Genomic DNA, 49541 nt, shown 5'->3' on the forward strand with positions numbered 1-49541 from the left:
ATCTCTGTAAGTCTTTGCTAATACAGACGCAGCAGCAATTGACTGGTATTTTTCATCACCCTTAACAACACACGTATAAGAAATATTTTTGTAAGGTTTAAATCTGTTACCATCAACTAAAATATGCTTTGGCACTTTAGAAAGTTTATCTAAAGCATTTTGCATTGCCAACACTGAAGCCCAAAGAATATTTATTTTATCGATTTGATTATTATCAACCATTGCGATGCCATAACATATTGCAGTGTTTTGAATAATTTCTCTTAATTGATACCTTAATTTTTCAGAAAGTTTTTTGGAATCATCCAATCCAACAATGTTCACATTTTTTGGTAAAATTACTGCAGCAGCAAAAACAGGACCTGCCAGACAACCTCGTCCTGCTTCGTCACAACCGGCTTCCAGAATCCCGGCTTTCATGCAAGACAATAAAGTTTTAGTCTCCGCTTTCATCATCTAAAAATTCTAAGGCTTTTTCGTTTTTAAGCTCCATTGTTGGTTTATCCTTGTACTTATCGATATTTCCTGTAATACAAATTTTCCTGTTCATTAATACTGTTGCAGGTTCGTAACTAAAATTTGCCACATTAGTTTTCCAGATTGTAAATGAAAATATCTGATTAGGAAACTTTTGGTCGAGATTAAAAACTATTCCTTTTGAATCTTTCAAAACTCTTGATGCTACTACAGTTCCACAAACCGTTGCTTTCTGGTCGTAGAATTTTTCTGCATCAACAGTATTTATTGCTCCCTTGGGTAATTCTTCAACTTCCAGTGGTTTAGCTCCACCTGCCTGCTCTTTGTTAAGCCACGAGTCAATATTATTCATTTTTTCAATTCTGTCCTGTAGTGTATCTGGTAAGGAAGCAAAGAAATTAATTCCTGTTACTTTCTCAACACTGTCAATTGAAACCGCATAACTTATAATTGGCTTAGTATTGGTGCCATTAAGCATTATAAAAGCAATACCTTTTTTATCGTTTCCATTTATATCAACAATAATTTTATAATAATATTTTGGAACAGAAATCATTTTTTCTTTACCGATTTTTTTAAGACTATCTGTTAACAGTCCTCCTGTAACAACGAATACAGGTTCGTTATATTCCAGTACATATTGTCGCACAAAATCTTCTAATTGCGACCATTTTCCTCTGTTAAATTCAGGTTTCTGCGGCGACATGTTAGAATAATAATACGATTCACTCAATGCCCTTTTCGACCAACGAAAATCTGCCGAAGCAGCTAAATGCCCTCTGTCATAACCAGTATTAAAATAATCTTCTTTGCCAGGTGTGCCAGAAATAACCATTGAATCTTTTCTAAAGTCATTTGTTCTCGATTGAATTCCGGTTTTTATATCAGGTAAAATCATATGTACCACCCATAGTGATTGCCCATGCCTTTCATCGTAAAACATCGACATTGCGGAATGATTAATAAGCATTCCTTCGCCAGATATTTTTGGCAAACCGTATTGTTTAATTTCTTCCCTTATCCATTGTAATTTAAGACTTTCCAGCTTTTGATTATATACTTTCTGACTATCTGAAAAAGAAATCAATTTATCTTCAAACTGCTTAATTTTCTTTTCGGTATTAGTTTGAGCAATAATAATATTACAACTAAATATTAAAAACAACAACACAAATAGCTTATTCATTTATCTAATTTTTCTAAAAACAATATTAAAGTTTAAAATCTTTACCAAATTTACCAAATCATTAGAGAAAACATGCATTTTTTTCTTAATTTCGACAAATAAAATATTCTTTATGCTTTCAAAAGCAATTATAAAACTAATCCGTTCGCTCGATCAAAAAAAGTACAGAGTTGAGAATAATCTGTTTGTAGTCGAAGGACATAAAATAGTTGGAGAAATTATTAAATCAGATCTTAAAATAAAATATTTAATTGCAGTTAAAGATTGGTTAGCAGAAAATAAAAAACTCCCAAAAACTGAAATATTTGAAGTAACTGAAAAAGAACTTCAGCAAATTTCTTTTCAAAAAACACCACAGCAGGTTTTAGCTGTTTGTAACATTCCCGATAACAGATTAAATTTTGAGGATTTAAAAAACACTTTAACTCTTGCTCTTGATGATGTTCAAGACCCTGGTAATTTAGGAACTATTATTCGTATCGCAGATTGGTTTGGAATTAAAAACATTATAGCAAGCCCTGCAACTGCTGATTTATACAATCCAAAAGTAATTCAGGCAACAATGGGTGCTTTTGCAAGAGTTAATGTACATTATCATTCACTTCCAGAGTTTTTTAACAAAATACAATCAGAAACAAATTTACCAATTTACGGAACAACTTTAACCGGTGAAAACATTTACAAGCAAAAACTCACTAATAATGGGATTATTGTTATGGGAAGTGAAGGTAACGGTATCTCCAAAGAAGTTCTAAAAGTCTTAACAAATCAACTATTTATACCACCATTTCAATCTGATTCACCAACCAGCGAATCGCTAAATGTGGCAACTGCAACTGCTATAATTTGCGCTGAATTCAGAAGACAACAAAGTTCAGAATAACTTACAACATTTAGTGCAAGCGTCCGCTTGTGCTAATAACAATATTTAATTATAACGGATGGAGCTTGACATAGCTGGGCGATTAGCCCTAGTGGATATCAAGCCGCTGGGGTGTATGTATTTTGTTACAGTTGTCAAGTTACCACCGCCCGCCCAGTTATGTTAAGGTAGTGTTAGCCATAGTATTTTATTGAATATAAATATTTTTTATTCGGGTTGGAACTAGTGAGTAATTCTCGTAAAACATTAAAGTTGCATTTCCAGTTCCTAGATTAATATGTCCATCAATTAAACCACATTGGTTTGATTCATATGTTCCAGGTACTGGTTGGAACCAACCATTTAGAGTTCCTGTCTCATAAGCAATAGCCCAACTATTATTTATAATTTTTAAATGTGTTCCATTTGGTAAATTTGCACATATACTATAATTCGAACCTGGAGAGTATATTGTATCTGCATTTAAAATATTTATTCCATATATTCCTGTGTCAGGGAAAACAATATTATTTGTAACAGTATAATTGCAAGAGTCTTTATACAGGTTTATATATTTTTCGAAATCTGGAATTGTCGTTGTTATACCTAGCGAAATATATTTATTCTCAATATTGCTTCTTATGTTTGTTAGTGAAAGTAATTTTGTGTCATTAATTAATGATGATCCAAGAGTTGGACTATTTAAAATACCATCTGTACGGATATCTGTACTAATATCGCCAAGCAATTGAGTCAATTCTGCTTCGGTTCTATAACCTTGAAGAATCAACGAAACAGCAAGTAATATTGCGTTATTGTCGCCTTCCTTAGAAATATCAAGCAATTCCGATTCAGGAATTCCAGATTTTTGAATAGAAAAGATATTTAATATTTCACTTTGTGCTTGCTGCTTTGCTGCATTAAAAGTCAAGCCTTGATTTAATAGATATTCTATTCTCGAAACCTCTAGAGTACTTAGCAAATTAACGTTTACAGTATTTTTATTCGTTATGTCTGACATGGCATAAAGTGAAATAGCAGCATTTGAATTGGAATTTGTTATTTCATTAAAATAAAATCCATCTGCTTTTAGTTTCGCAAAAGAAGTTTGAATTTCGATATTGTTTATTTCAAAAGAACCAAGATTATCTAATATTTGAGTATTAAAAGATTTTCCAGTTTGCAAGAAACTTTCATTTAATTCAAAAAGAGTCAACGAAGACCCATTTACAAAAGGTCCTTTTTGACTTAATCCATCAATTTTAGCTTTATAAAAAGTATCTGTTTCTTTTTTATCCTTTTTGCATCCAAAAAAAATAAATACAATAAGAATTGTCATTCCAATAATCTTTTTCATATTCTCAATATTTAAGTTCATTTTAAATATTATGGCTAACTTATTTATACAAACCATATCATCATACACATATAAAATATATTAGTCGTATATGTATTGTAATTTTTCATTCTTATCATATTAATTTACATCATCCTTATCTCATGCATCCCATAACATCCTACCCTACCATCATTATGTTTTAATTGTATATGCCCGTTTGGTTCTACTTTAATGATTGTTGCTTTAAATATTTCGCCATCTTTTACAAATGAAGATTCTTTACCACATTTATACAACAATGAATTATACTTTATGTCTATATTGTTAAACTCGGAGTCTTTTAACTGCTCATAACGCGTCATTATTAAGCCATGTAGGAGTTTTAAGCTTTCCTCTAATACAAAAGGAACTTCTGTCATCATTTTTAAAGAAACTGCATTTGACAAATTGTTAGGAAATTTTTCCTGATTAAGATTAAGTCCAATACCGATTACCGCTGCATTCAACTTTTGTCCAATCCATGTATTCTCTATCAAAATACCAGCAACTTTTTTATCTTTAATATAAATATCATTAAACCATTTAACATAGACCTCAGAACAAAATAATCCAACATAATCGGCTAAACCAAGTGACACAATTTTTGATAAATATGCCTGATTCTCGGGCTTTAAAAATGCAGGTCGTAAAACAATTGAAATGGTTAAATTTTGTCCTGGTTCGCTTTCCCAAACATTCGTATTTTGACCTCTGCCGTTTGTTTGATTTTCTACCCAAATTACTGTTCCTTCTTTTAAATCCTGATTTTCTAGCAACTCTAATGCAACAGAATTTGATGATTTTGCTTCTTTAATTTTAATTATTTCCATATAAATATAATTTTAAACACAAGGTAATTCAACAAAGAAAGTAGTTCCTTCTCCTGCTTTTGTAACATACTGTATTTGTCCGCCCATTCCTTCAACCATATTCTTAACCATTGCAAGACCTAATCCCATACCGCTTGTTTTTGTAGTAAAATTAGGGTTAAATAGCTTTTTCTGTACTTCATCAGTAATTCCGGTTCCATTATCAGAAATCTTAACAATTGCCAATGATGAGTAGTTTAATGTCTCTACTTTTACTAGTCCCTCTTTACCGGATGGGATAGCCTGAATAGCATTTTTAACTAGATTAGTCAGCACTCGTAATATTTGCTCTTTATCAGCATTAACATATATCTCTTCAATATTATGATTTTCAAAAACAATATTCACATTATCGCTCTGCTTATATAACTGAACAATACTCTGAGCTTTTTCCACAATATTAATTCTCTCAATAACCGGCGACGGAAGCCTTGCAAATAATGAAAACTCTGAAGCTATTGTTGAAAGTGCATCAATTTGTTCAATTAATGTTTTTCCCATTTTATCAACCAGATTCTCCCATCCCGGGGTTTTATCATTATACGAACGAAGCAGATGCTGAACAGAAAGTTTCATAGGAGTGAGCGGATTCTTTATCTCATGTGCAATTTGTTTTGCCATTTCTCTCCAGGCTATCTCCCTTTCCGATTTTGCTAATATTTCGGCAGAACTGGAAAGCTCTTCAAGCATTCTGTTATATTCACTTACAAGTGAGCCAATCTCATCCATTCGCTCATACACTATTGGTTCATTCTTTTTCCCAAGTTCAATTTCCCGGAATTTTCTTTGTAACATAATCAACGGTCTTGTCAAACCATTTGTTATAAATACTGTTATTGACATTGCCAGCAAAATCAATATCAAATAAATATTTACAAGAGTAATTGCAAATGAAGATACTTCGCGTGTAAGCGTATTTTGTCTTGTAAAATATGGCAGATTCAAATAAGCAATTACCTTGCCTTTTACATTATAAAAAGGAACATAAGCCGATAAATACTTTAACTCACCTATATGTTCTTCAAGAATAACTTCAGGCTTATATTGGTATAATATGTTATAATATGCTTCAGGATTAATCAGATTTCCAACAAATCCCTTATTAAATACCTCAGGTCGTGAAGTTGCATAAAGCTTACCATTGTTGTCATACAGATTTATATCAGAATAAAATACATTAGAAAACTTTATTAGTAACGATGTAATAAATTCTGTTTGTTCGGGGAGTAGTTTTTCTTCTTTGCCAATTTTATTATTTAGCTCAACCAATACAGACTGTATTTTTTCCGAAATATTATCATAATTCTTTTTCTCATAACGGGAAATAATATAATAAACAGTTCCACTTCCAATAAGAATAAATGAAAGCACTAAAACTGATATAAATGAAATTAAAATTCTTGAACGAATATTTAATGTAAATTTTATACTAAGCTTATTTATATTTCTTATTAAAACAAATGATAAAAACAAAATAAAAAACAAAACTATAGTATAAGAAAGACCTATTATAACGTCATAAAATGTGGGTGCAGGAGTACTTAAAACAATTGTAGTATTTTTATCATATTTATAAAATAAATGCTCATACCCCTCGCTCCTTTTAACAAAAAATTCTTGTTTAGGAACATTATATGCATTTAAAGAAAACCTATACTCAAACTCGCCATTACGTGTTAATAGTTTTCCGTTTCTGTATTTTGCATAACTATATTTCTTTGCAATATTCGCATCGCTAACCTTTTTGTCTAATAGCAATTCGGGATACCCTAATTCCTGACTTAATAACCTGGAATCAAGCTCAATGAATAATCGTGTACTTAATGAATCGAATCCTTTTGGTAAAAATGTTAGTATTCCTAAATAACTAATTCTACCCTTTTCATTGTCAACAAAATAAAAATTTGTACCGGGAATAATCACACCTTGATCTTTAACTATCTTTTCAAAGAAATCAAAACAACCATAAAATTCGCCTGTTTGCTCAATCTTTAAATTATCATAAGATGTACAAACAGTAGTCTGAATATCGTATTTAGTCCAGAATCCATAAAAATAATTCTCGCGCAGATATTGAAATATTTCAAACCGTTTATCAAGTGGTTTTCGTGCCAGTTCAGAAATGGTTTTATCTTCAACAATTTTCTTTTGCAAATCTTCGAGAAGCATTTCGGCAACAAGGTCGCGTTCATTGGAAAGTCCAATTGCAACAACTTTTCTTACATTTAACGATTTTACCTGACTGTAATATAATGTAAAAGCAGTAAAATAAATAGCAGTTAGAAAAATCAGAATAACATACTTATAAAATCCGAAATTTTTAATTGAATATCTGAATATAGCAAGCAATACAAAACTCGAGATAAAAAATAACAAAGAATACAATTCTTTATTTTCCTGAATAAAAAAAGTAACTGCAAAAACTAATAATTCAGGAATAATAAACCAGGAAATTACTTCCTTAATACTAAACCACCTTCTTAATATAATTATAGCCTTATCAAATATAAAGAATTGCGAAGAAAACAGTAATGTAAGTATTGCAAATGCTGTTATACTGTTTATATCAATATCAAGAATATTATAAATCTGAAAAGAAATATTTGAGTCAAGAATAAGACTTCTGGCTAATAAAACAATAAAATATGATGAAATTACACTTAACCCTAACCATAAAATCAAATATATTTTGGGTTTTGAAATATAACGTGAAAAAGTTAAGGTTGTATATTCTCTGTAAAATATTAAAACAATATAAAAAATAAGTATTGCATCTATTAAAACATCACCTAATGAGGGTAAAATTATTGATGAGGCATATGCACCGGGACCAAAGAATTCTTTTTCATACAAGACATGAGGAAATTTAAAATACATCATTAAGCCTCTAATAAATAGCAGACATAATGAGATTATTAGAATTGTTAAGTTTTTATTTCTCAAACTTGTTGTTCTAATAAATTTTGAAATAGCAAACAATAAACTAATAAACGCTAACAAATAGAATAAAGATGGCAACCAGCCATGTGACTCGGTTAAATGAGATTCCTCTTTAGGCATTAATGTAAACAAGAAATTTCCCTTGTTATCTTTAATTTGGAATCCATTCTTCTGTGGAGCAATTGTAACATTAAAATTACCCGTAACATTTAATACAGAATTAAAATTATCTTTTAGAAATTTATTCTCTACCGGGTATTCATTTTTTATTAAAACAAAACCTACTATTTTAATCTCATTAATTGTTTTCTGTTCTGTTACCACCCATGCATTATTAACAAAGGCAACAGGTTGAAGGGTATCTCCTAAAAACTGCCAATCTTCAATTATAAAAGAATTATCACTCCAGAAAACAAGTTTCTGGTTTTTATAAGCAAATAAATAAAGTCCCGAATTTGATAAAGTTTTTGAATATTCATTAAAAGCTTCTGGCAAAAATCTTTCTATCCCTTTTTTTTCTATTCTTTTAGAAAATTCTTCTATCTTAAATTTTAATTCACTTCTTTGTGATTGCAGTGTTTGGGAAAATGAATTTACATTAATCTTTTCAGAAAATGTATGAGAAATAAAGTATTCACTGGCAATTCCTGCAAGAAGTGAAATAATTACAAATATTAACCAAAGTTTAAAAGGTATTTTTCTCATCAAATCAAAGATATAAAGAAATGTTCTATTTATGATGATACGGCAAACCTTTTAAAATAGTTGCGGCACGATATAATTGTTCTATAAAAATTAACCTTACCATTTGGTGTGTAAACGTCATCTTAGAAAGAGATATTTTGTTGCTGTATTTTTTTTTCATTTCCTGAGAAAATCCATATGCTCCTCCCGCTACAAAAACCAGTCGTTTTTTTCCGGTATTCATCATCGATTCCAGTTTATTGGCAAACATTTCTGAGGCATAATGTGTTCCATTTTCATCTAAAAGAATAACCTCATCTGTTTCCTTAATTTTAGCTTCAAATAATTTAAATTCATCATCCATTTGTCTTTTGATATCGAGCTTGCCATGTAATTTTGGCTCTGAAATAATTTCCATTTCAAACTGATAAAAAGATTTCAATCGTTTTTCAAAATGCTTTATGCCCTCATTAACAAAATCTTCATCAGTCTTTCCAAAAACTAAGAGTACAATCTTCATAAAGAATAATATTTTGTAAAATTATTTTTAACTTGCAGAATAAATTTTAACTATTCTATCACTAAAATAAGTAGTTCTGGTTTAATTTTTGATTTGTATATTTCTCACAAAATAAATGAATAAAATGAAAAAGTTACATTTTATTTCGGTAATTATCGGTTTAGCACTATTTTTAGGTAATTTCGAAAATGTATTTGCAGGCGATCTTCCTGATGGAGTTGCAAATGCCTTAAAATCTGGGAATGCCAAAGAACTGGCAAAACATTTTAATGCTAATATCGACTTAACATTAATTGACAAACAGGATATTTATAGTAAAACACAAGCGGAAATTATTCTAAAAGAATTTTTCAGCAAAAATGTTCCTTCAAATTTCACGATTATGCATCAGGGTGGAAAAGAAGGTTCTAAATATGTAATTGGTAATTTAACCACTTCAACAGGAACTTATAGGGTTTCGTTATTTTTAAAGAATCAGGACAATACTCAGGTTATTCAACAACTTCGCATTGAAAGTGGTAATGAATGATTTATGGCTTAATGCATTTATTAAAAATGCTATTAATGAAGATTTAGGCGACGGCGATCATACTTCACAAGCTTGTATTCCGGCAGATCAAAAAGGAAAAGCAAAATTGCTTGTAAAAGAGTCAGGAATTATTGCAGGAATTGAAATAGCTCAAAAAATTTTTATGCAATTTGATAAAGATTTCACATTTGAAATCTTTAAAAAAGATGGTGACTATTGCCATGCTGGTGATATTGCTTTTTTTGTAGAAGGAAAATCATCATTATTACTTCAGGCAGAACGTCTGGTTTTAAATGTAATGCAAAGAATGAGTGGCATTGCTACACAAACAGGCAAATATGTAAATGAACTTAAAGGATTAAAAACAAAAATACTCGACACCCGCAAAACAACACCCGGGTTTAGATTCTTTGAAAAAGAAGCTGTAAGAATTGGCGGTGGTGTTAACCACAGAATAGGCTTGTACGATATGATTTTAATTAAAGATAATCATATTGATTTTGCAGGAGGAAACATAAAAGCAATTGAAAGAGTTCACGAATATCTTTTGCAAAAAAATAAAGATTTAAAAATTGAAATAGAAGCAAGAACCATAAACGATGTTAAAGAAATAATCAGCTATGGAAAAGTTGACCGGATTATGCTTGATAATTTCTCAATTGAGGATACAAAATTTGCAGTAGAATTAATAAACGGAAAATTTGAGACTGAATCGAGCGGTGGCATCACTTTAGAAAATTTAAGAGAATATGGTGAATGTGGTGTTGATTTTATAAGCGTGGGTGCGCTTACTCATCATGTAAGAAGTCTTGATTTAAGCTTAAAAGCAATAAAATAAATGCCGCTTAAACACATTCGCCAAAGAATCAAATCTTACCTTCCAGCTACTTTAGTAGATAAGGTAAAAAGTTTTACTCTTCCTGGTTTCGATAAACAGCCTTTATATTCTGTAGGAAAATTTTTTATTCAGAGTTTAAATAAAGGAGCACTAACAGTAAGAGCATCTTCTATTGCGTACAATTTGTTTTTAGCAATTTTCCCTGCACTTATATTCTTCTTTTCATTAATCGCATATATCCCTATTGATAATTTACCTCAGGAATTATTAAGAATTTTACAAGATGTTATGCCAACAAACGCATATTTATCAATCAGAAGCACTATTCTGGATACTGTAATGAATAAGCGTACCGGCTTGTTATCTTTTGGATTTATTACAGCATTGTATTTCTCAACAAATGGCATAAATGCATTAATCGCTGCTTTTAATGCTTCGCAATTTGTAACAGAAAGCCGTAACTGGTTACAATGTCGTGGAATTTCTTTATTACTTGTTATTCTTCTTTCTATACTTCTAACCTTGGCAATTGGACTACTTGTATTCAGTCAGAAAGTATTTGGTTATTTGATTTCTAATGAAATAATTAAGGAAAATATTATTTATTACCTTATAATAGCAGGTAAGTGGCTAATTGTTATACTTGCATTCTTTTTTGCTATTTCTTTGCTATATTATTTAGCTCCAGCCCGCAAATCAAAGTTTAGGTTTATTTCTGCAGGTTCAACAATGGCAACTATTTTTTGTATGCTTATTTCACTTGGGTTTACATATTATGTAAATCATTTTGGTCAGTATAACAAAATCTACGGGAGTATTGGGACATTAATTGTACTTTTAATTTGGTTATATTTTAATGCGCTTGTTTTACTAATTGGTTACGAACTTAATTGGAGTATTAGAAATTCAAAGCATTCAAACCATTTTCTTTTAGCAGACAATAGTACTGATAATGACAATCTTGCAAGGTAGTGCAACAAGTTTTATATAATTAGCGTATAAAAACCAGAAAAATAAATTTGAACTATGTATAAGTTTCTTTTTATAGCTTTTTTGTTTCTTCAATTTTCTGCCTTCAGCCAGCAAAAGATTAAATATGACGATCTGGAAGAAAAAGATGGTTTATTTTATGAACAAGGTTCAAAAACTCCATATACCGGTCAATGTGTAACAACGTTCCCTAGTGGTAAATTAGGTATGGGTGGAAGCATTAAAAATGGTTTACGTGATGGTGAATGGATTTGGTTTTATGAAAACGGCAACAAAAAAAGATATTGTGTTTACAAAGCAGGCTTAAAAGATGGTGCCAGCATTTTCTTTTATAAAAACGGAACAAAAAAATCTGAAATAATTTTCAGTAATGATAAAAACATAAGACAAACATCATGGGACGAGAATGGAGCAAAAATCAGCAATCCATCTTTCTCTTCTTTCAATTAATTTTTGCGATACGCAATAACGCAAGCGTCTTTACATGTGATATAGAAACACCCTGATTATTGTGGTTGCAAATACTTAGAATCTAACTGTGCTGCTTTATCTAAATAAATTTTGGCATTTGCATCATCGCCCATTCCTTTATAAGTTATACTTATAAAATATGTTGCCAAAGCGTTCTCAGGTTTAAATTCTACACATTTCTTAAAAGCATTTATCGCTTCATTTCTTTTGCCCAATGTAGCTAAAGTACTTCCAAGATTCATCCATGCATCAGAAAATGCAGGATCATATTTTACTGCTTTTTCATAAACTTCAAGTGCTTTTTCAAATTGTTTATTGTTAAAATATATAACACCCATATTGCTATATGTTATGGATTTTGTTGGATTTCGATCCAGCGCTAATTGGTAATATTTTAATGCAGAATCATTCATGTTTTTACGATAATACGCAAGTCCAATCTGATCGTATGCATCAGCAAAAGTCGGAACAATTTCTGCTGCTCTTGAAAAATGAAAAATAGCAAAATCTAAATATTCGGGATGCACAACTTTACCTTCTCTGTTAAGTGACAAATCTTTCATTACACTTAGCCCATAATAATATTGCATATGGGCACTATTGGGGGATTTCCAAACATCTGCAGCATATAGTGACAAATTAGATTTCCAATCTTTATTTCGCAAAATAATTTGACTTGGATAAGCGATTATGGTAGGTATTATAACAATTAACAATCTATTATTTAACTTAAAGATTAAATTTGATTTTGTTACGGGTGAATATTCAACAGCTATTTTAAACAACTTTAATACTAACCATGAGACTGCTATGCTAAAAGCAAGTGATGGAACAAACAAAAATCTTTCACCAAACGAAGAGCCTATTAGCATAAATATATTTGAGTATAGCGACATAGTAATAAAAAAGAAAAATACCGAAAAAACTAAAACATGTTTTGTTTTAAATTTCCAGACAGAGACTATTACCATTGATAATAATACAATAAAGGAAATTATAAACCATACATTACCAATACCAACTATAGGAATTTGGTTAAATGAATAATCGCAAACTAAAGGATATGGAACAACAAGTAACCATAAATATTTACCCATAATTTTAATAGCCGTTGCATACCTTGTTATCATATCAGGTGCCGCAACCAATAAATTATCTACACTTGACACAAAAGCCATTTCGGGCTGATTTGCTAATACTTTAGCTCTTATTGCTAGAAATATTAATGCAGGAATGAGCATTACACTTGTTATAAATATATTTTTGCGTATTGTTGTATCTGTAAAAAAATAAATAACAAGAGGAATTACAGCTAAAAACGTAATTGCACTTTCTTTGGATAGAAAAGCTAAAAAATATGAAATCATCCCTATTATTAACCATTTTTTTTTCGAACTATTTATATACTCTATAACAAATCTTAATGTTAACACAAGGAAAAAGAAACTCAGAATCTCGTCACGACTTTTTATATTTGCTACAACCTCTGTGTGTACAGGATGTAGTGCAAAAATAATTGTTGCAATAAATGGAAGAAAGACATTAAATTTATAAAATATTTTTCTTAATGTTAGAAACAACAACATACAAGCTAAAGAATATAACAGAACATTAATTACATGTCCAGGCTTTGGATTATCAGGCCATAATTGCCATTCCGCTGCAAACATTACAAGTGATAAGGGTCGGTATAAATCATCTGCAGAACTCCAGTAGCCATACCTATATGAAGTTTTAAATATTGTTGGAACCGACTCAACACCACGTTTAACAACCCAGTTTTCTTTTATTACCGAAAAATCGTCTAATACATACCCATTTTTAAAAGTATTAGCATAAACAATAAAAGAAAGCAACAGAATAGTAAAAGACATTAATCTAATTGTAAGAACATTATCTTTTACTACAACATTCTTTACAGAAGATTTTGGAATATTTTTAACTTTTGGTTTCATTGAACAAAAAATTTATGCTTCTAAATTAGTATAAATGGGAATTAAATAATTATCTATTTGCAATATTTATCAATATATGTTTTTACACTTTTCTCTCCCAATTCCTGAGCTTTTTTCCAGCTAATACAAGCTTCGTCCATTCTTTTTAACTTAAATAACACTATCCCTTTATTTGCATAGATACCAGCCTTTGAATTATTCAATTTAACAGCATAGTTAAAATCTTCCAATGCTTCAGAATACATATTCTTTTTTAAATAGCAGATTCCTCTACTAGAATAATAGTCAAATACAATAGGATAATCTTCTCCATTAGTTTTACTAAATTTTATTGCCTTATTAAATTCGAAAATTGCTGAATCAATTTTATCTTCTTTCAAATAAAGTTTTCCTGAATGGTAACAAAATTCATCATCCTCATAGAAAAATAATTTTGCTTTATTTAAATATTTTTTCTGAGTTTTAATATTTCCTGTTTGAAATAACGCGTGATTTATTAATGTATAAGCTTCCCTAATTGAAGAATCTAATTTTATTGCCTTCTCTAACTTAGTAATAGCATTTGTATATGATTCTTGTTTTATTTCAATGTTAGACAGATTAATTAATTCGATTGCTTCATTGTGAGAATCAACTGAAATCTGAGCATAGGAATTACCATTTACTACAATAAATATAACAAATAGAAAAACCTGAATCATTACCCTACTTGCAACAATAATCTCTTTTTGAACAATTACTTTTAGTGATGAATTTAGAATATTCTTCTTATTTAGTCTCATCAAACAAAAAATTTATGCTACTAAATTAGTATAAAAGTAAACGAAAACAAAAAATGTATTAGATTCTCTTAAAGTCTTAAATTGACTCTGTTTTAAAAATCACAATAAAAATTATTTATCTATAATCTGATTACTCAGATTATAGATAAAATTCGTTATTGGGCAATTTCTGTAATTTTCATTGTCATTATTCCGCTAAAACCATAAACATTGCTATCAAGGTTTGAAGAGTTAAAATAACAGGTTCCACTGCCTCCTGTTTCTCTTCTGTATTTAAAACCATATATGTAAGATGTGCCGGAAGTAAGGCCACTGTCTTTGGCTGTCATAATAACAGTCATTCTATCGTTACCATCTGTACCGTTACCAGGTCTTCCAACAAAAGATACTTGCTGACGGCTTCCGTTTACAGGACCAACCCCCACAAGAACTTCAGTTCCACCAATATCTCTGATGAGCTGCATGTCAAAAACGGTATTACTTGCCATAGCAGTGTTGATTGGAAAACTGTATTCGACAAGAATTATACTGTTGTTAAATTTCGGGGTAAAACTAATCCGATAATCAGTATTTGCCTCAGTATACGTTGTTACATTTAATGAACTTGGCAAATCAGATGTTTTAACAATGGTCTGAACAACCATACCTGGCGAATAAATACTACCACTAACTTTTAAATTTCCATTTACTTCTAATTGTTCAGAAGGATTTGAAGTTCCTATTCCAATATTTCCTGAATTTTTAATTGTTAATCGTTCATTATTTCCCCCAGTATAAAAATGCATATCACCGGTAACTTCAGATAATGTTAATCCATTAGCATTATTGCTTTCTATCATTGAAACTCCCTGAGTATACCTACCATTTGCCGGATAACCTGAACTCAGTTTATAAAAGTAAAAAGTATTTCCTGCATTGTTGATTAGTTCAAGCGATGACAATCCAGTTGGATCAGCGTCTTCAATTTTTATTTTTCCAGGTTGACCGGCAACAATTCCTCCTTTTACATGAAGACGAGCAGTTGGAGTTGTTGTTGCGACACCAACATTACCACCTTTTCTGACAAATAAACCAGTAGAACCAGGTGTATCACCCCAAACCGTCATATATGCTCCTGTATTATTTATATTAGTATTATATATATATCCAAAAACTGCTGATTGACCTGCTCCTAAAGACTTACCAATAAAAATATTATTATCCTCATAATCACCATCAAGTGCTGAAAAGAATTTTGCTAAAGTTAAATCATCAGCGGTACTTGTAGTATTAACATGTAAAAGTGAAGTTGGACTTGTTATTCCAATTCCTAGATTTCCACTTTCACCTAATATAGTCATTAATGGCTCTAATGTTGTTCCGGCAGTATTTTTTCTTGCTATAATATAACTACCAGGAAATGCAGGGGCAGTAGGAAAAACAAAAGTCACATTATTCTGTAATGAAAATCTGTCAAGATAAAAACCAGTTTTTGTGCCAGCTAAAGGTCCGGATGTATTATCATTATAAATAATAAGTTTTTCACCACTAGCACCATAACCAAGCCCTAAATCCAATCTTGCATTTGGAGTACTTGTTCCAATTCCAACGTTTCCGGTACTTGAAATTCTCATTTTCTCAGTAAGTACACCGCCTGAACTTTGACCTTTTGAAATAAAGGCTAAATGATTAGAATAGTTTCCATCGTCAATTGCCTGTATTCTGAATTGTATGGGCTGGCTTGCAGAAGCCCATCCTTTAAAATCGATCGCAGAAGTTGGACTATCTATTCCTGAAGCTTGGGCAGTAGGGTTAGAAAGTGTTAAAACAGGACCCGTACTTGAACCAGTTTTTTCAAGCTGTAGGATACTTCCTGGGTTTGTTGTTCCGATTCCCATGTTTCCTGAACCTGTTACTCTTACCATTTCATTGCCGCCTATCGTTTCAATTCCCCAGCTACCGGTTGGGGTTATGGTTCCTAATAATCTTTTACCTGCCACAGGATTTCTCATATTGAAGTCACCATTACCGGGATTATAATCTAATCCGATTTTTTCGATAGCATCCCATTCCCATATATTTATCATACCTGTTGCGCCGAATTTCGCATTTCCTCTTACATCAAGTTTAACTGCCGGAGAAGTTGTTCCTAAGCCAACATTACCAGTTGAAAAATCTCCATAAATCAAGGGAGGGTTTGAACTACTATTAGCTATGTACAATTTGTTAGAACCGGTTTCGTTAAATCCTGCCTGGTATCCAAGAAAGACGTTACCAGAACCTAAATTATTTTCACCACTTTTAGTGCCAACTGCCACATTATATGCTCCAGAAACATTATATAATAATGCATCGTATCCCAAGGCAACATTTCTATAACCTGATGTTGAGAAATACATAGCCTGTAATCCAACAGCTGTATTTTCATGTCCTGAAATATTGGTTAACATGGCTGCTTTTCCTACAGCAGTATTGTGATTTCCAGTTTCATTACTTGTTAATGCCCAGTTTCCAATAGCAGTATTGTAATTACCTGAAGTATTAGAAAAAAGAGTTTGAATCCCAAAACCCGTATTTGCAGAACCGGCATCAACATTGCCAGCTTGATAGCCATAAAATGTTGTACCCAATGGATCAATTCTTCCTGACTTTTGATTATTAACTTTAAAGTTTAAAGCCACATTATCTTTTGTTCCAATAAAATTAGTTCCATCAATTGTGCCTGCATTTCCATTTAAAGACCATGCATTAGTATTAGGCAATTTAACAAATCCCCCATTACTCAAATATATTGTATCGTTACTTATACTCAATACTTGTATCTCATTTGTTACAGATCCATCAACTTCAGTAAACGATGTTAAATATCCTGCATCATTTGTAAAAGCACTTACATTTGTAGGAGCACCTGTTAAACTACTGTATTGTCCATTAAATCCTGCCGGCAATTTAACAAAACCACCATTACTCAAACGAATTGTATCATTACTAATACTTAATAATTGAAGCTCATTTGTTACAGAACCATCAACCTCTGTGAACGATGTTAAATATCCTGCATCATTTGTAAAAGCACTTACATTTGCAGGAGCACCTGTTAAACTACTGTATTGTCCATTAAATCCTGCCGGTAATTTAACAAAACCACCATTACTCAAACGAATGGTATCATTACTAATACTTAATAATTGCAGCTCATTTGTTATAGAACCATCTACTTCAGTGAACGATGTTAAATATCCCGCATCATTTATAAAATGACTTACATTTGTTGGAGTGCCTGTTAAACTATTATATTGTCCGTTAAATCCCGCGGGTAGTTTTGCAAATCCACCATTACTTAAATAAATAGTATCATTACTTATGCTTAATGTTTGTATTTCATTTGTTACAGAACCATCAACCTCTGAAACCAGATAACCGGCAGTTGAATGATTCCCCCAACCATAAACTGTATTCCAATTTGTTATATCATTATTTGCAATTCCATTTGCAGGAGAAGTTACAAAAACTGGATCAGTCTCAGTAATGGCACCAGTTATTGATTCTGCAGTTTTTGAATGTAAAGCATAAGGAACAGATAATAATTGAGTAGTTCCCATTGAAATGTAACCAGAACCAAGATCCATCTCAATTTCTAAAAATTTATCCCCTGTTTGCCAAGAAATTGTTGAAAAAACTCCTTGTTGAACTACACCATCACCAACATCAAGAGTAATTAATCCAAATTGATTTGTTACAATAGAAAATGTTTCCTGATATGCAATTGTTCCTGTAGCTATTAAATCATGAATTGACAATCTAACATTGACTGACTGATTCTGTACAACAACTCCCAAATTATCTCTACAAATTCCCTGATATTTAAACTTCTGAGGTGTTTGAGAAATGGCTTGAATACAAATCACAAAAATTAAAACGGTTATTAAAAATAAATTTTTAATCTTCATATTAAAATTGTCAGTGATTAAAGTGCTGACTCCGCACATTTTAGATTTAGGGTAAATTTATTCCAATTCAATAAACCAAAATACAATAATATTGCAGATAAACAAATTTATTAAAAGTGTTTAAAAGCAAAGTAAAGAATATTAAAAAATTAGCAATTTAATTTAACTGTAAAACTACTATTGTAACATAAAATTATATGTAATAGTACCCCTCTGAAGCTCAGTAGCGTCAGGATTTGGATCAAACTTGGCTTTAAATGCAGCATTGTAAGCAGCGTCCAAATAATTCTTTGACAATAAAGTTGAACCTTTTACTCCGGCAGTTGCTTTAGTAACAACACCACTACGGTCAACAAAAATTTCAACTACAACTTTTCCCTGTTCGTTTCCCGGATAATTTGGTTTTGGGAGAGTACCAACCATTTTTCTATTTCCAAGATTATAGAAATTTCCTCCATTACCAGGTCTATTGCCATTACCAGGATCTCCTATATGATTTTTTGCATTAAGATCGCCATTAGGGTTACCCTGATCACCGGGTTTACCTGTTTCACCTTCACTTCCACCTGATGTTGCTTTAAATAATGCTAAAGGATTTACGCTTGGCTCGTTTATCTGCGGTTGAGTAGTAGTATTGCTATTATTTGTCTTATTTTTATCCTTTGGATTTGCTTTAATTGCAATAGCCTCTTCTGAGTTTTGTGTTAAAACATTATCATCACTTGCCTGAACATTGTTTGCAGCTTGCTCCTGATTATTGTTAGGATTTGGGTTGGGATTATAAGTTTCAGGCTGAATGTCACCCATACCATTATCAGAAAAACCTAAATTAACTTCCATTCCCGGACCACCACCATCAGGGTACGGAGGATTGGGAGTTCTAATAATATAAAATATCATTAACAAAACCAATAAAGCATGTGCTACAATAGTCAATATTGCAGGTAACCAAACTCTGGTATGTTCTTTTTCGTTTACCATAAACTAGCTATTACCATGCTTTGTTGCCAACACCATTTTAATTTGAATCTTAGTACCTATCTGAAGTATATCGACTAAATCCTGAACAGAAAGACTGCTGTCAAAACGTAAAACGATTGTAGGACTTTCAACATTTGCTGCAAGTTTTTTAATTTCTGCTTCAAGGTTTTCTAAAGGAACTTCTGAATTATTTAAATAATATCTTTTGTCCTTATCAACTGAAAGAGTAATTGGAACTTTATTTACTGTTGTGCTTGCTGTTGCTTTAGGTAATAATAATTTAATAATAGATGGATTAGCTAAAGTTGAAACTATCAAAAAGAACAATAAAAGAAAGAACATAATATCGTTCAGTGAACCGGTATAAACCTCGGCTGTAGAACCCGTTCGTCTGTTTCTTAAATTCATAATTATACTTCTTTTTGTAAAATATCAATAAACTCTATTGCATGATCTTCCATATTAAAGATAACCTTATCTAATAAAAGATTTAGATAATGATATCCTACATATGCAATTACTCCAACTATAAGACCTGATGCACTGGTAATCATTTTTTCATAAAGACCACCTGAAATAACACCAATTTCTAAACTACCTTGAAGTGATATGTTATAGAAAATCTTGATTACACCCATTATTGTTCCGATAAATCCTAACATTGGCGCTACCCCTGCAACAATTCCCAAAATTTTAAGATTCTTTTCCAGTTTTGAAATTTCAAATCGCCCAACTGATTCCATACTTCTTTCAATTTCTGGAATTGGTTTACCAATTCTTGCAATTCCTTTTTCTATCATTCTTGAAACAGGAGTATTTGTTGATTGGCATAATGTTTTTGCATTATCTATTTTCATATCAAGGATATACTCTTTAATTTTACTCATAAAATTATTATCCTCTTTACGTGCTTTAATTATTGCAACAAGCCTTTCAATAAAAATAAAAACAGCTAAAAAAGAAAGAATAAAAATTGGATACATAATATATCCACCTTTCATAACAAGATCTAGAAGCGATAACGAATCAACAGCCGTTGTAGCCGCAGCCGTAGTTGGAATTTGCGATACTGTATTGGCAACTGTATCCTGAGCTGCACCACTTCCTGTAATAATTTGCAATAATGTCATACTATTAATATTTATTTATGCTAAGGTAGGTACCAAGCTTAAACGTTATAATTACGTGAAATATTATTTATCAACAATAGTTTGTTGATGGCACCATAGCTTATGCGCCTGATTATATGCTATTTATCTTTTGGCTGATTACTTATTTCTTCTTCTTTCTTTCTTGTAAAAACCGATTTCCAGTATCGTCTTAGTAATTCGCCAAATGAATCAAAATCTTCTTTATAAAACAATCCTAAACCCTGAGTATAAGGACTGGTATCATTTATTATATCAGTATTTGAGCGGTTAAAACCTTTTACCATTAACTTTCCCGACTTATTAATTTTGACATCAACTTCAAAATCACCAACAAAATTGCTTGATTGAGTTGCCTGGTTACCCCCCACTCCAACGTTACCGTTTAAGGTTACTCTATCATTAAAAATCTGTGTACTTAAAGCAAGCTCTACCTCATCATGCGTAAGCTCATCACCGGGACGGTAATTCACACCAATATCAAAATCTTTTGAAATTTGAGAAAGCCACTGACTAAGCTGATTGGACAATAGTTCTGAAGAATTCATTCCTACTGCATTTCCGCTTCTTGTTTCGGCAGTTTGTTGACCACCCCTGAAACTTTCAGGAGTAACAAAGCGACTTAGAACAAGCAATGAAATAATTTGTTTATTAATATCTTCATTTGATAAACTGCTAATCACACTATTTGGCTTACTATCTCCTTCTGGCAATTTAATACTGAACAAAAAATCAGGCTTCATCAGGCTATTTCGCATATTTAACACGCATTCAACAGGCACCCTTTGCTTATATGTTGAATCTAACATTAAATCATATAAACTTGCTTTTAAGCGATAAATAGCGGTAATGTCAAGAATTGCCATATATGGATTTCCATTCCAGCTAATAGTTCCTCCTTTTTCGACGTTGAATTTTTTATTTATAACATTTTGCAGTGTAAACAAATAATCCCCACTCTCAATAGTATAATCACCGAACATATTAAAATCACCGGTAGGAGTAATTTCCAGTCTTAAATTTCCATTACCTCTACCTTTGATAACATCACCCATTTTTGAATCAAAAATTATTTGCACCTCAGCATCCGGAGTTGCCTGAATATCAAAATTCATTTTTATTCCTGAAACGTCGACTTTTTGCTCGGTGTTAATTTTTACAGAATCTTTTTCAGAGCTTACATATCTTATAAAGTTATTTTCAGATACCTCAGAACCACTTGAAAGAGGAATAAAGATTTTTGTATCCTTTTCTGTTTTTGCAGTAACATCTATTGACAAATTCTCGGGACTTCCAGATATATCAACAACACCTGAAGCATATGCTTTACCATAAAACAACTCATTATCTTTTTCAGTAGTGTTTAACATCATAAATTTATCTGTAACAAATCCCAGATTAAATTTCAAATCAGAAAAATTATTATGTTTTATGCCTCCGTTTAAAACAGCTTTATTTCCATCTGCATCAAAAATATCAACATTTTTAAAATCAAACGAAGTTGGAGTAACTGTTACATCTGTTGTTAAGTTATAACGTGTTTGCAAGTATGTTACCATAAATGAAGCTTTCTGCAACTTCATTAATCCATTAATTACCGGCTTTGAGATATTGCCTGTAACAGTTAAATCACCACTGGCAATTCCTTTTAAATCGCTCAATATATCATGAATATATGGCTCGGCGATTCCTATTCTTAACTTATCTAGAACAACGTGAAAATCAATTTTTCCATCTGTATAATACTTTCCATCAAAATCAATTGTTTTAATATTTCCACGCTTTGTGTTACCTGATATTTTAATATTATCAGATAAATCATCCCATTCGCTGTTTATAAATGCATTTCCTAAATCCTCATTATTAACTTTTAAATCTTCGACATTTATACTTGCAAATATTTTTGATTTTCCGAGCAATCCTGAAAAATGAGATTCCCCGCTGATAATACCATTCAAATCAACCCCTGATTTAGCTAAAAACAAGTTAGAATTAGCCAGATCGATCTGATTTAACAAAACTGTTAATGTATCAGTTAGTTTTTTACTAATGTTACCATTTGCGAAAATATACTGTGATTCATGATTTATTGTAAGTTGTTTTATACTTATTAAAGAATCTGAAATTTCTACTTTTGCATCATTAATATACCAATCCATATTTGAAAAAACAATCATTGAAGGATTTGATTCTACCATTAAAGATGGCCATTTTTTCCCTTCAGAATTTTGCAATCTGAAAGAAAGACTAACATCACCTTTATAAATAACTGTATCAGGATTGTTCCATGTAAAAGCAATTTCACCTAAATTATTTTTTGTAAACCCCTGTAAATCGAGATTTCTCATATTCAGATTTTCAGCCAGTCCGAGATTTTTTGTTTTACAATCAAATAACAACGTTCCATTCTCGGTATAAAATTTAACTTCAGGTTTTTCTGCTGTAATTCCGGAATACGAAATATTTCCGTTTTGTACACTAATGTTTAAATTTTTGTTAACTGAACTGAACTTTGTTACAATTCTTGTTTTCTTTTCAATTAATAATCCTGGAGCAAACTCTTTAAGCAAACTATCGGTATTGTTAAATTCAACATTTAAATCAAAAATATTTTCATAAGGTGGTTCTTTTGCCTTTTTGTCGACAGGATCTGGAGTATATATTCTAACTGAAGGAATATAACTATTAATAACCTTATCCAATGAATACATGATACTTGAAAAATGAACATTACCAGTTAATGTAGCATCAATAATTTCAGAATTTAATGTAATGTTGTTACCACTTGCATTTTTTTCTGATATCAAAGTAACATTTCCAAAAGATTCATTAATAACAGAAGATTTATATTTTAAATTAAACAGCTCTATTTTTCCTAAAAGATTATCAGGATTATCTCCACTAAATCTAGCGCTTAATAAAAATGATAATGTTGCCAGTGAATCATAATTTATTAACTTCAACTTGCCTAATCGAATTCTGCCGACATCAGCAGTAAAATTAAACATCGGAATTTTTTCAGAATAATCAATTTTCCCTAAAAAGTCTAAAGCTAAATTTGGATCATTAACTAATAAAGAGCCTTCAAAAGCACTTTCAGAAAGCTCCCCTTCAATTTTAACATTCTGGTATGTATAATCTTTAAATTCGATATCTTTAACCAATCCCTCAATTTTTGCATTTACTTTCTTACCTTTACTTCTTCCATCTACCTTAGCATCAAGACTGATTTTACCTACGGTATTTTTTAAATTAACAACACTCCCAAGATCAAATTTTTCAGAAATTAAATGACCATTAAAATTTGTATAACCTGTTAGTGTATCTTGCTTAATTGAAATATCAGTATTTAAATTTCCCATTCCGGTTTTTAAATCACCATAGGCAACAAAATCATTTGTATATCCTGTAAGCTGTCCTTTATAATAAATTCGTCCAAGACGCTCAACCTCTACAGGCAATTTAACTGTAAAATTTTTTGTGAAAGGAGGAATAGGAATTTTTTGAATATCATTTGCATCTGTTGATAATTCAGAGAGTTCTAAAATCATAAATGTTTCGTTAACAACAGGAAGACCAGTAACAGTAAAATTTCCAGAGATATATGTATTATCGGCATATTGTATTCTTACATTTTTTGCTTTAAAATCAGAAACAGTTCCTTTTATTTTACCCGTAAAAATTACTTTTTCATGTAGTCCCCATAAGGCTGAAGAAAAATATGCAATATCGCTTACTCCAACTAGTGAATGATTTATATCTGCATTTATTTTAACATTTGTAACGAATTCGGATAAGTCATCAACAGATTTCATTAAAAAAGCCAACTTTTTTGCAGAAATTCTGCTCGAGCTGGTATTAATAAGTGCATTTGTAAATACAATTCCATTAGTATCAATCAATACTTCGGCACTCATATTCTTTAAATTTATTCCGCACTTTTCTCTTCCATCAAGATTTACTAAATTTAATTTTAAAGAATCGCCCATCATTCTTACATTTCTAATACCAACATTTAACCTTGAAACATCAATATCACTATAATTCATACCTGTTGGTTGCGGAACTGCATCATATTTTTTATAAGAGAAATTAGCGTCTTTAATATCAACACCTCTTACAGTTAATGCCCATGGTAATGAAGCTGTAGTATCTTTCTCACCACTAAAAGCTTTAATAATAAAACTATAATTCATATTTCTTAACGAATCAAGAAAAAGATTAACTGTTGGTTTATCTAACACTATTCTGTTAAGATCAATTGTTCTCTCTGAAAAATTAATGTCTCTAATTGTTACTTTTATATTGTTTACATATAATAAGGTGTCCTTTAATTGGTCACGTACCAATACTTCTTCTAAAATAACACTATTAAACAATGAAATGTCAACACCACCAATAGAAACTTCAGTTTTTAATTTATCTGACAAATAAGATGCGACACGCTTTGTAATTATTGTTTGTATATATGGACTTTCAAAAATAATGTACGTAATTAGTACCAACCTTAAAAAAGCTAGCAATAATAAAAGCGGTATGTTCCTTTTTTTGATAATTTTGCAAATAATTTATTGCCTCAAAGTTATAAAAATTGACAGAGTTAACCACTATACTTGGAATAGAGTCTTCATGTGATGATACATCGGCAGCTGTAATCCGCGACGGATACTTATTATCAAATGTAATTGCAAACCAGGATGTACATAAGGATTACGGCGGTGTTGTACCCGAATTAGCATCAAGATCTCATCAGATTAACATTATTCCTGTAGTTGAAAAAGCTATAAAACTCGCTGGAATAAAAAAAGAAGAAATTTCTGCAATTAGCTTTACTAGAGGTCCGGGTTTATTGGGATCATTACTTGTTGGAACTTCATTTGCAAAAGGACTTTCACTCTCGTTAGGAAAACCATTAATAGATATTAATCATTTGCAGGGTCATGTTTTATCTCATTTTATTAACGACCCGAAAAACACTAAAGAACTTCCTGGTTTTCCTCACCTTTGTTTGCTAATATCTGGTGGACATACACAAATAATTCGAGTTAATGCTCCATTAAAAATGGAAGTTATTGGAAATACAATAGATGATGCTGCCGGTGAAGCATTTGACAAAACTGCTAAAGTACTTGGATTACCTTATCCAGGAGGTCCATTAATTGATAAGCATGCATCTACCGGAGATTCTAAAAAATTCAAATTTGCAAAACCAAGAATCCCTGATTTAAATTTCAGCTTTAGCGGATTAAAAACTTCTTTCCTATATTTTTTAAGAGACGAAATGGAAAAGAATCCGGAGTTTATTAATCAGGAAAAAAATAATTTGTGTGCTTCATTACAACAAACTATTGTTGATATATTAATTGAAAAAGTAATAAAAGCTGTTAAAGAAACCGGCATAAATGAAATCACATTATCCGGTGGAGTTTCTGCAAATTCTGCAGTTCGTAAACAATTTTCAGAATTAGCAGCAAAAAATAACTGGAAAATACATATTCCTCCTTTTGCATTTACAACTGATAATGCCGCTATGATTGCAATTACTGGATATTATAAATTTCAACAAAAACTTTTTGCTTCACATGATTTTGCACCCATAGCCAGATTTAACATTTAACAAATGAATATAAACAAAATAATATTATCAGTTTTTATTCTTTGTTTTTCGCATTTAGCACTTGCACAGTTTTATCCTGATTCGACTTATGCTAAAAGATTAGAAGCAAAAAGAAATATTCTAAAAACAAATCCATTTACAATTATTCAGGGTCCTATTCCATTTGCATCTGAATATAGATTAGCTTATGAACATGTTACATCAGAAAGGGGTGCAATACAAATTTCATGTTCATATTTAGCCAAAGGTTTTATGGAAGTACTTGCCGAAGCTTCCGTTTCACCTCCGGTAAACTTAAAAATCAGAGGTTATAGATTTCAGGCTGAATATAAGTATTATCTTGTAAAGCGAAGAGACGGGATAAATGCACCCAGAGGAATTTATTTAGCTCCTGTATTTTCATATGCTCACGTTAAAATCACTAATAAAAGCAATGTACTTCAAGACGAGTATTACGCAATAACTTATACTAATTATAGTTTAAAATTCGGGATACAGATTATTAAAAAGAATCTTGCCTTCGATCCTTTTATTGGTTTGGGATATAGAAATAATATATGGCAGGAGCATTTTAATAATACAACCAGCCTTATGAAAAAAGACGACATTCCATTTTATTCAGATTATCCTGTTAAAATATTGCTTGGATTTAATGCAGGATGGGCTTTTTAGATATAGTTTTTAAAACTTATTTTAATCTTATTAAATGTATTTCAATAGTTTTTTTTGTAATATTTCAGCCAATCATTAGCTTTGCACTTTAATTTTTGGAGACAATCTCCATTTCTTAATTTTAAAACCACAATTAAATAAATAATTATGAGCTATTTATTCACATCAGAATCAGTTTCAGAAGGACATCCAGATAAAGTATCAGATCAGATTTCAGACGCATTACTTGACGCATTTTTAAGTGCAGACTCAGAATCAAAAGTTGCTTGCGAAACACTAGTAACAACAGGTCTTGCAGTTTTAGCCGGCGAAGTTAGAACCGAAGGATATATTGATGTTCAGGAAGTTGCCCGCAGAGTAATTAATCGCATAGGTTATACAAAAGCAGATTATATGTTTGACGGAAATTCCTGTGGTGTTATTAACAGTATTCACGAGCAATCTGGCGATATTCGTCAGGGTGTTGTTCGCGAAAAACCTGAAGAACAAGGTGCCGGCGATCAGGGAATGATGTTTGGTTTCGCTTGTCGCGAAATGGATAATTATATGCCAATGACAATTGAAATAGCACATATTCTATTACAGGATTTAGCGGATATTCGTCGTGAAGGAAAAAAAATGAAATACTTACGTCCTGATGCAAAATCACAGGTAACTGTTGAGTATGATAACAATGGTAAACCATTAAGAATAGATACAATTGTTATTTCAACACAACATGATGAATTTATTCTTCCAAAAAACAATACTCCTAAAGCATTAAAAGATGCTGAAGTAGCCATGCAAAAAGCTATTCATGATGATGTTAAAAATATTCTTTTACCCCGTACTATTAAAAATCTTCCTGAAAGAGTAAAAAAACTTTTTAAAGATTATAAATTATTTGTTAATCCAACAGGTAAATTTATTATTGGCGGACCTCATGGTGATACCGGTTTAACTGGTCGTAAAATTATTGTTGACACATATGGTGGTCGCGGTGCTCACGGTGGTGGAGCTTTTTCAGGAAAAGATTCATCAAAAGTTGACCGTTCTGCAGCTTACGCTGCCCGTCATATAGCAAAAAACATGGTAGCAGCAGGTGTAGCTGACGAAATTCTTGTACAGGTTGCTTATGCAATCGGAGTTGCTCAACCGGTTGGTTTTTATGTAAACACATATGGTACTGCAAAAATAAAAGATAATAAAGGTAAGGTAATGACAGATGGTGAAATTGCATCACGCATTGCTAAAATTTATGATATGCGTCCTTATGCTATTGTAAAAAGATTCGGATTAAAGAATCCTATTTTTGAACCAACTGCATCTTATGGTCATTTCGGTCGCGATCCTTATAAGAAAAAAGTTGAATTAGGCGGTAGAAACAGTACCAAGAAAACTATTAAGGAAATTGAATTCTTTGGTTGGGAAAAACTTGACTTTGTTGCGCCATTAAAAAAAGAATTCGGAATAAAATAATTTATTATAACAATATACTTTAAAGGTCGTTTTTTAAGCGACCTTTTTTATTTTATTCCAACATATATTATTAGCCACACTAAATAACGTTTTAGTGTTTTTTTGTCATAGCGGACTTGATCCACCATCTGCATTTACAGTGGCATGTGAGACGCAGACCATAGATTTAGAATAATGAAGGCAATCAAAACACAAGTGAGTACGCATCTACCAATAAAGAAATTTTGAACGGCTTTTTGGTTTTTTATAAATATTTTTTTATTAAATCTATTAAAACTGCTTTATTTAATGGCTTGGATATATAATCATCACAACCCTCTTTTAGTGCCATTTCTTTTTCAGAAGCCATAGCATATGCAGTTTGAGCCACAACTTTTGTAGAACTATTTAATGATTTAATAAGCTTTGTAGCATCTATACCATTCATAATTGGCATTTTTAAATCCATTAGAACAAGTGAAATATTTCTGTTATTTTTAAACTGTTCAACTGCCTCCAGTCCGTTTGTTGCTTCATATACCTTAATATTAAGTATCGACACCAATTCTTTTAAATACTGCATATTTATATCATCATCATCTACTATAAGAATTGACTTTCCTTCGATATCTTTTTCAATAGTATTCTGTAAAGAGTCTGGAATAAATTCAGGTTCGTTATTTAATTGTAAATATGGTATAGTAAAAAATACTTTAGTTCCTTTTCCAAGTTCTGATTCTATCCATATCTTTCCTCCCATCATCTCTATAAGTTCCTTTGATATAGATAATCCTAAACCTGTTCCTCCATAATTCTTTGTTAGTTCAAGTTCAACTTGCCTAAACCTTTCAAATATATGATCTCTGTTCTCAGCAGAAATTCCTATTCCTGTATCTTCAACATAAAACTCAAGCATATTATCTTTTATTTCATAGCCCAAAATAATATGACCTTGCTTTGTAAATTTTAAAGCATTATTTAATAAATTATTTAGTACTTGAGTAATCTTTGTTCTATCTACCGAAATACATGCTTGTAAATCATCTATTCCAAACTTTTTATCAAAATGAATTTCTTTTAATTTAATTTGATTTTTATAAAACACCCACAATTCCGAAATCAATGAATTAATTGCTACACATTCATTTTTAACAGTAACCAAACCAGCTTCAATTTTGGAAATATCAAGAATGTCGTTAACAATACTCAAAAGTTGATTAGAACGTTCAATTATTATAGATGTAAATTCTTTTCTTTTCTGGACAGTTAAATTAGGGTTATTTAGAAGTTCGGCAAAACCAACAATTCCATTCATTGGCGTACGAATTTCGTGGCTCATATTTGCTAGAAAAGCAGATTTAAGCTTCTCACCTTCTTCTGCTCTTTGTTTTGCTAAATATAATTCTTCATTTATTTGTTTATATTCTTCATTTATCTGTTTGTATTCTTCATTTTGTGTTTCAATTTCTTCTGACTTTTCTTTTAATTTAATTTCACTTATTTTCCGATCAGTTATATCAATAAAGCTAATAACAGCTTCTGTTAATTGATTTAATTCATTAAAAACTGGAAAACCATTAACAGTTAACCAAACAACATCATTACTTTCAGGTCGGTAAACACCAAGAATAATTTCTTTAAATGGTTTTTGTGTAGAAATAACCCTATTAACAGGGTATTCTTCTAATGTTAAAGGCAATTTATTTTCATTGATAAATTTCCATCGGGGATCTATGGCTAATTTCCCCTTCATTTGTTCTTCGCTTAGGCCTAATAAAAACGAGGCTCTTTGGTTATTATTTATTATTGAAGTATCAGCAGAATGAACAACAACTCCGGCTTCAAGATGAGCGATTAAACTTCTGTATCTTTCATCACTACGAAATAATTCTTCATTTAATTGTCGATATTCTTCATTTTGTTGGCATATCTCTTCGTTCTGAGTTTGTATTTCTTCATTCTGGGTTTTAAGTTTTATCTCGTATTTCAATCTTTCGTCAATATTTCTAACAATAGCTAAAATATTTCCGTCTGGTAACATATTACCACTAATTTCTACATTACAAAAAGATCCATCCTTACAAATAAATTCCCTTTCAATTACTATGCTTTTTCCAATTTTTATATCATTTATTTTTATTGCTTGTTTTTTAATACTTGACTGTGAAATAATCTGATTAATATTCATTGTTATTAATTCTGCTTTTGAATATCCAACCATATTACAAGCAGTTTCATTAACATCTATATAATTACCATTTATATCTGAAAGAAATATTCCGTCATTTGCATTATTAAAAATCTTTCTGTATTTCTCTTCACTTGCAATTAATTCTTTATCTATTCTGATTGTAATTTTACTTATTATAAAAGAAGATAATAAAACCATTATCAATCCTATAATAATTGTAATAATAATAATTTCTAAATAAGATTGATTAATTTCACTTTGTTCAATTTTTGCCACCACTCCTAACTTTAATTCGGGAATATAATGATAAGCAGCAAAAACCTTATCGCCCATATAATCCTCACTTTTTACTAAACCATTTTTTCCAGAAAGAGCAAGTTGCATAGGAATAGCCTTTTCAGAACCTATTGGTAATGTAAATTTCTTTTGATTCTTTACTTTTTTTAGTCCCTTTAAAAAATGAATGCTGTCATTTTCAATATAACCATAAGTATATTCAACTGGTCTGTTTACTGGTGTTTCCTTATATAAAATTGACTCTTCAATAATATGTATCGTTTTTTCGACATCCTTATTATTATGAAAAATTGACTCAATTATTGAAACTCTGTTATCAAGCGAAATTTGAATTCGGGCTTTTGCATCATTTACACTATCGTTATATTTTAAATACAGTGAAAATCCCGAAATAATAAAAACAACGGAAATAGTTGTGAGATATAAAAACAAAAATCGCTTTTTCATTTTTAAGTAATTATATTTAAGTAATAAATGTAATAAAATATTACTGTTTTAATCAAATTATTTACGAACATTAAAAACATGCTATATAACATGTTTTAACATCTGAATATTTTTACAAAATTTTAATAATTAAAAAAAGTGAACATTATAAAACCCACAATTGAAATATAACAAAGTACTCTACATTTAAAAATAAGCAATAATAATTCAGCTAATTTAATATTGAGTTTTTGTGAAGTTTCTAATTCTATTTTTTATTCTCAGCTAAGAAATCAATTGTCATTTCGCGAATAGTTTCATTAATTGTCTTAAAATTATAAGATAACAAATCGCAGATTTTCTTGTTTGAATAAGAAAGTTTTGATGATGCTATTCTCGCCATATCGCGAGAAATTAATGACTTTTTATTATTAAAAAACGATGCAATAGTTGATAATTTATAAACAAGATTTAGAGTTTTTTCTCCAACTTCTTTTCTGGGTAATTCTTTGTTAAGTGATTTTGCTATCAAGTTAAGTATTTCCCTATAAGAAAGATTCTCTGCATTTATAACAAAACGCTCACCATTAATATTAGAATGCAATGCAAGTTTAATAACAATATCTGCAACATCATTAACATCAACAAAGCCTGTACTTCCGGATGTATAATATTTTAACCCGTTATTTACTTTTGTAAAGAGCGCAGAGATATCTGTTTTCCAGTTTCCACTTCCAATAATTACTGATGGATTTACCACTACCAATTCCATCCCTTCTGAATGTCCGCGCCATGCCTGTAATTCCGAATAATACTTTGCAATAGAGTATGCAGAATTTTCTTTGTCGTTACGCCATTCTGTATTTTCATCAATTAAATTTCCGTTTTCGTTTCCACCAAGTGCCGCTATTGAAGAAATATGACAAAAACGCTTCACATTATTTGAGAGAGCCGCATCAACCAAATTAGATGTTCCGTTAATGTTACCATTAGTAACAAGTTTAAAATCCTTTTTATTAAATGAAACAATAGCAGCAGCATGGATTACATGCGAGACATCTTTTAAATTTTCTAACAGTAATTCATAATCAAGCATATCTCCTTCAATCCATTCAATTTTATCATAAAAATCAGGATAGCCTTTTTTTGCTAAAATCTTTTTTAAATAAACGGTAGAACTATTTCTGCGTTTAAGTGCACGTATTGGCACCCCTTCACCAGCTAGTTTAGCAAGCAAATGTGCGCCTAAAAATCCAGTTCCACCTGTTACAAAAATCATAATGCAAAGTAATAAAACTTTTTTAGTGTAATGAAGACATAATGTCTTTTCCTATATTTGCATTAATGAAACTCACAAGACTATATTCAATTTTCATTTTTTGTTGGCTGTCAACATTTTACTCTTTTGCTCAAACATTTAATTTACCAATTGATGATAATCTGCCAAAGTGCATTGAAGAAAATTATTTATCAAATCCACAAAATCATAGCCTGATAAAACCATTACAATTGGATATTATTAATTTCCGTAATCTTATTGATTCTTGCTTTTCTGTTAAAGATAAGAAAAAATGGTTGTTTGATAAAGATTTTATTTTTTTTAATAAGCTGTCATTTGATAAAGATTTAAATCCTGAGGGTAGTCCCAAATATGGTTTTTACATTAATCCTGTTTTAACAGATGTTTCAAAACTAAAAGATGGTTTTTTTACAGAAAACGGATTAACTGCTTTAACCTGGTTTGGTAAAAACCTCTCTGCAAATTTTACAGGAACATTTATTTATACACAGCCTAAATACAAAGGAAAATACATTTCATACGATGATGTTTTTTTACCTCATTTTGGTAAAGCTAATTTAGATTCTTCTACCAGTTCATATTCATATTTAAATCTTACAGGATATTTATCATGGCAGGTTGCCGATTTCATGAATTTACAAGTTGGTCGTGATAAAGTTTTTTTTGGCGACGGCTATCGTTCGCTTTTTGTTTCAGATAATTCAAATGCATATCCGTTTTTTAAAGGTACTGTTGATATCTGGAAAGTTAAATACACTATTCTTTATTCTTCCCTGAATGAAAAAGACTCACTTTCTGCAACAGACTTTAAAGCTAAAAAATATTCAGCATCACATATTTTAAGTTGGAATATTGGGAAACGTCTTAATTTCAATATGTTTGAAACAGTAATATGGCGAGGAAAAGATTCACTGGGAAATAGAGGATTTGATGTAAATTATCTTAATCCAATTATTTTTTACCGTCCTGTTGAATTTTCTTTGGGTTCTCCAGATAATGTAATAATGGGTTTTGGTGGCAGGTTAAGAATATTTAAAACTACTCATCTGTATGGTCAGTTTCTTTTAGACGAGTTTAAACTATCCGAGTTAAAAGCTAAAAGAGGCTGGTGGGGAAATAAATATGGAATTCAAGCAGGTATAAAAACATACCGACTATTTGGTGTCGAAAATTTATATGCCATGGGAGAAGTAAACGTTGTTAGACCATTTACCTATTCACATGGAAGTTATATGGAGAACAATGGAAATTACTCACAACCACTTGCACATCCACTAGGGGCTAACTTCGTTGAGGGGATTGCTAATATTCGTTATCGATTAGACAGGTGGCAAATTAATTCCATTTTAAAAAAATATGTTTATGGTGCCGATTACAACTCTTTAAATATGGGATTTGATATTTACAGATCCTATAATGATAACAAACATGAATTTAATAACACATTATTACAAGGACAAAAATATAAAATTACTTCATTAGAACTTTCTTTAGGTTATATACTTAATCCCAAATGGATGTTAGCATTTAATTTTGGTTTTAGATTTGATTTTATAAGTTTTCAGAAAATAAATTTAAGCCCATATAACGAGGGACCTTTTGATGGGTATGCTCATGACTGGAATCAATTTATATTTTTCGGATTATCAACAAATATCGGAAATAGAGAATGGCTTTATTAATCATCCATTTTCTTTCAGTTAATTTTTTTCAATTTTCAACAGCAAAATTCTTAATCAAGTTTTACTACTTTTGCACCTAAATATTTAGTAAATTTTATGGATTACAATTTCAGGGAAATAGAGAAAAAATGGCAGGATAGCTGGAAAAAGAATAAAACATTTAAGGTTGAAAACATTTCTGACAAACCTAAATTTTATGTGCTCGACATGTTCCCATATCCTTCGGGTGCAGGATTGCATGTTGGTCACCCTCTTGGTTACATAGCAAGCGACATTTATACCCGTTATAAAAACCTTACAGGATTCAACGTTCTACATCCAATGGGTTTTGATGCTTTCGGATTACCAGCAGAACAATATGCAATACAAACCGGTCAACACCCCGCAGTAACTACCGAAAATAATATTGTAAGATATAAAGAACAATTAGAGAAAATCGGTTTTGCATACGATTGGGATCGCGAAGTACGTACAAGTGAGCCATCATATTATAAATGGACTCAATGGGTTTTTGTAAAATTATTTAACCACTGGTATAACAAAAATTCACAAAAAGCTGAGCCAATTGAAAATCTAATTGAAGTATTTAAAACTTCAGGAAATTCAACTGTAAACTCAGAAAATAATTGCGAAGTAATTTTTACTGCTGACGACTGGAATAAAAAAACTGAAAAAGAGCAACAGGAAATTTTACTTTGTTACAGACTTGCTTACCTTGCAAAAACCATGGTAAACTGGTGTCCTGCATTAGGAACTGTTTTAGCAAATGACGAAGTAAAAGAAGGACTTTCTGTTCGTGGTGGTCATCCCGTTGAACAAAAAAAGATGATGCAATGGTGTTTAAGAATTACTGCATATGCTGAAAGACTTCTGACAGGCTTAGATATTATCGACTGGACAGATTCGCTTAAAGAAATGCAGCGCAACTGGATTGGAAAAAGTGTTGGAGCAGAGATAAATTTTACAATAAACAATGAACTAATAACAAATAACAGTTTAACAGTATTCACAACACGCCCAGACACAATTTTTGGTTGTACATTTATGGTTCTTGCTCCCGAACACGAGCTTGTTTCGCAAATAACAACAGATGAACAAAAATCAGCAATTGATAATTATATTGCATTAACAAAGAAACGTACCGAGCGCGAAAGAATGACAGAGGTTAACAAAGTGTCGGGATGTTTTACCGGTGCTTATGCAAAACATCCTTTCACCGGCTTGCCAATTCCAATATGGATTAGCGATTACGTTCTTGCCGGATATGGCACAGGTGCAATAATGGCAGTGCCTGCACATGATAGCAGAGACTTTGCTTTTGCACGACACTTTAACTTACCAATTATTCAGGTAATTAAGAAAAATGGCGAAGAACCAACCGACATCTCAACCTGGACAGAATCATTTGATGCAAAAGAAGGAACGTGTATCAATTCTAACTTTATTAATGGGCTTGATGTTACAGAAGGAATGAAAACAGTAATTGACAGAATTGAAACTGAAGGAATCGGAAAAAAAATGATTAATTATCGTTTACGTGATGCTATTTTCAGTCGCCAACGATATTGGGGAGAGCCTTTTCCTATTTATTACAAAAACGAAATGCCTTATACATTACCCGAAGATAAATTACCCCTTGCACTTCCCGAAATAGACTCATTCTTACCAACAGCCGATGGTCAGCCACCTCTTGGTCGTGCCGCAAACTGGAAAACCGAAGATGGCTATCCACTTGAATTAAGTACTATGCCTGGTTTTGCAGGTTCATCGGGGTATTATTTTCGTTATATGGACCCCAAAAATAACAACGAGTACTTTTCAAAAGATACAGTAAATTATTGGAAAGACGTTGATTTATATATTGGCGGTACCGAACATGCAACAGGTCATTTAATGTATGCACGTTTTTGGTGTAAGTTTTTATTCGATATGGGTATTTCGCCTGTTGAAGAGCCATTCAGGAAATTAATTAATCAGGGAATGATACAGGGAAGGTCAAATTTTGTTTATAGAATTAATGGCACAAATAAATATGTCTCAAAAGGATTAAAAGACAATTATGAAACTCGAGAAATTCATGTTGATGTAAACATTGTTACGAATGACATATTAGATCTCGAAGCATTCAAGAAATGGAGCCCTGACAATGAAAATGCTGAATTTATTCTTGAAGACGGCAAATATATTTGTGGTTATGGTGTAGAAAAAATGTCAAAATCCATGTATAATGTTGTTAACCCTGATAGCATTGTAGAGAAATATGGAGCTGACACTTTACGCATGTACGAAATGTTCTTAGGTCCGTTAGAACAGGCAAAACCATGGGATACCGCCGGAATTGAAGGTGTTCATCGTTTCTTCAGAAAATTATGGAAGCTTTATCACGATGAAAATAACAAATTTCAGATATCAGACGAAAAAGCAAATCCACAGGAATTAAAGGCACTTCATAAACTAATTAAAAAAGTTAAAGAAGATATTGAAGCTTTTTCTTTTAATACTTCTGTTAGTGCATTTATGATTTGTGTTAATGAATTAACAGAATTAAAATGTAACAAAAAAGAAATTCTTGAGCCATTAAATATTATTTTATCACCATTTGCTCCTCATATTGCCGAAGAATTATGGCAACTTATGGGTAATAACCAAAGCATTTTAAAAGCAACATATCCAAAATTTGAAGAATATTACCTTGTTGAAAGCAATAAACTTTATCCAGTTTCTTTTAACGGCAAGGTAAGGTATCAGTTGGAGTTACCTTTAAATATGACTAAAGAAGAAATTGAAAAAGCAGCATTAGAAAACGAGCAAACAAAAAAATGGCTTGAGGGTAAAGAGCCAAAAAAATTAATTGTAGTTCCGGGAAAAATAATTAATATTGTTTATTAAAAACTTAAAACTCTTATTTATGAAAAAACTATTTTTATTAATTTCTGTTTTTGCAGGTTTATTTTTTGCATCTTGTTCCAACAGCGACAATGGAAAAGATGGCTCAACAGATTCTACTCAGGTTGCTGTAACAACTGACGATGCCGCTCCACAAGGTGCACGTTATGGTATTAAATCAGGTATTATATCATATGAACAATATGAAATGATGGGAGTTAAAATAACCCAAACCACATATTTTGATGATTATGGGAAAAAAGAATGCCAGGAAATTATTTCTGAAATGGAGATGATGGGAATGAAAACCAAACAACACAGTATGAGCATAATGGCTGATGGTTATTCAATTAATTACCAACTTGAGAATTTAGTTAACGGAAAAGATGAAACTAAAAAAACTGCAACAAAAGTTAAAGTTAGTGGTAATCCATTTGGAAGCATGGACTTCTCAACATTTACTGATGAGTTAAAAAAACAATACGACTTTAAGGAAGAAGGAACAGAAACTGTTGCAGGTGTTGAAGGCACAAAATTTTCAATGACAATGGACAAAACTAAACCAAACGATAAAATTACTGGTGTTATTTATAAAAATGTGATGCTTAAAACTTCTATGAAAATGAGTGGATTTGCAATCAACCTCGTTGCAAATAAATTCGAACAAAATGCAAGTATACCTGCAGAAAAATTTACAATTCCTGCTGGTTACACAGTAGAAGAAACAAAGTAAAAAATATTTTTTCTTTTAAAGAGCCTCACAAATATGTGAGGTTTTTTATTTTGTTAACAATTCCATTAATTCTCCCAGTTCACTCATTTTATCTGTATAACCCAACTTTTCATATGATAAAATAAGATTTGAAATTAGCCTTTCTAATGTTTGAATATTAGTACAAGGTGAAAAATAATCTTTTTTAGGCTCCAACTGCTGTTGAGTTAAAAAATAATCAATTTCTTTTCTCCCAAAAGCTGCACCTCTATTAAAAGGATTTATATAAAACAGAACAGTATTATCAGCACTATCACCAAATGCATGAAAAGCGGAGATATCATCAATATAACAAAGTATAAAATTCTTAGGAAGATTAACACCAAAAACAGGAAGTTCCAGACGTTGAGCAATAGTCATATACAAAATACCAAGGCTTACTGGATTTCCCTTTTTTGACTCAAATAACAAATTTAAATAAGCATTTTGCGGAGAGTAAAAGTTTGCATTATTTGGCGAAAACTTATGAACTTCGAATAAAATATGATTCAGCACTCTTATCTTTTCAAGAGCAGTTAAATTTTCGTTTAACTCTAGCCACACTTCGCTTCTAATACTCTCAATTTGTTTTGCAATTCCATCCCATGATAAATCGGGATACTGATATTTTGCTAACAAAAAAGCACCAAAAGCAATGTCCTTTGCCCCACCTTGTACCCATTCTTCCAATTGATTTTTTAAAGAAGTAAATTGTATGCTTTTAATAATGTTTTCTATTCTTTCCTGAATTAACTCATCAAATGAACTTTCCCATGCACTTTCTAATTCTGGAACTATTTCCAGTCCATAACCGATAAGATTATCACGCACTGCCCTGTAAATATTCTCATCAGGATCATCGAGCAATTTTATTTGAGATAAAATAGATTTTGATTCCATTCTTATTCTGTTAGTTTTTCTAATGTATGTTCAACAAGCTTTCTAACAATTGGCTTATAATCTTTACTATAAGTCTTAGATACTCTATTTGCTATTATTGCGCAAATTGTTAGAGCATGATGTCCCAGCAATTTTGATAACCCATAAAGTGCGGAACTTTCCATCTCATAATTTGTTATCTGACGACCATTAAAATTAAATTTTTCTATTTTATTGTTAATTTCAGGATCGGCAATAGGTAGCCTAAGAACTCTACCTTGTGGACCATAAAAACCCGAGGCAGAAATTGTTACTCCCTTTTTAAAATCTTTACCAAGTTTTTCCATCAGATTTTTACAACAATCAACAACATATGGCTTTGGCAATAATGGATTCCAATCCATAAACTCGGTAAATGCTTTCTCGAAATCAAGATTAGAAATTTTATTTCTGTTTTGATAATAGTTTAATAAACCATCAAAGCCTATTGAACTCTGTGAAACCAAAAATGAATCAACAAAAACATCTTCCTGAAGTCCACCGGAAGTTCCTAATCTTATAAGGGTTAAAGATTTTTTATCTTCTTTTATTTCGCGCTTTTTAAGATCAATATTCACTAACGCATCAAGCTCGTTTACAACTATATCAATATTGTCAGTTCCAATACCTGTTGATAAAACCGAAACTCTTTTACCATTAAATATACCTGTATGGGTAAAAAACTCGCGATTCGAAACTTTATGCTCAATTTTTGAAAAATAACTGCTTACCATTTCAACCCTTCCCGGATCCCCTACCAATATTATTGATTCAGCAATTTGCTCGGGTAAAAGATGTAAATGAAATACACTACCATCAGGATTAATAATTAGTTCTGACGGTTCGATTTGTTTTGAATGCATGACTTTTATTTTAAATAAATATTATCAAAGTTAATACAGACAGTACAAGCAGCCTAAAGAATCAACATTTTTTTATTAACATAAAAATGGTCATAAAAAGCATTTTTAAATTGATTGACAAAAATCTTTTATTTAATTGAACTTCTGCTTATTTTTGCATTTTAAAAGCAAACAATTATTTAATTTTAAGTTATGGAAAATAGTGAAAATAAAATTTTAGTCCCTTTTGATTTTGGCGAACAATCATTAATTGCCCTTGAACAATCATACAGCCTTGCTAAAATGGTTAATGCAGAAATCAACATTTTACATGTAATTACTGAAAACAATGCTCTTTGGGGACTTTTCTCTAAAAATGAACAAGACGACTTAGAAGAAAAATTAAAGGTTAAATTAACCGATTTTGCCGGTCATATTGAACAAAAATCGGGCGTAAAAATTACTCCTTTAGTAGAAAAAGGAAAATTAGTTGATACAATATTAAACACTGCTGACAGATTAAATGTTAAACTTCTAATAATCGGATCAGCAAGCTCCTACGACCTCAAACAAAAAGTGGTTGGGAGTAATTCATTAAAAATTATTCGTGAATGTAAATGTCCTGTTATTACAATAAAAGGTAAATTTCACAGAGAAGGTTGTAAAAATATTGTGTTACCACTTGATTTAACTAAAGAAACCAGAGAAAAAGTATCAAATGCAATTTATCTTGCCAGATACTTTGGTAGTGTGGTACATGCCGTTACAATGAACACAACTTCAGATTCATATGTAATGAACAGATTAAAACTTCAGCTTACCCAAGTAAGTGAATTCATTAAATCACAAGGCGTAGAATGCACACAAAACTTCTTAAATACTCAATCCGGAAATACTAATATGTGTAACGCATTATTAGAATTTTCTCATAAAGTTGAAGCAGATGTAATTATAATAATGACCCAACAAGAAACCGAAGTAATTAAATATTTTGTAGGTTCATTAGCTAAAGAAATTATTCATGGTTCTGATTTTCCAGTTATGAGTATAGTTCCAAAAGGCAATAAAAAATAAAAAAATAACATTATGAAATTTTATCTTCTTGTATTATTTGTTACAGTAGTACTTTTTACATCATGTAATAATGAAAATAAATCTGATGACACATCATCAAAAGGAAGAGTTAATATGCTTTTGCCAACTTCAGTAAATGTTGGTGACTTGTTTTTATTTGATACAACTAAAGTATTAAACTGGCAAAAAGAATTTAATTCATCAGAATTTATAAGGAAGGTATTTTCAAAAGCTATGAGTTCTGAGGTTTCAGTTTATGCCGTATTTGCCGAAGATTCAACAAAGTATACAAAAGATGAAATTATAACAGCAATGGCGGCAAAATCAGAACAATTAAATTTATCTGAAATAAAGTCAATTTATTTTGAAGAAGAATGGTCGATGGATACTACCGAGCCTTTCATGTTTGAAAAAAATATATTGAGTTGGTATCCTGTCAGATATTTTAAAAGAGCCGGTAGCGATTTAGAAGAAAAAAAGTTAATATTCAGGGTGAAACAAGGCAATCCAACCGAACTTTTAGCAAAGAATGTTATCTCTGAACATAATTTATACGATTCTGTTCCACTACCTTTTACAAAAAACTTTGATGCTCTTGCTCTTGCTGAACTTTTAATAAAAAAAGCTACAACTGGAAAAACAAAAGTATGGAATCCTATGAATGTTGATAAGGCATTAACTATTTCAGAAATTGAAAAGAACCTAGGCGTAGCTGCAGACACAGCATTTGTTGATGATCCTAATACTGGTGAATCGGTTATGAAAATTATAAAACGAGAAATAATGCCGGAAGAAATTGCAAGTATAGTTTTTGTTGAAGACTGGTATTATGATCCAACTACTTTTGCAATTAAAAAAGTTATTACAGGTATTGGTCCGGTAAGACATTACTTAAAAAATGATGGAGAAATGGCAAAAACAGTTGTTTTTATGATATATTTAGGAACAGAAAAAACTAAATTATTTTAATGTTTAGAGCATTATTCATATTATTTCTCTCTTTATTTATGTCATTAAATAACATAGCTCAAACATTTGTTTCCGATCAAAAAAAGAATTCAAGAGTAAAAACTGCATATTCAGAAAAAGAAGCAATAGTTAAGAAATTACTTGCAGATAACAAAATAGACAATTTTAACATCGACATATATATAAGAATTTTTAAGCAGGAAAAAATTGTTGAACTATGGGCAAAAGCTAAAACAAATAAGACTTATTCTCATATAACAGATTACAAAATTTGTTCTAGTTCCGGTGAGTTAGGACCCAAACGCAGGCAGGGCGATGGACAAACACCCGAGGGTTTTTATTTTATAAATAGATTTAACCCGTACAGTAATTTCTATCTTTCATTAGGACTTAATTTCCCGAATCAGGCTGATAAAATTGTAACTGCAGGAACTGAACCCGGAGGTGATATTTTTATTCATGGAAGTTGCGTAACAATTGGTTGTGTTCCTCTTACAGATGAAAAAATTAAAGAACTTTATATTTTTGCAATAGAAGCCAAATCACATGGGCAGAACAAAGTGCCTGTTCATATTTTTCCTTGTAAAATGACAACTGAAAATATTGAAGAACTAAGGAACTTTAACAAATCGCATATAATTTTTTGGGAAAGCTTAAAACCAGCATACGACAATTTCGAAAAAAATAAAATTGTTCCTGCTTTTTCAGTTGATAAAAAGGGAAATTACACTATTAATTAAAAGGTAAATATTTTTTAATTTTAATATGTAGTTCTTCTACATCTAAGGGTTTTGAAATATAATCTATACATCCTGCTTTAAAACTAAGTTCCTTTTCACTGGCAAGAGCAAATGCAGTTTGTGCTATAATTGGCAGGTCGGGTCTGATTGATAATATTAATTTAGTGCTTTGAGAACCATCCATAAATGGCATCTGAATATCCATCAGAACTAAAGATATCTCGTGATTAGTTTTTACCAAATCAATAGCCTCAAGACCATTTTTTGCCCTAATTAATTTAACTTCTGTATCCAATAGCATTTCTTCAATAAACATAAAATTAAGATCATCATCTTCGGCAACCAAAATGGTAAATTGTTTCCAATTAAATTGGTTCGGGTTAAAAATAAGGTTTTCAACTATCTCGTTTGATACTTGAATTATATCTGCAGGAATATTAAAATAAAACGTACTACCTTTTTCCCATTCAGATTCAACCCATATCTTACCTCCTAAAAATTCTATAATATTTTTGGATATTGTTAAACCCAAACCTGTACCACCAAATTTTCTTGATAATGATAATTCCAACTGTGCAAAACGTTCAAATATTAGGGTTAAATGTTCTGGTTTAATACCAATACCGGTATCCCTAACATAAAACAGAATTTCTTCATTCTCTAGTGTAAACCCATATTCAATTTCGCCACGATTTGTAAACTTAACAGCATTAGAAAGTAAATTAAGTAACACCTGTCTTAATCTGAAAGGATCTGTAACTATTGTTAAATTAGTATCGCTATACTGGTTATAAACAAGTTTTATATTCTCTTTACTTCTTGCTTTTAATTCCTGCTTATAGTGTAAATATAATTCATTTAATATATCTGAAAGCTTGCAAGGTAATTTCTCAATTGTAATACTTCCCGATTCAATTTTAGCAATATCAATAATATCTTCAATTAATCGTAGTAGCATTGCAGTACTTGCATTAATCTGTGATACATATTTTTCTTTCTTTTCTTCAGTGTTATCAGGTTTTAAAAGCAGATTAGAAAAGCCAATTATTCCATTAATTGGAGTTCTTAATTCGTGACTCATATTTGCTAAAAATGCAGATTTTAATTTATCCGATTCTTCTGCTTTTTTAAGAGCTTCTTTAATTTGTTCTTCAGCAAATTTGCGCTCTGTTATGTCTTCAAACATCACAAAGATTTTATCTTCAACTACAACTCCAAAAATGATCATTGTTTTTACCGTACCGTCTTTGCAGGTGGGATAATACTCTCGGCGTTCAATTTCGCATTTTTCAGTTACAGCCTTGTTCACCAAACCCATAAATTGTTCAATCGTTTGCTTACGGTAATTCTCTTCAGGATATGCCAAATTCCACCAACATTCCATGTTTGGAATATCCTCATGTAAATATCCAAATGTCTTAACAGCTTGTTTATTTATGAATTCTATGATTCCATTAAAATTAATAATTGCCATCGAGATATTTGAAAGTTCTAAAATATTACGCAACAAATTCTCACTTTTAATAAGCGCATCTTCAGCATTTTTCCTTTGTGTAATGTCTTTAACAGATCCAACAATGGCAATTACTTTAGAATTTTCTTCGTTAAGTTTAGCTTTAGCAAGAATACTTACCCATCGTAAGTGCCCATCTTTAAGAAAAGTACGACACTCTGCTTCTTGAGTATTACCGGTTGAAACTACTAATTTAAGAAGTTTTAAAGCCTTATCAACATCATCAGGATGAAAATAATTTATCCAGTTTTCGGGATTTGCTTCTTCAAATGAACGTCCGGTAACTGTATAAAAATTTTCAGATAAATAACTTATTCTCACCTCACCTTTTTCATTCACATCCAGTTGAAATATATAATCTGAGGTTAGTCCAGAAATAAGCTGTAACCTGTTTTCACTTTCTTCAATTTTTTCTTTTGTTTTTATTAACTCCAATTCTGCTTTCTTTCCCTCTGTAACATCTCTCACAGAAGTTATAATTCTTGTTATTTCATTGTTCTCAATAACAGGCGTTATGATTGTTTCTGTATGAAACATTCTGCCATTAATTAAAGTTGTTTCCTCTGAAATAACAGGCATTTTATCATTAATAACCTTATTATACTTTTCTAATGCAACATCTGTTAAAAAAGGAGACGCCTCTTTAATACCCAATCCTTCAATATTTGAATTGAGTCCCAGATTAATATATATATTCTTAAGTGCTGCATTTGCAAATATTATATTTAAATTGTTATCTGTTACATGAATAAATTCACTTATTGAATTTAAGGTGTTATTATATAACTGTTCAGCATCACTAAGGTTTTTAAGTGCTATTCGTCGTTGCAAAACAAGAGATGTTTGATTAATAAAAGTTTCAATTACTTCTTTATTTTCTATAATCTCGTTGTTATATGTTATTATTATTAAATTAGCTAGCAATTTGTTATCAGGACAAATTCCCATAAAATAAACCTTGCTAACCTTTTGTATTTCTACTATTTTACTAGATTCTTTTTCTGGAAAATAACAGGCATTCACAAAAAATTCTATAGGGTCAATTTCGACTAATTTTTTAATAAAATTGTAATTATGAACTTTTGGTGGTGTTTTATCAAACTTTAATTTTTCTACTTCCTTATTTAATAAAGCTTTAAAATTTTCTTTTCTTTCCTCTTTACAAAAAACATATTCTGTAGCAGAGGTTTTAGTTTTTAAGGAATATTTATTTATTATTACAGTATTATCACCTATAATTGATTTTAATCTTTCTCCTATAAACTTAAGGGGGTCAGTACTTAATGGAAGGTCAAGCATTTCCATTGAAGACTTTGTAATTAGTTCAAGATCTCTGATATATTTTTTCTCCTTTTCTTCGGCTTCTTTTTGAGCAGTAACATTAATTATATTCAATATTACTCCCGATATAATTCCATCATTTTCTGGAATGGGAGATAATGTATATTGAACATAAATTCCCTTTTTCCACTTTGTAACATAATACGCTAATTTGCTTACATTTTTCTTTGTTGCAATACATTTTTTAAACTCTTCAGAAAAGCCAACACTAACAAGGGGCTCAAAACTAAGCACATTAATTCCTTTTGTAGCTTCTGCAGAAGGAGAGCCAAGCAAAGTAAGAATAACATTATTGACTTCTTTAATATTTCCCTCAATATCAATTAAAGCAATACCTGTAGGAGAATTTTCAAAGAGTGATTTAAACTTATTTTCACTTTCAAAATGTTTTTGCAAAAATTTAGTTCGTTCGGTAATATCTTGAAAAATCATAATAGCACCAAAGTTCTTACCATCAGCTTTCCCTATTGGCGAAACATTTAATGAAATCTGAAAAGTTTTATTTTTCTTTGTATGAAGTTCTGCATGCTCTTGTATTGAAATTGTTTTCCCAGCTAGTGCTTTTTCAATTATAGCAGGAATTGCCTTTTTCGTTTTGTTATTAACAATAGATAAAACTTCATGTAATGGTTTGCCTATTACATCTTTTGCCTTACACTCTAACATTTGTTCAGCTACCCGATTAAGATTTACTATATTTGATTCTAAATCAGTAACAACAACACATTCACCTATACTCTGTAAGGTGAGCCTCAAATTTTCCTTATTCTCTTCTAATTTCTCCTGAGCCATTTTCCAATCAGTAAGATCCTGTGAAAGTCCAGCTCCACCAATAATTTCATTAGAATCCTCTCTGCTGTATAGTGGATGAGTTGTTAATTTAATATAAACTTCTTTTCCGCTTAAAGTTGATTTATAAAAACCTGTATAATTGCCAATTTCTCCTTTTAATGCAGCTCTAATACAGGGTAATACTCTTTTATCATTTATAGTATTCATATCAAGCCCCTTTAGGGCATGATATGGCGCAGAAAGTGTTTCAGAAAAAGCAGCATTTAGCTCACTAATTACAAGATTATTATCATAATAAAAAATCCCCGCAGGAGATGATGAAAACATTTGGCGAAATTTAACCTCATTCCAACGTAATTCATTAAGTATTTTAATAATTGTAGCATTTTTTTCAATTAAGGCTTCATTTGCAATTGAGTATTTTTCATTTATCGCTTTGTATTCTTCATTCTGAGCTGCAACTTCTGCACAATAAGCTTTAAATTTATTTTCGCTTTCAATTAATTTCAAACTCAAATTTTCAAGTTCTTCGCTAATGCCTGATTTTTGTTGTTTGTGTGGCATAATTCAAATATTTATGTAAAGATAATATTTTCACTTAACTTGACTGTTCTTATATAATATTATTAAGCATTTTCTTTGTATATAATTCGTTCCTAACAGCATTTTAAACATTATCTTTGTATTTTAATTCTTCTTAAAATTGAACTCAAAAAATAATATATCTGTAGAATACCCTGTCTCAGGTATGGCATGTGCCGCATGTGCTATTTCTGTTGAATCAACTTTAAATAATGTTGACGGCGTAAATAAAGTAAATGTAAATTTTGCAACCCGTACAGTTCAAATTGATTATAATTCAGACATTGTAAATCCAAACGATTTTAAAAAAGCTGTAGAAGCATTTGGTTATAACTTAATACTTGAATCCGATTCTGAAAATTCAGTTGAAATTGAACAAACAAAAGATATTAAAAAATTAACAAGGGATGTTATCGGTTCTTTTGCTTTATCGATTCCTGTATTTATTATGTCTATGTTTTTTCATCATTATCATAATTTAAATTGGATAATGATGTTTCTGACACTCTTTGTTATCGTAATTTTTGGAAAATCATTTTATCAGATTGCATTTAAACAGGCAAAACATGGAAAAGCTAACATGGATACACTTGTTGCTTTAAGTACCGGATTTTCTTTTATTTTTAGTTTTATAAATACTATATATCCACAATGGCTGATTAAAAATGGAGTCGAGCCACATGTATATTATGAGTCGGCCGCTATTATTGTAAGTTTTATTTTAACCGGCAGACTTTTAGAATCACGATCAAGACTTAAAACTTCATCGGCATTAAAGAATCTTATCGGACTTCAGCCAAAAACAATAACGTTAGTAGATGGTAACGAAGAAAGAGATATTGATTTGCGTGTTGCCGAACCTGGAATGTTAATAAAGGTAAGACCAGGTGAAAGAGTCCCTGTGGATGGAATAATAGTTTCAGGACAGTCATTCGTAGATGAAAGCACAATTACAGGCGAACCCATTCCTAATGAAAAAATACAGGGAGAAAAAGTTTTTGCAGGAACAGTTAATCAATCCGGAGTTTTTATTTTTGAAGCAACAGGCGTTGGAAACAATACTGTATTGGGACAAATAATAAAAGCCGTTAAGCATGCACAAGGCTCAAAAGCACCAGTTCAGAATTTAGCCGACAAAATTGCCGGAATTTTTGTACCTATTGTTATAGGAATTGCATTGTTAAGTTTTTGTTTATGGTTTTTTATTGGAGGCTTTCCTTATATTACGCATGCTGTTTTAACAATGGTTACTGTATTAGTAATTGCCTGTCCTTGTGCACTAGGATTAGCAACACCAACAGCAATAATTGTGGGCGTTGGAAAAGGAGCAGAAAATGGAATTTTAATTCGAGATGCTTCAAGCCTCGAAAATGCATGTAAAATTTCAGTAGTTGCATTTGACAAAACAGGTACTTTAACAGAAGGTAAACCAGAAGTTGAAGAGATTGTATGGGAGCATGGTTATAATTCTGACTTTAATATTGCCGCTATTTTATCGGCAGAATCAGCATCAGAGCACCCTTTGGCAAAAGCTATTTCAAATTATTTTTTACTAAAAGAATACAAAATTGAAACGATAACAAATTTTAAAAGTCACGCAGGTTTAGGAATAACAGCCGATATTGCTAATACTTTTATTGGTATAGGAAATATAAAGTTTCTGGATAGTATAGGGATGAAACCCAGTTTACATATAATACATGAATCTGAAAGACTACTACAACAAGGATATACTATTGTATATGCAGGTTTAGAAAATAAGATTATTTCTATAATTGCTTTAACTGATAAAATTAAACCGACAGCATTAAAAGCAATAACAATGTTAAAGGAAATGAAAATAAAAACTATTCTTTTAACCGGAGATAATACACAAACGGCAAGTATTGTTTCAGAAAAACTGGGATTAGATGAATTTAAAGCTGCACTTTTGCCAGCTCAGAAAGCCGAACATATTGCAAACATTAAACAAAAAGGAAATATTGTTGCAATGATTGGGGATGGAATTAATGATGCTCAGGCATTAACAGAAGCTAACGTAAGCATGGCAATGGGTAAAGGTTCAGATATTGCAATTGATGTTGCAGATTTAACCATTGTAAGCTCAGACCCTGTTAAAGTGGCACAAGCAATTAAATTATCTAAGTATACCATTAAAGCAGTTAAACAAAATTTATTCTGGGCTTTTATTTATAATATTATTGGGATTCCTGTAGCAGCAGGAATATTGTTCCCTTTCTTTGGTTATTTGTTAAATCCTATGATTGCAGGAGCTGCGATGGCATTAAGCTCTGTATCTGTTATTACAAATAGCTTAAGATTACGATATGTTAAATTTTAAATAAAATATATGGAAACAAAACAATTTAAAACCAATTTTAAATGCAGTGGCTGCAGTTCAAGAGTTGGAGATTTTTTTAAAAATGAACCTCGCATAAAATCATGGGATACTGATTTAACTCATGCTGACAAGATTTTAACAGTAAGTTTTGATGAAATTACTGCAGAAGAAATAATTTTAATAATTAAAAAAGCCGGATACTCGGCTAATGTAATTTAATATTATTTGATGAAAACTGCTCTTCTGCTACTAGGAACCAATATTGGAAACAGATTGAATAACATTAATTCTGCAATTGAATTAATAAATATTTCCGTTGGAAAAGTGTTAAAAAAGTCGAGTATATATGAAACAGAGCCATGGGGATTTTCATCCGATCAGTTTTTTTTCAATATGGCATTAACAATAGAAACCATATTATCCCCTTATGAACTAATTATAAAACTTGGTGAAATTGAAAAAGAAATTGGAAGAACACGTTCAAATAACATTAGTTACGAAAACAGGATTATTGACATAGACATTTTATCATTTGATGATGAAATAATAAGTACTTCTGAATTAGAAATACCTCATCCACGTTTGCATTTAAGACGCTTTACACTTTTACCAATACAGGAAATACTTCCTG

General features: G+C 31.0%; 35 protein-coding genes. 17 read left to right on the forward strand and 18 right to left on the reverse strand.

The features are described from left to right. Both HY951_19245 and HY951_19250 read right to left on the reverse strand, forming a co-directional pair. A partial coding sequence (locus tag HY951_19245; GenBank protein MBI5542201.1) for a ribonuclease HII occupies positions 1–453 on the reverse strand: 453 nt, incomplete at its 3' end. Then, entirely contained in the window at positions 437–1663 is a 1227-nt protein-coding gene (locus tag HY951_19250; GenBank protein MBI5542202.1) for a DNA/RNA non-specific endonuclease, read from the reverse strand. The genes HY951_19250 and HY951_19245, both read right to left, overlap by 17 nt. Before the next feature lie 112 nt (positions 1664–1775). On the opposite strand from HY951_19250, the gene HY951_19255 reads away from it, so the two are divergent. Next, positions 1776–2546, forward strand: a complete 771-nt coding sequence (locus tag HY951_19255) for an RNA methyltransferase (GenBank protein MBI5542203.1) — start codon at positions 1776–1778, stop codon at positions 2544–2546. A gap of 187 nt (positions 2547–2733) precedes the next feature. Here the strand turns inward: HY951_19255 and HY951_19260 are convergent, their stop codons facing one another. The 4 genes from HY951_19260 to HY951_19275 form a co-directional block, all read right to left on the reverse strand. Beyond that, complete coding sequence (locus HY951_19260) at positions 2734–3882, reverse strand: hypothetical protein (protein MBI5542204.1); 1149 nt, start codon at positions 3880–3882, stop codon at positions 2734–2736. Positions 3883–4007: 125 nt separating this feature from the next. Then, on the reverse strand, positions 4008–4733 hold the full coding sequence (locus tag HY951_19265; GenBank protein ID MBI5542205.1) for a biotin--[acetyl-CoA-carboxylase] ligase: 726 nt from the start codon (positions 4731–4733) through the stop codon (positions 4008–4010). Between the two features lie 12 nt (positions 4734–4745). Next, a complete protein-coding gene (locus HY951_19270) occupies positions 4746–8417 on the reverse strand; it encodes a hypothetical protein (protein MBI5542206.1) in 3672 nt (1223 codons plus the stop codon). Positions 8418–8442: 25 nt separating this feature from the next. Further along, on the reverse strand, positions 8443–8916 hold the full coding sequence (locus HY951_19275; protein MBI5542207.1) for a 23S rRNA (pseudouridine(1915)-N(3))-methyltransferase RlmH: 474 nt from the start codon (positions 8914–8916) through the stop codon (positions 8443–8445). Between the two features lie 124 nt (positions 8917–9040). Between HY951_19275 and HY951_19280 the strand changes: the two genes are divergently transcribed. The 4 genes from HY951_19280 to HY951_19295 are packed head-to-tail and all read left to right on the forward strand — an operon-like array spanning position 9041 to position 11723. Next, positions 9041–9445, forward strand: coding sequence for a DUF4783 domain-containing protein (locus HY951_19280; protein MBI5542208.1), 405 nt, complete (start codon positions 9041–9043; stop codon positions 9443–9445). Continuing rightward, the gene (gene nadC / locus HY951_19285) at positions 9438–10283 is read left to right on the forward strand and encodes a carboxylating nicotinate-nucleotide diphosphorylase (GenBank protein MBI5542209.1); all 846 of its coding nucleotides are present in this window, start codon (positions 9438–9440) and stop codon (positions 10281–10283) included. The genes HY951_19280 and nadC overlap by 8 nt, the downstream gene beginning before the upstream one ends. Further along, positions 10284–11255 carry a YihY/virulence factor BrkB family protein gene (locus HY951_19290; protein ID MBI5542210.1) on the forward strand — a complete coding sequence of 324 codons (972 nt, stop codon included), beginning with the start codon at positions 10284–10286 and terminating at the stop codon, positions 11253–11255. 54 nt (positions 11256–11309) lie between these two features. Further along, complete coding sequence (locus HY951_19295; GenBank protein MBI5542211.1) at positions 11310–11723, forward strand: hypothetical protein; 414 nt, start codon at positions 11310–11312, stop codon at positions 11721–11723. A 56-nt stretch (positions 11724–11779) separates the two neighbouring features. On the opposite strand, the gene HY951_19300 is transcribed toward HY951_19295, so the two are convergent. From HY951_19300 to HY951_19330, 7 genes are all read right to left on the reverse strand, one after another. Further along, positions 11780–13699: a tetratricopeptide repeat protein gene (locus tag HY951_19300; protein MBI5542212.1), complete on the reverse strand. Its 1920-nt coding sequence runs from the start codon at positions 13697–13699 to the stop codon at positions 11780–11782. Positions 13700–13752: 53 nt separating this feature from the next. After that, entirely contained in the window at positions 13753–14481 is a 729-nt protein-coding gene (locus HY951_19305) for a hypothetical protein (protein ID MBI5542213.1), read from the reverse strand. A 155-nt stretch (positions 14482–14636) separates the two neighbouring features. Then, the gene (locus tag HY951_19310; GenBank protein ID MBI5542214.1) at positions 14637–18410 is read right to left on the reverse strand and encodes a hypothetical protein; all 3774 of its coding nucleotides are present in this window, start codon (positions 18408–18410) and stop codon (positions 14637–14639) included. Between the two features lie 177 nt (positions 18411–18587). Then, positions 18588–19391, reverse strand: a complete 804-nt coding sequence (locus tag HY951_19315; GenBank protein MBI5542215.1) for an energy transducer TonB — start codon at positions 19389–19391, stop codon at positions 18588–18590. Positions 19392–19394: 3 nt separating this feature from the next. After that, complete coding sequence (locus HY951_19320; protein ID MBI5542216.1) at positions 19395–19799, reverse strand: biopolymer transporter ExbD; 405 nt, start codon at positions 19797–19799, stop codon at positions 19395–19397. A 2-nt stretch (positions 19800–19801) separates the two neighbouring features. Next, positions 19802–20521, reverse strand: a complete 720-nt coding sequence (locus tag HY951_19325) for a MotA/TolQ/ExbB proton channel family protein (GenBank protein MBI5542217.1) — start codon at positions 20519–20521, stop codon at positions 19802–19804. Positions 20522–20640: 119 nt separating this feature from the next. Beyond that, the gene (locus HY951_19330) at positions 20641–25044 is read right to left on the reverse strand and encodes a translocation/assembly module TamB (protein MBI5542218.1); all 4404 of its coding nucleotides are present in this window, start codon (positions 25042–25044) and stop codon (positions 20641–20643) included. Positions 25045–25130: 86 nt separating this feature from the next. On the opposite strand from HY951_19330, the gene tsaD reads away from it, so the two are divergent. From tsaD to HY951_19345, 3 genes are all read left to right on the forward strand, one after another. Next, positions 25131–26156 carry a tRNA (adenosine(37)-N6)-threonylcarbamoyltransferase complex transferase subunit TsaD gene (gene tsaD / locus HY951_19335; GenBank protein MBI5542219.1) on the forward strand — a complete coding sequence of 342 codons (1026 nt, stop codon included), beginning with the start codon at positions 25131–25133 and terminating at the stop codon, positions 26154–26156. Positions 26157–26159: 3 nt separating this feature from the next. After that, complete coding sequence (locus tag HY951_19340; GenBank protein ID MBI5542220.1) at positions 26160–26828, forward strand: hypothetical protein; 669 nt, start codon at positions 26160–26162, stop codon at positions 26826–26828. A gap of 147 nt (positions 26829–26975) precedes the next feature. Beyond that, the gene (locus HY951_19345) at positions 26976–28286 is read left to right on the forward strand and encodes a methionine adenosyltransferase (protein MBI5542221.1); all 1311 of its coding nucleotides are present in this window, start codon (positions 26976–26978) and stop codon (positions 28284–28286) included. A gap of 244 nt (positions 28287–28530) precedes the next feature. Here HY951_19345 and HY951_19350 read toward each other — a convergent pair whose 3' ends face one another. After that, positions 28531–31200, reverse strand: coding sequence for a PAS domain S-box protein (locus HY951_19350; protein ID MBI5542222.1), 2670 nt, complete (start codon positions 31198–31200; stop codon positions 28531–28533). Positions 31201–31447: 247 nt separating this feature from the next. Next, positions 31448–32458: an NAD-dependent epimerase/dehydratase family protein gene (locus tag HY951_19355; GenBank protein ID MBI5542223.1), complete on the reverse strand. Its 1011-nt coding sequence runs from the start codon at positions 32456–32458 to the stop codon at positions 31448–31450. Between the two features lie 65 nt (positions 32459–32523). On the opposite strand from HY951_19355, the gene HY951_19360 reads away from it, so the two are divergent. The 3 genes from HY951_19360 to HY951_19370 all read left to right on the forward strand — a co-directional run bounded on the left by HY951_19360 (position 32524) and on the right by HY951_19370 (position 37780). After that, complete coding sequence (locus HY951_19360; protein MBI5542224.1) at positions 32524–34161, forward strand: hypothetical protein; 1638 nt, start codon at positions 32524–32526, stop codon at positions 34159–34161. Between the two features lie 96 nt (positions 34162–34257). After that, complete coding sequence (locus HY951_19365; protein ID MBI5542225.1) at positions 34258–37050, forward strand: leucine--tRNA ligase; 2793 nt, start codon at positions 34258–34260, stop codon at positions 37048–37050. A 19-nt stretch (positions 37051–37069) separates the two neighbouring features. Then, positions 37070–37780, forward strand: coding sequence for a hypothetical protein (locus tag HY951_19370; GenBank protein MBI5542226.1), 711 nt, complete (start codon positions 37070–37072; stop codon positions 37778–37780). A 45-nt stretch (positions 37781–37825) separates the two neighbouring features. Here HY951_19370 and HY951_19375 read toward each other — a convergent pair whose 3' ends face one another. After that, positions 37826–38698, reverse strand: a complete 873-nt coding sequence (locus HY951_19375) for a hypothetical protein (protein ID MBI5542227.1) — start codon at positions 38696–38698, stop codon at positions 37826–37828. A gap of 2 nt (positions 38699–38700) precedes the next feature. Then, positions 38701–39579: a nucleoside phosphorylase gene (locus tag HY951_19380; protein MBI5542228.1), complete on the reverse strand. Its 879-nt coding sequence runs from the start codon at positions 39577–39579 to the stop codon at positions 38701–38703. Between the two features lie 192 nt (positions 39580–39771). Between HY951_19380 and HY951_19385 the strand changes: the two genes are divergently transcribed. From HY951_19385 to HY951_19395, 3 genes are read left to right on the forward strand one after another with little or no spacing between them, the layout of a single operon-like run. Beyond that, positions 39772–40632, forward strand: a complete 861-nt coding sequence (locus HY951_19385) for a universal stress protein (GenBank protein MBI5542229.1) — start codon at positions 39772–39774, stop codon at positions 40630–40632. A 12-nt stretch (positions 40633–40644) separates the two neighbouring features. Further along, positions 40645–41601, forward strand: coding sequence for a hypothetical protein (locus tag HY951_19390; GenBank protein ID MBI5542230.1), 957 nt, complete (start codon positions 40645–40647; stop codon positions 41599–41601). A gap of 38 nt (positions 41602–41639) precedes the next feature. Beyond that, positions 41640–42341 carry a L,D-transpeptidase family protein gene (locus HY951_19395; GenBank protein MBI5542231.1) on the forward strand — a complete coding sequence of 234 codons (702 nt, stop codon included), beginning with the start codon at positions 41640–41642 and terminating at the stop codon, positions 42339–42341. Here HY951_19395 and HY951_19400 read toward each other — a convergent pair. Beyond that, on the reverse strand, positions 42334–46551 hold the full coding sequence (locus tag HY951_19400) for a PAS domain S-box protein (GenBank protein ID MBI5542232.1): 4218 nt from the start codon (positions 46549–46551) through the stop codon (positions 42334–42336). The genes HY951_19395 and HY951_19400 overlap by 8 nt on opposite strands. A gap of 184 nt (positions 46552–46735) precedes the next feature. Between HY951_19400 and HY951_19405 the strand changes: the two genes are divergently transcribed. The 3 genes from HY951_19405 to folK form a co-directional block, all read left to right on the forward strand. After that, entirely contained in the window at positions 46736–48910 is a 2175-nt protein-coding gene (locus HY951_19405; GenBank protein ID MBI5542233.1) for a copper-translocating P-type ATPase, read from the forward strand. A gap of 9 nt (positions 48911–48919) precedes the next feature. Next, entirely contained in the window at positions 48920–49129 is a 210-nt protein-coding gene (locus HY951_19410) for a hypothetical protein (protein ID MBI5542234.1), read from the forward strand. A gap of 9 nt (positions 49130–49138) precedes the next feature. Next, a partial coding sequence (folK, locus tag HY951_19415) for a 2-amino-4-hydroxy-6-hydroxymethyldihydropteridine diphosphokinase (GenBank protein ID MBI5542235.1) occupies positions 49139–49541 on the forward strand: 403 nt, incomplete at its 3' end.

This window comes from Bacteroidia bacterium (assembly GCA_016218155.1).
GTDB lineage: Bacteria > Bacteroidota > Bacteroidia > Bacteroidales > GWA2-32-17 > GWA2-32-17.

Bases quoted from the DNA above. Each gene is read 5' to 3' on its own strand.
- HY951_19315 (MBI5542215.1), bottom strand. From the start codon at position 19,391: ATGGTAAACGAAAAAGAACATACCAGAGTTTGGTTACCTGCAATATTG.
- HY951_19365 (MBI5542225.1), top strand. From the start codon at position 34,258: ATGGATTACAATTTCAGGGAAATAGAGAAAAAATGGCAGGATAGCTGG.
- HY951_19400 (MBI5542232.1), bottom strand. From the start codon at position 46,551: ATGCCACACAAACAACAAAAATCAGGCATTAGCGAAGAACTTGAAAAT.
- HY951_19370 (MBI5542226.1), top strand. From the start codon at position 37,070: ATGAAAAAACTATTTTTATTAATTTCTGTTTTTGCAGGTTTATTTTTT.
- HY951_19260 (MBI5542204.1), bottom strand. From the start codon at position 3,882: ATGAAAAAGATTATTGGAATGACAATTCTTATTGTATTTATTTTTTTT.
- HY951_19290 (MBI5542210.1), top strand. From the start codon at position 10,284: ATGCCGCTTAAACACATTCGCCAAAGAATCAAATCTTACCTTCCAGCT.
- HY951_19280 (MBI5542208.1), top strand. From the start codon at position 9,041: ATGAAAAAGTTACATTTTATTTCGGTAATTATCGGTTTAGCACTATTT.
- HY951_19405 (MBI5542233.1), top strand. From the start codon at position 46,736: ATGGCATGTGCCGCATGTGCTATTTCTGTTGAATCAACTTTAAATAAT.
- HY951_19380 (MBI5542228.1), bottom strand. From the start codon at position 39,579: ATGCATTCAAAACAAATCGAACCGTCAGAACTAATTATTAATCCTGAT.
- HY951_19300 (MBI5542212.1), bottom strand. From the start codon at position 13,699: ATGAAACCAAAAGTTAAAAATATTCCAAAATCTTCTGTAAAGAATGTT.
- HY951_19355 (MBI5542223.1), bottom strand. From the start codon at position 32,458: ATGATTTTTGTAACAGGTGGAACTGGATTTTTAGGCGCACATTTGCTT.
- HY951_19270 (MBI5542206.1), bottom strand. From the start codon at position 8,417: ATGAGAAAAATACCTTTTAAACTTTGGTTAATATTTGTAATTATTTCA.
- HY951_19305 (MBI5542213.1), bottom strand. From the start codon at position 14,481: ATGAGACTAAATAAGAAGAATATTCTAAATTCATCACTAAAAGTAATT.
- HY951_19295 (MBI5542211.1), top strand. From the start codon at position 11,310: ATGTATAAGTTTCTTTTTATAGCTTTTTTGTTTCTTCAATTTTCTGCC.
- HY951_19320 (MBI5542216.1), bottom strand. From the start codon at position 19,799: ATGAATTTAAGAAACAGACGAACGGGTTCTACAGCCGAGGTTTATACC.
- HY951_19250 (MBI5542202.1), bottom strand. From the start codon at position 1,663: ATGAATAAGCTATTTGTGTTGTTGTTTTTAATATTTAGTTGTAATATT.
- HY951_19375 (MBI5542227.1), bottom strand. From the start codon at position 38,698: ATGGAATCAAAATCTATTTTATCTCAAATAAAATTGCTCGATGATCCT.
- HY951_19275 (MBI5542207.1), bottom strand. From the start codon at position 8,916: ATGAAGATTGTACTCTTAGTTTTTGGAAAGACTGATGAAGATTTTGTT.
- nadC (MBI5542209.1), top strand. From the start codon at position 9,438: ATGAATGATTTATGGCTTAATGCATTTATTAAAAATGCTATTAATGAA.
- HY951_19325 (MBI5542217.1), bottom strand. From the start codon at position 20,521: ATGACATTATTGCAAATTATTACAGGAAGTGGTGCAGCTCAGGATACA.
- HY951_19395 (MBI5542231.1), top strand. From the start codon at position 41,640: ATGTCATTAAATAACATAGCTCAAACATTTGTTTCCGATCAAAAAAAG.
- HY951_19350 (MBI5542222.1), bottom strand. From the start codon at position 31,200: ATGAAAAAGCGATTTTTGTTTTTATATCTCACAACTATTTCCGTTGTT.
- HY951_19265 (MBI5542205.1), bottom strand. From the start codon at position 4,733: ATGGAAATAATTAAAATTAAAGAAGCAAAATCATCAAATTCTGTTGCA.
- HY951_19310 (MBI5542214.1), bottom strand. From the start codon at position 18,410: ATGAAGATTAAAAATTTATTTTTAATAACCGTTTTAATTTTTGTGATT.
- HY951_19385 (MBI5542229.1), top strand. From the start codon at position 39,772: ATGGAAAATAGTGAAAATAAAATTTTAGTCCCTTTTGATTTTGGCGAA.
- HY951_19255 (MBI5542203.1), top strand. From the start codon at position 1,776: ATGCTTTCAAAAGCAATTATAAAACTAATCCGTTCGCTCGATCAAAAA.
- HY951_19345 (MBI5542221.1), top strand. From the start codon at position 26,976: ATGAGCTATTTATTCACATCAGAATCAGTTTCAGAAGGACATCCAGAT.
- HY951_19410 (MBI5542234.1), top strand. From the start codon at position 48,920: ATGGAAACAAAACAATTTAAAACCAATTTTAAATGCAGTGGCTGCAGT.
- HY951_19360 (MBI5542224.1), top strand. From the start codon at position 32,524: ATGAAACTCACAAGACTATATTCAATTTTCATTTTTTGTTGGCTGTCA.
- HY951_19340 (MBI5542220.1), top strand. From the start codon at position 26,160: ATGAATATAAACAAAATAATATTATCAGTTTTTATTCTTTGTTTTTCG.
- HY951_19390 (MBI5542230.1), top strand. From the start codon at position 40,645: ATGAAATTTTATCTTCTTGTATTATTTGTTACAGTAGTACTTTTTACA.